Here is a 57036-nt window from a genome sequence, read left to right on the forward strand (position 1 = left end):
AAAATGTCATCCGGCAGTCGCCGGGGCTCCTGTCGGGGATGAACCCCGACAGGGTATACGCCGATATAGCGAGGGTCTATCGAAACATCATCATGGTGTATTAATGATGTTTCTGGGGATCCCTCAGGGCTAAGGCCCCTTTTTTTACATCAGCATCTTTTGTAGGTGAATCAGTAATCTGTCGATTGCTCGATAACCTAATGCTTCCTGCAGGTGCGCGCGCTGGATCGCGGGCTCTTCTTCGAGATCGGCTATCGTTCGTGCAACTCTCAGCAGGCGTTGCCAGGCACGTACCGACAATCCCAGACGTGTTAACGTCTCTTCCAGCCAGGCCCCATCTTCTCTGGTCAGTATACAAAGCTGTTTCGTTTCGCTGCTGTCCAGACGCGCGTTAAGTTTATTCTGCCGCTGATATTGTCGTGCCTGGGCCTGAATAACCCGTAAGCGTACTGTTCCACTGCTTTCACTTTTATGCTGTGGCTGACTCATCGACCCCGGTGCAAGCAGGGGGATCTCGAGCGACAGATCGAAGCGATCGAGAAAAGGGCCTGATAACTTTCCCAAATAGCGCAGCGTTTGCTCCGGTGTCGAGCGGTTATGATTTCCCTGGTAATGCCCTGTCGGACTCGGGTTCATGGCGGCGATTAACTGGAAACGTGCGGGATAAGTAACTTTCGCCCTTGCCCGCGAGAGATGGATTTGTCCTGATTCGATAGGTTCGCGGAGTGCATCCAGCACGCGGCGTTCAAATTCCGGTAATTCATCCAGAAACAGAACGCCATTATGCGCCAGCGAAATCTCGCCCGGGGCTGGTATGGAGCCGCCGCCAACCAGCGCCGCTAGTGAAGCACTGTGATGCGGCGCTCTGAATGGGCGTCTGCGCCAGTGGCGAGAGAGTACCGCTGAATTTACCACGCTCATAATGGCCGCGCTCTCCAGCGCTTCCTGGTTGTTCAATGGTGGCAGCAATCCCCCCAGCCGACTGGCCAGCATGGTCTTGCCCGTGCCCGGTGGTCCGATTAACAACAGGTTATGTCCACCTGCCGCTGTGATTTCCAGTGCGCGCTTCCCTTGTTCCTGTCCAATAACATCGCTTAAATCCTCGCTGTAGGCTTCCTGGTTGCTGCAAAAGGGGGCAGGCGAAGGTAGTGCCTGTTTTCCTTCCAGAAACGCGCACACTTCCTGTAAATGGTCGGCGACCAGACACTCCTGCGTTTCCGTAAGGCTCGCTTCAGCTTCGTTTTCTCTGGCAATAACGATGCGTCTGTTGGCTTTGACCGCTTCAATGACAGAAGAGATGGCACCGGGGACCCCACGTAAAGCGCCTGTAAGGGCAAGTTCGCCGACAAACTCATAACGACTCAGTTCTGATGCTGTTAGCTGCTCAGAAGCGGACAGAAGCGCGATAGCGATGGGTAAATCGTATCGTCCACCTTCTTTGGGCAGATCCGCGGGTGCCAGGTTGATCGTGATCCTTTTTGCCGGGAATTCATACCCGCTATTGATAATGGCGCTACGAACACGATCGCGTGCTTCTTTAACGGTGGTTTCCGGTAGCCCAACAATAGTCAGCCCCGGTAGCCCATTACTGATATGCACTTCAACGGTGACCAGGGGGGCTGTCACGCCTAACGCCGCTCGCGTAAAAATTACAGACAATGCCATAGGCTCTCCTTTTCGCAGACATTATCTGTTTTGGTTATTGCTTTTCATTATCGAAACATTGTTTTTGCGCGCACATTTCCTGAATTTCACTGCAATTAGTCGCTTTTTTCATTGGGTTGGAATGGTGATCGCAGCGTTGTATTACGCCTCCAAAACGTGAGAAATTTTCACCAAGACTTTTCTCTATAAAAAACAAACATTTTTTGTCATTTTGTCGGGGCAACCGCAAATTGCGTCATAAATTTTTCTTGTTTCTTGTCTTAAATCTGTGTTACCTCTTTAGGCATTCCTTCGAACATGAAGCAAGAACGAACACAAATGAAAGCCCTTCTACGAGTGATTAGCCTGGTCGTGATTAGCGTGGTGGTGATTATTATCCCACCGTGCGGGGCTGCACTTGGACGAGGAAAGGCTTAAAAAACAAGCCTTAACGAACTAAGACCCCCGCACCGAAAGGTCCGGGGGTTTTTTTATGACCTAAAAACATAAACGAGGAGCAGAGAATGAGTAGTAGCACAAAATTCTGTTTCTCCCGATATCCGGCGGGGAACTGACTATGAATGGGGCACAGTGGGTAGTACATGCGTTGCGAGCGCAGAAAGTCGATATCGTCTTCGGCTATCCGGGCGGCGCAATTATGCCGGTTTACGATGCATTGTATGACGGCGGCGTGGAACACCTACTTTGCCGGCACGAGCAGGGCGCGGCGATGGCCGCTATTGGCTATGCTCGCGCTACCGGTAAAACCGGCGTTTGCATCGCCACTTCCGGCCCGGGCGCGACGAACCTGATCACCGGTCTTGCTGATGCGTTATTAGATTCCGTCCCGGTTGTTGCCATCACCGGCCAGGTTGCTGCCCCGCTTATCGGTACCGACGCGTTTCAGGAAGTAGACGTACTCGGTTTATCCCTGGCCTGCACCAAGCACAGCTTCCTGGTTGAATCGCTGGAAGAGTTACCGCGAGTCATGGCTGAGGCGTTCTACGTGGCGAATTCCGGTCGCCCAGGTCCGGTTCTGGTGGATATTCCGAAAGACATCCAGCTGGCTGAAGGCGAACTGGAACCCTGGTTAGCGACCGTCGACGATGAGCACTCTTTCCCGCAGGCTGAAGTTAAACAGGCCGTGCAGATGCTTTCGCAGGCAACAAAACCGATGCTGTACGTTGGCGGCGGTGTGGGCATGGCGCAGGCGGTTCCGGCGCTGCGTGCGTTTCTGAGCGTGACGCAAATGCCGATCACTTGCACGCTGAAAGGGCTGGGCGCGGTGGAAACTGATTATGCTTACTATCTCGGCATGCTGGGGATGCACGGTACGAAAGCCGCGAATTTCGCCGTGCAGGAGTGTGACTTGCTGATTGCCGTTGGTGCCCGCTTTGACGATCGCGTGACCGGTAAGCTGAATACCTTCGCCCCGAACGCCAAAGTGATCCATATGGATATCGATCCGGCGGAAATGAGCAAACTGCGCCAGGCGAACGTTGCGTTGCAGGGCGATTTAAATGCTCTGCTGCCTGCGCTACAACAGCCGCTGGCAATTGATGCGTGGCGTCAATACAGCGCGGACCTGCGTCGTGAACATGCCTGGCGTTATGATCATCCGGGTGAGGCTATTTATGCGCCGTTGTTATTAAAACAGCTCTCCGATCGCAAGCCGGAAAACAGCGTGGTCACTACCGACGTGGGTCAACATCAAATGTGGGCGGCGCAACATTTGTGTTTCAGCCGCCCGGAAAATTTCATCACGTCCAGTGGATTAGGTACGATGGGCTTCGGTCTGCCCGCCGCCGTTGGCGCGCAGGTTGCCCGCCCGGACGATACGGTAATTTGTATCTCCGGTGACGGCTCCTTCATGATGAATGTTCAGGAGCTCGGCACCGTTAAACGTAAGCAATTACCGCTGAAGATTGTCTTACTGGACAACCAGCGTTTAGGGATGGTTCGCCAGTGGCAGCAGTTATTCTTCAACGAGCGTTATAGCGAAACCACCCTGACTGATAACCCCGATTTCCTCACGCTGGCCAGCGCTTTCGGCATCCCCGGCCAGCACATCACCCGAAAAGACCAGGTTGAAGCGGCACTCGACACGATGCTCACGAGCCCAGGGCCATACCTGCTTCATGTCTCAATTGATGAACTTGAGAATGTCTGGCCACTGGTGCCGCCCGGCGCCAGTAACTCACAAATGCTGGAGAAATTATCATGATGCAACATCAGGTCGCCGTTGAGGCCCGCTTCAATCCTGAAACGTTAGAACGCGTGCTGCGCGTGGTGCGTCACCGTGGCTTTCAGGTATGTGCGATGAATATGGAAACCGCCAGTGATGCGCGGAATATAAATATCGAATTGACCGTTGCCAGCCCGCGGCCTGTCGAATTACTGTTTAGCCAGTTAAGCAAACTTGTTGACGTTGCCCGGGTTGATATCCGCCAGCGTGCCACATCATCACAATCACAACAAATCCGCGCGTAAGCGCAAAAGGAAGAATAATGACGACGAAAAAAGCAGACTACATTTGGTCTAATGGCGAGATGGTTCGTTGGGAAGATGCAAAAGTCCATGTAATGTCCCACGCGCTGCATTACGGTACTTCCGTGTTTGAAGGTATCCGTTGCTATGACTCGCATAAAGGTCCGGTAGTCTTCCGCCATCGTGAACATATGCAGCGTCTGCGCGATTCCGCCAAAATCTATCGTTTCCCGGTATCTCAGAGCGTGGATGAGCTGATGGAAGCCTGCCGCGCAGTGATCCGCAAAAACAATCTGACCAGCGCCTATATTCGTCCGCTGGTGTTTGTGGGCGATGTTGGCATGGGCGTTAACCCTCCTGCGGGCTACACCACTGATGTGATCATCGCCGCGTTCCCGTGGGGCGCTTACCTCGGTGCGGAAGCGCTGGATCAGGGGATCGACGCGATGGTTTCTTCCTGGAATCGTGTTGCGCCGAACACCATCCCGACAGCCGCAAAAGCGGGCGGTAACTACCTCTCTTCCCTGCTTGTGGGCAGCGAAGCCCGCCGCCATGGCTACCAGGAAGGGATCGCGCTGGACGTGAACGGCTACATCTCTGAAGGTGCGGGCGAAAACCTGTTTGAAGTAAAAGATGGCATCCTGTTCACGCCGCCGTTTACCTCCTCTGCCCTGCCGGGTATCACCCGCGATGCGATCATCAAGCTGGCGAAAGAGCTGAACATCGAAGTTCGTGAGCAGGTGCTGTCCCGTGAATCGCTGTATCTGGCGGATGAAGTATTTATGTCCGGTACCGCAGCGGAAATCACGCCGGTGCGCAGTGTCGACGGCATTCAGGTGGGCGAAGGTCGTTGCGGCCCGGTCACCAAACGTATTCAGCAAGCATTCTTTGGCCTCTTTACCGGTGAAACGGAAGATAAGTGGGGCTGGTTGGATCAAGTTAATCCATAAATACCCGTCATACTTCAGGTTGTAGGTGTGTTGGCCGCAATCGTTCATCCCCGTCACTTACTTCGGTAAGCTCCCGGGGATTCGCTCGCTTGCCGCCTCCCTACAACCCGAATTTTTAGGGTATCGCAAATAAATATGGGATGGCACGCACCACCCCATCGACAAGATAGACGGGAGTAAAAGAGCATGCCTAAGTACCGTTCCGCCACCACCACCCACGGGCGCAATATGGCGGGTGCCCGCGCGCTGTGGCGCGCAACCGGGATGACCGACGCCGATTTCGGCAAGCCGATTATCGCTGTCGTGAACTCGTTTACCCAGTTCGTGCCGGGCCACGTTCACCTGCGCGATCTCGGTAAGCTGGTTGCGGAGCAAATCGAAGCCGCAGGCGGCGTGGCGAAAGAGTTCAACACCATCGCCGTTGATGATGGCATCGCCATGGGCCACGGCGGCATGCTTTACTCACTGCCTTCCCGCGAGCTGATTGCCGATTCCGTTGAATACATGGTCAATGCCCACTGCGCTGATGCGATGGTGTGTATTTCCAACTGCGACAAAATTACCCCGGGGATGCTGATGGCTTCTCTGCGGTTGAATATTCCGGTGATTTTCGTCTCCGGCGGCCCGATGGAAGCCGGGAAAACCAAACTTTCCAACCAGATAATCAAACTCGATCTGGTGGATGCCATGATTCAGGGCGCAGACCCGAAAGTCTCTGACGATCAGAGCGAACAGGTAGAGCGCTCCGCCTGCCCAACTTGCGGCTCCTGCTCCGGCATGTTCACCGCCAACTCGATGAACTGTCTGACCGAAGCGCTGGGGCTGTCGCAGCCGGGTAACGGCTCGCTGCTGGCGACCCACGCTGACCGTAAAGAGCTGTTTATCAACGCGGGCAAACGTATTGTTGAGCTGACCAAACGCTATTACGAGCAGGATGATACCAGCGCACTGCCGCGTTCCATCGCCAGTAAAGCGGCGTTTGAGAACGCCATGACGCTGGATATCGCCATGGGTGGCTCTACTAACACCGTTCTGCACTTGCTGGCTGCCGCGCAGGAAGCGGAGATTGATTTCACCATGAGTGACATCGATAAACTGTCCCGCAAAGTTCCGCAGCTGTGTAAAGTCGCGCCGAGTACGCAGAAATACCATATGGAGGATGTACACCGCGCCGGTGGCGTGCTGGGCATTCTGGGTGAGCTGGATCGCGCTAATTTGTTGAACCGGGATGTGAAAAACGTACTCGGTCTGACGCTGCCGCAAACCCTTGAGCAGTACGACGTGATGCTGACCAAAGACGACGCGGTGAAAACCATGTTCCGCGCAGGCCCGGCAGGCATCCGCACCACGCAAGCGTTCTCACAAAACTGCCGCTGGGACACGCTGGATGACGATCGCGCTGAAGGCTGCATCCGTTCGCTGGAGCACGCCTACAGCCAGGACGGCGGTCTGGCCGTGCTGTACGGCAACTTTGCGGAAAACGGCTGTATCGTCAAAACCGCAGGCGTTGATGACAGCAACCTGACATTCACCGGTCCGGCGAAAGTGTACGAAAGCCAGGACGCAGCGGTGGACGCCATTCTCGGCGGCAAAGTTGTCGCAGGGGACGTGGTGGTGATTCGTTACGAAGGGCCGAAAGGCGGGCCGGGGATGCAGGAAATGCTCTACCCAACCAGCTTCCTGAAATCAATGGGGCTCGGCAAAGCGTGTGCGCTGATCACCGACGGGCGTTTCTCCGGCGGCACATCGGGTTTATCTATCGGTCACGTTTCCCCGGAAGCGGCAAGCGGCGGCAATATTGGCCTGATTGAAGATGGCGATATCATCGCTATCGATATCCCGAGCCGTAGCATTCAACTGCAACTGAGCGATCGCGAACTGGCGGCACGTCGTGAAGCGCAGGAAGCCCGCGGCGATAAAGCCTGGACGCCGGTTGACCGTGAACGTCAGGTCTCCTTCGCGCTGCGCGCTTATGCCAGTCTCGCGACCAGTGCGGATAAAGGCGCGGTTCGCGATAAATCCAAACTTGGGGGTTAATGATGGCCGAATCCCAACCCCTCTCAGCCGCTCCCGAAGGAGCGGAATATCTGAGAGCGGTGCTGCGTGCGCCGGTTTACGAAGCGGCGCAGGTAACGCCGCTGCAAAAAATGGAGAAGCTCTCTTCGCGTCTCGACAATGTGATCCTGGTGAAGCGCGAAGATCGCCAGCCGGTGCACAGCTTTAAGCTGCGTGGCGCGTACGCGATGATTGCCGGGCTGACGCCTGAGCAAAAAGCGCATGGTGTGATTACGGCTTCTGCGGGCAATCATGCGCAGGGCGTGGCAATGTCATCGACGCGTCTGGGTATCAAATCGCTGATTGTAATGCCTGTCGCCACGGCGGATATCAAAGTGGATGCGGTGCGCGGCTTTGGTGGCGAAGTGCTGTTGCATGGCGCCAACTTTGACGAAGCGAAAGCGAAAGCCATTGAACTGGCCGAACAACAAGGTTTCACCTTTGTGCCGCCGTTTGATCACCCGATGGTAATCGCCGGGCAGGGTACGCTGGCGCTGGAATTGCTGCAACAGGACGCACACATTGATCGCGTTTTTGTGCCGGTCGGCGGCGGCGGTTTAGCGGCGGGCGTGGCGGTGTTGATTAAACAACTGATGCCGCAAATCAAAGTGATTGCCGTGGAAGCGGAAGACTCCGCGTGCCTGAAAGCGGCACTGGATGCAGGTCATCCGGTCGAGTTACCGCGCGTGGGCTTGTTTGCCGAAGGCGTGGCGGTAAAACGTATCGGTAACGAAACCTTCCGTCTGTGCAAAGAGTATCTCGACGATATCATCACCGTGGATAGCGATGCGATTTGCGCGGCGATGAAAGATTTGTTCGAAGATGTTCGCGCCGTCGCGGAACCGTCTGGCGCGCTGGCGCTGGCAGGAATGAAAAAATATATCGCCAAACACAACATTCGCGGCGAGCGGCTGGCGCATGTGCTTTCTGGCGCAAACGTCAATTTCCACGGCTTGCGTTATGTTTCTGAGCGTTGCGAGTTGGGCGAGCAGCGTGAAGCGCTGCTGGCGGTGACCATTCCGGAAGAGAAAGGTAGCTTCCTGAAGTTTTGTCAGTTGTTGGGCGGGCGCTCTGTGACCGAGTTTAACTATCGCTTTGCCGATGCCAAAGATGCCTGCATTTTTGTCGGCGTGCGGTTAAGCCGGGGGCTGGAGGAGCGTAAAGAGATCCTCGATCTGCTGCACGAAGGCGGTTACAGCGTGGTGGATCTTTCCGATGACGAGATGGCGAAACTGCATGTGCGTTACATGGTGGGGGGACGACCGTCGAAACCGCTGCGTGAACGTCTGTACAGTTTTGAGTTCCCGGAATCGCCGGGTGCGCTGCTGAAGTTCCTGCATACGCTCGGTACGCACTGGAATATTTCATTGTTCCATTACCGCAGCCACGGCACTGATTATGGGCGCGTTCTGGCGGCGTTCGAACTGGGCGAGCATGAACCGGATTTCGAAACCCGGCTCAACGAGCTGGGTTACGAATGCCACGACGAAACGCATAACCCGGCGTTCCGCTTTTTCCTTGCCGGTTAGTTGTTTGGCAGGATTTTCCAGAACGCATCAATAAGCGGCTCATAGAGCCGCTTTTTTTGTACACAGACGCCAAGCTCAAATGGCGTTTTCTCATCACTGCGTTCAAGGATCATCACGCGGTTGCGCACTGGCTCCGGGCTGTTTTCCAGCACCACTTCCGGGATGAGCGCCACGCCGCAACCGAGCGCGACCATCGACACCATTGCTTCGTGGCCGCCGACGGTGGCGTAAATTGACGGGTTGCTGATTTTATGACGGCGGAACCATAGCTCGATACGGCGGCGCACCGGGCCCTGATCGGCCATGATAAACGGCACGGTGGACCAGTCTGGTTCGGGCTGCGAAACCTGGTTACGCACCGGGCAGGGAAGCGCAGGTGCTATCAGCACCACGGCCAGGTTTTCCAGCATTGAAAACGCTACCGCGCCGGGCAGCGTTTCCGGTTTCCCGGCAATGGCCAGATCCGCTTCGCCGGTGACCACTTTTTCCATCGCATCGGCGGCATCGCCGGTGGTGAGTTTGATCTCTACCGACGGATGTTCCGCGCGAAAACGATCGAGAATCGGCGGCAAGTGGCTATAAGCCGCAGTAACGGAACAGAAAAGATGCAGCTCGCCGGAGAGCGACGGGCCTTGCTGGTCGATGGTGTGGCGCAATTGCTGATACTGCAATAACGTTTGTTGCGCGAAAACACGCAGCTCTTCACCCGCTTCTGTCAGCGTGACGGTACGGTTATCGCGCACAAACAGCGGCTGTCCGAGATCTTCTTCCAGCCGTTGGATTTGCCGTGAAAGCGTGGAAGGGCTGACATGCATGGCGCGCGCGCTGCGGCCAAAATGGCGGCTTTCGGCCAGATGCAGGAACGTTTTCAGATCGCGTAAATCCATGAGACAGACTCCACAAATTTACATTGCAAAAATTGCAATGTGACATTGTTAATATATCAATTTAAGCAACGCATTTCCTGTCATATAGTGGGTTCAATCTCGCTTATCAGCGAACTGAACAATAAATATTGCCCTGAATAATTTGCGCAACAGAAAACCTAAAGCGTTAGCGCAAAAAAGAACGGCACAACACAACATCACACGACGAGGTCTCAAATGGCTAACTACTTTAATACACTGAACCTGCGCCAGCAGCTGGCGCAGCTGGGCAAATGCCGCTTCATGGCGCGTGACGAATTTGCCGATGGCGCAAGCTACCTTCAGGGTAAAAAAGTGGTCATCGTCGGCTGCGGCGCCCAAGGGCTGAACCAGGGCCTGAACATGCGCGACTCCGGTCTGGATATCGCTTACGCGCTGCGTAAAGAAGCGATTGCGGAGAAACGCGCGTCCTGGCGCAAAGCGACCGAAAACGGTTTTAAAGTTGGCACTTATGAAGAGCTGATCCCGCAGGCGGACCTGGTCGTGAACCTGACGCCGGACAAACAGCACTCTGACGTCGTGCGTGCCGTGCAGCCGCTGATGAAAGACGGCGCGGCGCTGGGCTACTCTCACGGTTTCAACATCGTGGAAGTGGGTGAGCAGATCCGTAAAGACATCACTGTCGTGATGGTGGCACCGAAGTGTCCTGGCACGGAAGTTCGTGAAGAGTACAAACGTGGTTTCGGTGTTCCGACCCTGATCGCTGTCCACCCGGAAAACGACCCGAAAGGCGAAGGGATGGCGATTGCTAAAGCCTGGGCTGCGGCAACCGGTGGTCACCGTGCGGGCGTTCTGGAGTCCTCTTTTGTTGCGGAAGTGAAATCTGACCTGATGGGCGAGCAGACCATCCTCTGCGGCATGCTGCAGGCGGGTTCCCTGCTGTGTTTCGACAAGCTGGTGGCGGAAGGTACTGACCCGGCTTACGCAGAAAAACTGATTCAGTTCGGCTGGGAAACCATCACCGAAGCGCTGAAACAGGGTGGTATTACGCTGATGATGGATCGCTTGTCCAATCCGGCGAAACTGCGTGCTTACGCGCTGTCAGAACAGCTGAAAGGCATTATGGCGCCGCTGTTCCAGAAACATATGGACGATATCATCTCCGGCGAGTTCTCTTCCGGCATGATGGCTGACTGGGCCAATGACGATAAGAAACTGCTGACCTGGCGTGAAGAAACCGGTAAATCCGCGTTCGAAACCGCACCGCAGTATGAAGGCAAAATCAGCGAGCAGGAGTACTTTGATAAAGGCGTGCTGATGATTGCGATGGTGAAAGCGGGTGTTGAACTGGCGTTCGAAACCATGGTGGCGTCCGGCATTATCGAAGAGTCCGCTTACTATGAATCGCTGCACGAACTGCCGCTGATTGCCAACACCATCGCGCGAAAGCGTCTGTATGAGATGAACGTGGTCATTTCCGATACCGCAGAGTACGGCAACTATCTGTTCTCTTATGCTTGCGTACCGCTGCTGAAAGAGTTCATGACCACGCTGCAAACGGGCGACCTGGGTAAAGCGATTGCCGAAGGTGCGGTAGATAATGCGCAACTGCGCGATGTGAATGAGGCAATTCGCAGCCACGCCATTGAGAAAGTGGGTCAGAAATTGCGCGGTTATATGACGGATATGAAACGTATCGCCGTCGCGAGCTAATTCCTATCGTCTTTCGGTAGCGATAAGCCGAATTTCATTGAAAAGTTTAAGCCCGGAGGCGTTAGCGCTTCCGGGCTTTTTTATGAGCGGCAATGGACGCGATCTTTTTTTGCCGTCTGTCTTGTTGAATTTGTTTTTATGTAATATCGTAAGTTACATGAAAATAAATAACTCCTTCTCCGCGACGTTGCACATCCTGCTCCACATGGAACAGGCCGATAAACCGATGACTTCGGAACAGATGGCTGAATACATCGACGGTAACCCGGCGTTTATTCGCAAACTGCTCGCCGGATTACGGGAACAGCAGATTGTCTGCGCGACCAAAGGGCACCACGGCGGCTGGCGACTTTGCCGCTCCGCCGGCCTGGTCACACTCTACGACATCTACATCGCACTGGGATCGCCTGCGTTGTTCGCGTTGGGCAATCGTAATGAAAACCCTGAGTGTCTGGTTGAACAAGGGGTGAACCGGGTGATGTCATCAACGCTTGCCGACGCACAATCGCTGATCCTCGAACGTTTTAAAAACCTGACACTACACGATGTCGGCGCGGAATTTATTAATTACTTCAACGAGAAGGGGCACCACCGATGATTGCCGATTTAACCACCTGCCTGATGATTGCGCTGGCTGCCAGTAGCATTTCAATAACGTTGACACAAACGGAGCTATTTGCGGCTTTTCGTGAATGGACGGTGAAAAAGAACGCGATGATAGGGCACTTGTTTCAGTGTTTCTATTGTCTGAGTCACTGGGCGGTGTTTGGCGGCATGCTGGTGTACCGTCCTGCGCTGTTGCATAGCGGTATCGCAGTGATTGACTGGGTAATGACGGCGTTCATTACCATTACCCTGGCGACATTGATTAATGGCCTGATGTTCAAAGTATTCCAGGCGGCGATCAATATGCATGTGATGAAGCATGACGCGCAGCAGAAGCTGCAATCGCACAAATAAAAAAGCCTCTCTGTGATGAGAGGCTCAACCTTTAGTTGCGGTACAGCACTTTGATGATGTGGTAACCGAACTGGGTGTGCAGCGGGCCGGTTGGCTCCAGCACCGGGCAGGAAAACACCACTTTATCGAACGCGGGAACCATCTGGCCCTGACGGAATTCGCCCAAATGTCCGCCTTTTTTGCCTGACGGGCAGATAGAGTGTTTCTTCGCCAGCTTTTCGAAATCGCCGCCGTTTTTGATCTGTTCCAGAAGATCCAGCGCCAGTTTCTCTTCTTTAACAAGGATATGCAGTGCTGCTGCGGTTTTTGCCATGATCGTGCCTTGAGTGAGGTTGTTGAGGCTGGCTATACTACCACGCGTTTTCTTCCCTCCAGACTTTTCATTGAGTGATCTTTTATGCGTTTAAATCCCGGACAACAACAAGCCGTTGAATTCGTCACCGGACCATGCCTGGTGCTGGCGGGAGCGGGATCCGGTAAAACACGCGTGATCACCAATAAAATCGCCCATTTGATCCGTGGCTGCGGCTACCAGGCGAAACATATCGCGGCGGTAACCTTTACCAACAAAGCGGCGCGCGAGATGAAAGAACGCGTTGCGCAGACGCTGGGGCGCAAAGAGGCGCGCGGGTTGATGATCTCTACGTTCCACACGCTGGGGCTGAATATCATCAAACGTGAGTTCGCCGCGTTGGGGATGAAATCTAACTTTTCCCTGTTTGACGACACCGATCAGCTCGCACTGTTAAAAGATCTGACCGAAGGGCTGATCGACGATGACAAAGTGGTGCTGCAACAGCTGATCTCTGCGATCTCAAACTGGAAAAACGATCTGCTGACCCCGCCGCAAGCTGCGGCGCGCGCAAACGGTGAACGCGATCGTATTTTTGCCCACTGCTATGGTCTGTACGACGCCCATATGAAGGCGTGTAACGTACTCGATTTCGACGACCTGATCCTGCTGCCAACGCTGTTATTACAGCGAAACGAAGAGGTGCGCGAACGCTGGCAGAACAAGATCCGTTATCTGCTGGTGGATGAATATCAGGACACCAACACCAGCCAGTATGAACTGGTAAAGCTGTTAGTGGGCCAGCGCGCGCGCTTTACTGTCGTGGGTGACGATGACCAGTCGATTTACTCCTGGCGCGGGGCGCGGCCGCAAAACCTGGTGCTGCTGAGCCAGGATTTTCCGGCATTGCAGGTGATTAAGCTGGAGCAAAACTATCGCTCTTCCGGGCGCATCCTGAAAGCGGCGAATATCCTCATCGCCAACAACCCACACGTTTTTGAAAAACGCCTCTTCTCCGAGCTGGGTTATGGTGCGGAGCTGAAAGTGCTCAGCGCCAACCATGAAGAACATGAAGCCGAGCGCGTGACCGGCGAGCTGATTGCTCACCACTTCGTGAATAAGACCGAATACAAGGATTATGCGATCCTCTATCGCGGTAACCACCAGTCGCGCGTATTCGAAAAATTCCTGATGCAAAACCGCATCCCGTACAAGATTTCCGGCGGTACCTCGTTCTTTTCGCGCCCGGAAATCAAAGATCTGCTGGCCTATTTGCGGGTGCTGACCAATACGGATGATGACAGTGCGTTTTTGCGGATTGTGAATACGCCAAAGCGTGAAATTGGTTCGGCAACGCTACAAAAGCTGGGTGAATGGGCGATGTTGCGTAATAAGAGCCTGTTTGCCGCCAGCTTCGACGTTGGCCTGAACCAGACGCTGACCGGACGCGGTTATGACGCGCTGACGCGTTTTACTCACTGGCTCGGTGAGGTACAACGTTTGTCGGAGCGCGAGCCTATCGCAGCGGTGCGCGATTTAATTCACGGCATCGATTATGAATCGTGGTTGTTCGAAACCTCCGCCAGCCCGAAAGCGGCGGAGATGCGTATGAAAAACGTTAACACGCTGTTCGGCTGGATGACGGAGATGCTGGAAGGCAGCGAACTGGATGAACCGATGACGCTGGCGGAAGTGGTGACACGCTTTACCCTGCGCGACATGATGGAGCGTGGCGAGAGCGACGACGAATCCGATCAGGTGCAGTTGATGACGCTGCACGCTTCTAAGGGTCTTGAATTTCCCTATGTTTTCCTGGTGGGTATGGAAGAGGGGTTATTGCCGCACCAGAGCAGTATCGATGAAGACAACGTCGATGAAGAGCGGCGTCTGGCCTATGTGGGCATCACCCGCGCGCAGAAAGAGCTGATTTTCACCCTCTGCAAAGAGCGCCGTCAGTATGGCGAGTTAGTTCGCCCGGAACCGAGCCGCTTTCTGCTGGAATTACCGCAAGACGATCTGATTTGGGAGCAGGAACGCAAAGTGGTCAGCGCCGAAGAGCGCATGCACAAAGGTCAGGCTAACGTGGCGAACATACGCGCGATGCTGGCGAAAGCGAAGGACAAATAAAAATTCACCTTTATCGAGAGCCGCGAAGATTACGGCTCTTAAAGAGCGGGCTGAAATCTTAAAAATAAGCGCCCGCCCGCTCGGTAAGGTTGCAACCCGGCAGAGCTGCTGGACTGTGTTTTTCAGCAAGCAATAAAAAAGCCCGCAGCGAGCGGGCAATATTCCGAATGGGGATTACTGGATTTCCAGTGACCAGTGCACGTAACTTTGCCACTGGCTTTCCTGATCAATCAGTTCTGCGCCAAGCGGGTGACTTGCCAGCCACCCTTGCGGCAGCGTCAGCACCAGCTTCTCGCCCTGCGCGGTGACCGCTATTTCCGGCAGCAGATCATCGCGACGACGGCTGGCGAAAATAATGGCAAGACGAAGCAGACGACAAAGATGCTCGGCGACGCGCGGCGGTACGGCGTTTTGCTGATGCAAGGATGAGAGATCGACCGCGTTCGTCTGATTAAGCAGCAGTGTCGCGAGCAGTTTCTTTTGTGCGGGGGTAAAGCCGGGTAGATCGAGATTACGTACCAGCCATGCCGCATGTAACGGCGCTTGCTTAAACTCAATACTCAAACCAATTTCATGCAGTTCGCAGGCAACTTTCAGAATTTCGATGCTATAGGCATCTAATTCCCACTCTTTAGCGACGCTTTGCGCAAAACGCCTGGCCAGCGTTGTCACGCGCCGGGATTGATCGGTATCGATAATAAAACGGCGTTGAATATTGCGCAGGGTGCGGCTACGAATGTCTTCATCTACCGCCAGGTGCAACATGCCGTAGACCAGACCTTCGCGTAATGCGCCACCGGCCAGCGTCATGCTTTCAATATTCATTTCGGTGAAGATAGCGATAAGGATTGCCAGACCGCTCGGAAACACCAAAGCGCGTTCCAGCGTCAGGCCTTCTATTTCCAGCTCTTCGAGTCGCCCGCACTGTATGGCGCGCTGTTTTAGCTGCTGCAATTTAGCGAGGGTAATGCGCTCATCCATGCCCTGCGCCATCATGATTTCTTGCAACGCCTGAACCGTACCCGATGCCCCGACACACACTTTCCAGCCATGGCGGCGAAGCTCATCGGCAACCGGGCGCAGCACCTCACGCGCGGCCTGTTCGGCGGCGGCGAAGTTTTCCTGCCCGAGATTTCGATCGGTAAAAAAACGCTCAAGCCAGGTGACGCAGCCCATCGACAGGCTGAAAAGGGACGTCGTTTGTGCCCCGGTGCCGGTAACCAGCTCCGTGCTGGCGCCGCCAATATCAACCACCAGACGCTGATCCGCGCCCCCCGTCGTGTGCGCAACGCCCTGATAAATCAGCCGCGCTTCTTCCTCGCCGCTAATGACTTGCACCGGGCAGCCGAGGATTTCTTGCGCTTTGTCGATAAATTCCTGCGCGTTAACCGCCAGGCGCAACGTGGCCGTTGCTACGACGCGGATTTGCTCCTGGGGAATATCCTGCAGACGTTCGGAAAATAGCCGCAGGCACTGCCACCCTCGCTCCATCGCTTCCTGAGAAAGACGATTGTCGGGGCTTAACCCTGCAGCCAGGCGAACTTTGCGTTTGATGCGAGAAAGCGTCTGAATGCTTCCCGCCACCTCGCGCACAACCAGCATATGAAAACTGTTGGATCCAAGATCAATAGCGGCATAGAGCGAGGCGGAACCGAGCATATTTTTAACCTGAACGACGACGATTACGTGGGGTGCCACCGCTGCGGCGCGGGCCGTTGCCAGAGCGTGAACGCGTCAGGCGTTTTGGCGGCGGCAGCTCGGTGAGCAGGGCATCCGGATCGTATTTGCTGACCGGGATAGAATGCCCGATATAGGTCTCAATCGCCGGCAGGTTCAGGGCATATTCTTCACAAGCGAGGCTGATTGAGTGACCGCTGGCGCCAGCGCGACCGGTACGACCGATACGGTGAACGTAATCTTCACAATCGTCCGGCAGATCGTAGTTAAAAACGTGCGTGACCGCAGGAATATGCAGACCACGTGCGGCAACGTCAGTCGCCACCAGAATGTCGAGATCGCCACGCGTGAACTCATCAAGAATACGCAGGCGTTTTTTCTGCGCGACATCACCGGTCAGCAAACCAACACGATGACCATCTGCGGCCAGGCTGCCCCAGATATCTTCACAGCGGTGTTTGGTATTGGCGAAGATAATGGCGCGATCCGGCCACTCTTCTTCGATCAGTGTCTGCAGCAGGCGCATTTTCTCGTCGTTGGACGGGTAGAAAAGCTCTTCTTTAATACGGTGGCCCGTTTTTTGTTCCGGCTCCACTTCCACGTACTCAGCGTTATTCATCTGCTCAAACGCCAGCTCACGCACCCGGTAAGACAATGTGGCGGAGAAGAGCATGTTCAAACGTGACGTCACGGGTGGCATACGGCGGAACAGCCAGCGGATATCTTTGATAAAGCCCAGATCGTACATACGATCTGCTTCGTCCAGCACCACGACCTGGATCGCGCCCAGGTTAATATGGTTCTGCTTGGTATAATCAATTAATCGACCCGTGGTGCCGATTAAAATATCGACGCCGCTTTCCAGCACTTTCAGCTGTTTGTCATAGCCATCACCGCCGTAAGCCAGACCCAGTTTCAGGCCAGTCGCTTGCGCCAGCGGTTCTGCATCGGCGTGAATTTGTACCGCGAGTTCACGTGTCGGCGCCATAATAATCGCGCGCGGTTGGTTCACTTTACGGTCTTCGATTGCCGGGTGAGAGAGAAGGTAATGAAACGTTGACGTTAAAAACGCCATCGTTTTGCCGGTACCGGTTTGCGCCTGACCTGCAACATCACGGCCCGCCAGCGTCAGCGGAAGAGCCAGAGCCTGAATGGGCGTGCAATTATGAAACCCTTTTTTTTCAAGGGCTTCGATCACTTTTGGGTGCAGGGCGAAGTCGGAAAACTTCTGTTCTGTTAAATGTGTTTTGCTCATAGTGTGGTAGAATATCAGCTTACTATTGCTTTACGAAAGCGTATCCGGTGAAATAAAGTCAACCTTTAGTTGGTTATTGTGGCATCAATACGTTGCTGTTTTATGCTACACCAACATGCCAGGCTTATTCCTGTGGAGTTATATATGAGCGATAAAATTATTCACCTGACTGACGATAGTTTTGACACGGATGTACTCAAAGCGGACGGGCTTGTGCTCGTTGATTTCTGGGCAGAGTGGTGTGGACCGTGTAAAATGATCGCCCCGATTCTGGATGAGGTCGCTGATGAGTACGAAGGCAAGCTAACCATTGCGAAACTGAACATCGACAACAATCCAGGTACCGCGCCGAAATACGGCATCCGTGGTATCCCGACCCTGCTGCTGTTTAAAGACGGTGAAGTTGCAGCAACCAAAGTTGGTGCCTTGTCTAAAGGCCAACTGAAAGAGTTCCTGGACGCCAACCTGGCGTAACCCAGACTCCGCCGGCGTGCCAGCAGTCCTAATTTTTTTGGAGCGCTGGACGCCCGGCTTCAGCCGTGCTAATTTAGTTTTGACTTCGTTTTGAACATACCTTTAGTTGTTTGAATCTTGCATTACCCCGATACTTCCCGCAGAGCAACACCATCGCGAGAGAAGTCGACAGATTCCGGGCTTATCACTTATTCCGTCTTATCGTTTCAGTTCTGCGTACTTTCCTGTGACCAGGCACCGATCAGACATAAGTTGATGGCCGTTAACAGGCATGGATGACCCTGCCATACCATTCACAACATTAAGTTCGAGATCTACCCCGAGTTTAAGAACCCACACCATTATGAATCTTACCGAATTAAAGAATACGCCGGTTTCTGAGCTGATCACTCTCGGCGAAAATATGGGGCTGGAAAACCTGGCCCGTATGCGCAAACAGGACATCATTTTCGCCATCCTGAAGCAGCACGCGAAGAGTGGCGAAGATATCTTTGGCGATGGCGTGCTGGAGATTCTGCAGGATGGATTTGGTTTCCTCCGCTCCGCAGACAGCTCCTACCTCGCCGGCCCTGACGACATCTACGTATCCCCCAGCCAAATTCGCCGTTTCAACCTCCGCACTGGTGACACCATTTCAGGTAAGATTCGCCCGCCTAAAGAAGGTGAACGTTACTTTGCATTGCTCAAAGTTAACGAGGTGAACTTCGATAAGCCGGAAAACGCGCGTAATAAGATTCTGTTTGAAAACTTAACGCCGCTGCACGCGAACTCTCGCCTGCGTATGGAACGTGGTAATGGCTCGACGGAAGACTTAACCGCACGCGTACTGGATCTGGCGTCGCCGATCGGTCGTGGTCAGCGTGGTCTGATTGTTGCACCGCCAAAAGCCGGTAAAACTATGCTGCTGCAGAACATCGCGCAGAGCATTGCTTACAACCATCCAGATTGTGTACTGATGGTGCTGTTGATTGACGAACGTCCGGAAGAAGTGACCGAGATGCAACGTCTGGTTAAAGGCGAAGTGGTTGCTTCCACCTTTGACGAACCGGCTTCCCGCCACGTGCAGGTTGCAGAAATGGTTATCGAGAAGGCCAAGCGCCTGGTCGAGCACAAGAAAGACGTTATCATTCTGCTGGACTCCATCACCCGTCTGGCTCGCGCTTACAACACCGTTGTTCCGGCGTCCGGCAAAGTGCTGACCGGTGGTGTCGACGCGAACGCCCTGCATCGCCCGAAACGCTTCTTCGGTGCCGCGCGTAACGTGGAAGAGGGCGGTAGCCTGACCATTATCGCGACCGCGCTGATTGATACCGGTTCGAAAATGGACGAAGTGATTTACGAAGAGTTTAAAGGCACCGGTAACATGGAACTGCACCTCTCGCGTAAAATCGCTGAAAAACGTGTCTTCCCGGCGATTGATTACAACCGTTCCGGTACGCGTAAAGAAGAGTTGCTCACCACTCAGGAAGAGCTGCAGAAAATGTGGATCCTGCGCAAAATCATTCACCCAATGGGTGAGATTGACGCCATGGAGTTCCTCATTAACAAGCTGGCAATGACGAAGACGAATGATGAGTTCTTCGACATGATGAAGCGCTCCTAATATAAATAAACCTCGGAAGCGCCACGTTTTTACGTGGCGTTTTTTATTTGCGGGCTATACGCTATATGCACTGGGACAGGCATTGTCCAACGCTGGCGACAACAAATAGACTATTCATCTTTTGAACGATTTATTTGTTTGAAAAGTAAACAATAACGCCTGCGAATGACCTGCATTCTCCTTTTATGGGGTGTGACAACGTCGTTATACTGTCGGGATAAACATTAGCTGAGAGCATGCATTGTGAATTTACTCACTGCTTTTACTGAATTATTCAGTATTTTTTTGTTCACCACCGTTTTCTTGTTTTTTGCGCGAAAAGCAGCAAAACGAATCGGCTTGGTGGACAAACCCAACTTTCGCAAACGGCATCAGGGCTTGATTCCTCTGGTTGGTGGCATTTCAGTTTATGCGGGCATCTGTTTCAGTTTTGGTATCACCGACAATTATATTCCGCATGCCTTACTCTATCTTTTCTGCGCGGGGATATTAGTGCTGATCGGTGCGTTGGACGATCGTTTCGATATCAGCGTGAAATTTCGCGCCGTAATTCAGGCGCTGGTCGCCGTGATTATGATGGTTGTCGGTAAGCTCTACCTTAGCAGCCTCGGTTATATCTTTGGTTCATGGGAGATGGTGCTCGGTCCGTTTGGCTATCTGCTGACGCTGTTTGCCGTATGGGCGGCAATTAATGCGTTCAATATGGTTGATGGCATTGATGGTCTGCTGGGAGGTCTTTCATGCGTCTCTTTTGCTGCCATGGGCTTTATCTTGTGGTTTGATGGGCAATTCAGCCTTGCAATCTGGTGCTTTGCGATGATTGCGGCCATCCTCCCTTATATCTTGCTTAATCTCGGTGTTCTGGGACGTCGCTATAAAGTCTTTATGGGTGATGCGGGTAGTACCCTCATTGGTTTTACCGTTATTTGGATCCTGCTGGAGACCACGCAGGGTAAGACGCATCCGATTAGCCCGGTAACAGCATTGTGGATTATTGCCATTCCTCTGATGGATATGGTGGCAATCATGTATCGTCGTCTACGTAAGGGGATGAGCCCTTTTTCGCCAGATCGTCAGCATATTCATCATTTGATCATGCGCGCAGGTTTTACTTCCCGTCAGGCTTTTGTACTGATTACGCTTGCCGCAGCCTTGCTCGCCAGCATTGGTGTTACTGCAGAATTCCTTCGTTTTCCACCTGAGTGGACAATGTTGGCATTATTCTTGCTATCTTTCTTTTTGTATGGCTACTGTATCAAACGAGCATGGAAAGTGGCGCGTTTTATCAAACGTGTGAAACGCAGAATGCGCCGTAACAAAGGTCAAAAATCAACACTCACCAAGTGAAATCGGGAAAGCGATGATTCAACCAGCGTCAGGAGCACCTTCGATGGGGACGGAAAATGAACTGGATATCCGGGGCTTATTCCGTACTTTATGGGTAGGAAAATTATGGATCGCGGGAATAGCATTGTTGTTTGCTTTGCTCGCCTTAGTCTGGACCTTCTTTGCTACCCAGGAGTGGAGTGCGACCGCCGTTACCGACCGCCCCACGGTTAATATGCTGGGAGGTTATTATTCCCAGCAGCAGTTCCTGCGTAACCTGGACGACAAAGCTAACCAGACGCCAACCGATCAGGTATCGGTCATGGATGAGGCATATAAAGAGTTCATTATGCAACTCGCCTCCTGGGATACGCGCCGCGATTTCTGGTCGCAAACGGATTACTACAAACAGCGCCTGGTCGGTAACAGCAAAGCGGATGCGGCGATGCTTGATGAGCTCATCAATAACATCCAGTACACACCTGGAGATGTTGTCCGCAACCTTAATGATAACGTTAAGTTGATTGCTGAAACCGCGCCAGATGCTAACAACCTGCTGCGTCAGTATGTCGCCTTTGCCAGCCAGCGTGCCGCCAGTCATCTTAACGATGAACTGAAAGGCGCCTGGGCCGCACGTACCATCCAGATGAAAGCACAGGTTAAACGCCAGGAAGAAGTCGCTAAGGCGATTTTTAACCGTCGTCAACACAGTGTTGAGCAAGCGCTCAAAGTCGCTGAGCAGCACAATATCTCTCATAACGAAACCGAGGTTCCACCGGACGAGCTGCCGGATTCAGAACTGTTTATGCTGGGCCGCCCTATGCTGCAAGCGCGGCTGGAAAACCTGCAGGCAGTGGGGCCACAATTTGATCTGGACTATGATCAAAATCGGGCCATGCTGAATACGCTTAACGTCGGTCCGACACTTGATCCCCGTTTTCAGACATATCGTTATTTGCGTACGCCGGAAGAACCGGTAAAACGCGACAGCCCGCGTCGTGCTTTCCTGATGATTATGTGGGGAATTGTTGGCGCGTTACTCGGCTCCGGAATTGCATTAACACGCCGCCGTTCGAATTAAACGCCGTCTGAGATGAAGGCTCCGTGCCTTCATCTTCTAATCGAAGAGAATCGTTGTGAAAGTACTTACCGTATTTGGCACGAGGCCAGAAGCTATCAAAATGGCTCCGCTGGTACATGCGCTGGCAAAGGATCCAGACTTTGAAGCAAGAGTTTGCGTCACTGCGCAGCATCGGGAGATGCTTGATCAGGTGTTAACGCTCTTCTCTATTGTTCCGGATTACGATTTAAACATTATGAAGCCAGGACAAGGGCTTACGGAGATAACCTGCGGCATCCTTGAAGGGTTAAAACCCATCCTGGAATCCTTCCGCCCGGATGTGGTGCTGGTGCATGGCGACACGACAACGACGATTGCGGCGAGCCTTGCCGCATTTTATCAGCGTATTCCTGTCGGGCATGTTGAAGCGGGTCTGCGTACTGGCGATCTCTCTTCGCCATGGCCTGAAGAGGCAAACCGCACGTTGACCGGCCACCTGGCGATGTATCACTTTGCGCCGACGGAAAACTCCCGCCTCAATTTACGCCGTGAGAATGTTGCGGATAACCGCATTTTTGTCACTGGCAATACCGTCATTGATGCGCTTTTCTGGGTTCGCGACAGCGTGATGAATAACCCTTCGCGTTACGAGGAACTGGCGGCGCGTTATCCGTTCCTCAGCAGAGATAAAAAACTGATCCTTGTTACCGGCCATCGCCGCGAGAGTTTTGGTCGTGGTTTTGAACAGATTTGCCATGCGTTAGCGGATATCGCCGCGCAACATGATGATGTGCAAATTGTCTATCCGGTCCATCTGAACCCCAATGTCAGCGAGCCCGTAAACCGAATTCTTGGTCACGTTGAGAACATTACCCTGATAGAACCTCAGGATTACCTGCCGTTTTTGTGGTTGATGAATCATGCCTGGCTGATCCTGACGGATTCGGGCGGCATACAGGAAGAAGCCCCTTCGCTCGGCAAGCCGGTGCTGGTAATGCGTGATACCACCGAACGCCCGGAAGCCGTTGATGCGGGCACGGTTAAACTGGTTGGCACGGATCGCCAGCGCATCGTGGAAGAGGTCTCGCACCTGCTTCATGACAACGATGCCTGGCAGGCGATGAGCCGCGCGCACAACCCTTATGGTGACGGGCTGGCCTGCGGCCGCATTTTGCACGCACTTAAAAATAATCGGGTAACACTATGAGCTTTAAAACCATTTCCGTTATTGGCCTGGGCTATATTGGTCTGCCTACCGCAGCGGCGTTTGCGTCACGGCAGAAGCAGGTTGTTGGCGTTGATATCAACGCCCATGCGGTGGAAACCATTAACCGTGGCGAAATCCATATTGTCGAGCCGGAACTGGGAAGTGTAGTGAAAGCGGCGGTAAACGGCGGCTATCTTCGCGCGAGCACCACGCCTGTCGTCGCAGATGCTTACTTGATCGCCGTGCCAACGCCATTTAAAGGCGAGCACGAGCCGGATATGGCCTATGTTGAGGCGGCAGCGAAATCCATCGCGCCAGTGCTTGGCAAAGGCGCGTTAGTGATCCTTGAGTCGACCTCGCCGGTAGGGGCAACAGAACAGATGGCGCAGTGGCTTGCCGACGCGCGCCCGGATCTCACTTTCCCGCAGCAGGCGGGTGAAAACGCCGATATCAATATCGCCTACTGTCCGGAGCGCGTGCTGCCGGGGCAAGTCATGGTTGAGCTGATTAAAAATGACCGCGTGATTGGCGGGATGACGCCGGTTTGTTCGGCGCGGGCCAGTGAGCTGTACAAAATTTTCCTCGAAGGCGAATGCGTGGTTACCAACTCGCGTACCGCTGAAATGTGCAAACTTACCGAAAACAGTTTCCGCGATGTGAACATTGCATTTGCCAACGAATTGTCGCTGATTTGCGCCGATCAGGGGATCAACGTTTGGGAGTTGATTCGTCTGGCGAACCGCCATCCGCGCGTCAATATTCTGCAGCCTGGTCCTGGCGTTGGCGGGCACTGTATCGCCGTTGATCCATGGTTTATTGTCGCGCAGAACCCGCAGCAGTCGCGGCTTATCCGCACCGCGCGTGAAGTTAACGACTTTAAGCCGCACTGGGTGTTGAATCAGGTCAAAGCGATGGTTGCCGATTGTCTGACGGCCAGCGGCAAACGTGCCAGTGAAATCAAAATCGCCTGTTTCGGGCTGGCCTTTAAACCCAATATTGATGATTTACGTGAAAGCCCGGCAATGGAAATTGCTCTCGACATCGCCCAGTGGCACAGCGGTGAAACACTGGTAGTGGAACCAAATATTCATCAACTGCCGGCTAAATTCGCCGGACACGCCACGCTGGTAAATACCCATGATGCGCTGGCGCAGGCCGATGTGCTGGTAATGCTGGTTGATCACAACGAGTTTAAAGCGGTGGAGAGCGCCAGCATTGACCAGCAATTCGTTGTCGATACCAAAGGTGTCTGGCGCTAAGCGAGCGAGCATAAAGGGAACAGCATGACCATTCACGGCACGGTAGAAGAACTGGCATGGGAAAGCCGCTTTTTTAGCTTGCGTAGCGCGATTGTTCGCCTGCAACCCTCGGCGCCTGCGTTGACCAGCGCAGATTTTGCTAATTGGGCGCGTGTGCAGGTGAAACTACCGGCATCGCAGCCCCACCAGTTAGATGCATTGCAGCAGCTCGGTTTTCAACTGGTTGAAGGCGAGATCGACCTTTCGCTGGCGGTAGAGGAACAGGGTGTCGATCCGTCGGCTGATGTGGCGACGCTTGCGGATATCCCTGTGCTACGCCAGCTGGCAGCTGAAATTTTTGTGCAGAGCCGATTCCGCGCCCCCTGGTATCCAGCAGAGGCGAGCGGGCGTTTTTATGCGCAATGGATCGAAAACGCCGTAAAAGGTGAATTTGACCATCAATGCCTGGTCTTTCGTAACGCAGATGGCGCTATCGCTGGCTTTGTTTCGCTGCGCCAGCTCAACGAACAGGAAGCGCGCATTGGCCTGTTGGCCGGGCGCGGTATGGGCGAAAAATTAATGCAGGCGGCGTGCCACTGGGCGCGTCAGCGCGGGCTAAAACGTGTGCGGGTAGCGACTCAGCTAGGGAACACTGCCGCACTTAAACGCTATATTCAAAGCGGGGCGAATATTGAAAGCACCGCTTTGTGGCTATACAGGTGACTCTATGATCCCCTTTAACGCCCCACCGGTGGTGGGAACGGAACTCGACTACATGCAGTCGGCGATGGGCAGCGGTAAGTTATGCGGCGATGGCGGTTTTACCCGCCGCTGTCAGCAGTGGATGGAGCAACGTTTTCGCAGCGCGAAAGTCTTACTGACACCCTCCTGCACGGCGTCGCTGGAGATGGCTGCACTGTTACTGGATATCCAGCCTGGCGATGAAGTGATCATGCCGAGCTACACCTTCGTGTCGACCGCCAACGCGTTTGTACTGCGCGGTGCGAAAATCGTCTTTGTCGATATCCGCCCGGATACTATGAACATTGATGAAACGCTGATCGAAGCCGCCATCACCGAAAATACCCGCGCCATTGTGCCGGTGCATTACGCGGGAGTCGCCTGCGAAATGGACACCATTATGGCGATTGCCAAACACCATAATTTGTATGTGGTGGAAGATGCGGCACAGGGCGTGATGTCTACCTATAAAGGGCGGGCGCTGGGCACGATCGGCCATATTGGTTGCTTTAGTTTCCATGAAACCAAAAACTACACCGCGGGCGGCGAAGGCGGTGCGACGCTGATTAACGATCGCGCGCTGGTGGAACGGGCAGAGATCATTCGTGAGAAAGGCACCAACCGCAGCCAGTTTTTCCGTGGGCAGGTGGATAAATACACCTGGCGGGATATCGGTTCCAGCTATCTGATGGCAGATCTCCAGGCGGCCTATTTATGGGCGCAACTGGAAGCGGCAGAACGTATTAACCAGCAGCGCCTGGCGCTGTGGCAAACCTATTACGACGCTTTAAAGCCGCTGGCGCGCGCGGGTCGCATTGAGCTGCCCTCGATCCCTGCGGAATGTAGCCACAATGCGCATATGTTTTATATCAAGCTGCGTGATGAAGCCGACCGTAGTGCGTTGATTGCCTTCCTGAAAGAAGCGGAAATCCTCGCGGTGTTCCATTATATCCCGCTGCATGCCTCACCAGCTGGTGAAAAATTCGGCGAATTTCACGGCGAAGATCGTTACACCACACAAGAAAGTGAGCGTTTGCTTCGTCTGCCGCTGTTCTATAACCTGGCACCGGTTAATCAGCGCACCGTTATCAGTACGCTTCTGAGCTACTTCAACTGACATGTCGCTGGCAAAAGCATCGATATGGACGGCCGCCAGCACGCTGGTCAAGATTGGCGCGGGCTTGCTGGTGGTCAAATTGCTTGCGGTGGCGTTTGGGCCGTCAGGTGTCGGGCAGGCGGGGAATTTCCGCCAGCTTATCACTGTGTTGGGTGTGCTGGCAGGTGCCGGGATTTTTAATGGCGTAACGAAATTTGTCGCGCAATATCATGATGATCCTGCTCACTTGCGTATTGCTGTCGGCACGTCGTCTGCTATGGTGCTGGGCTTTTCGACGCTGCTGGCGCTGATTTTCCTGCTGGCGGCGGCACCGATTAGCCATGGGTTATTTGGCCACACCCATTATCAGGGGCTGGTGCGCTTAGTGGCGCTGGTACAGATGGGCATTGCATGGGCCAACCTGCTGCTGGCGGTGATGAAAGGTTTTCGCGATGCTGCGAGTAACGCACTGTCGTTGATTATCGGTAGCGTGATTGGCGTGCTGGCCTGGTTTCTCTGTTTCAAATTGGGTGGCTATCAGGGGGCGTTGCTGGGGATGGCGCTGGTGCCCGCGCTGGTGGTGGTTCCGGCAATGTTCATGCTGATGCGACGTGGCAGTGTTCCGCTGGCGTACTTTGCGCCGAGATGGGACAACGGATTAGCGGGGCAGTTAAGCAAATTTACGTTAATGGCGCTGATCACCTCGGCAACCCTGCCGCTGGCCTATGTGATGATGCGAAATCAGCTGGCGGCGCACTACAGCTGGGATGACGTGGGGATCTGGCAAGGGGTCAGCAGTATCTCCGATGCTTATCTGCAATTTATTACCGCCTCGTTCAGCGTTTATCTGTTACCGACATTGTCCAGATTGGCGTCAAAAGCAGAGATTTCGCGCGAAATCGTTAAATCGCTGCGTTTTGTGTTACCGGCGGTAGCGGCAGTGAGCCTTTGCGTCTGGCTGCTGCGCGATGTGGCAATTTGGCTGCTGTTTTCCGACAAGTTCACTGCGATGCGCGATCTGTTCGCCTGGCAACTGGTCGGGGATGTATTGAAAGTGGGTGCTTACGTATTTGGCTATTTGGTTATCGCCAAAGCGTCGCTGCGCTTTTATATACTGGCGGAAGTGAGCCAGTTCGCGCTGTTAACCCTGTTTTCGCGCGTGCTTATCCCGGCGCATGGCGCTATCGGCGCGGCGCAGGCCTATATGGCGACCTACATTGTTTATTTTGCCGCGTGCTGCGGCGCTTTTTTGATTTGGCGTAAGAAGGCATGACTGCACTGATTCACGTATTGGGATCGGATATCCCACACCATAACCAGACTGTTCTGCGGTTTTTTAATGAAAACCTTGCGGCCTCGGGCGCGTATGCCCGTGAATTTATGGTAGTTGGCTGCGACGAAGGGCAAAGCGCGGCGTATCCGGAATTAACGCTGCACTTCTATGCCGATAAAAAAGCGCTGGCAAAAGCCGTTGTCGCGCGCGCAAAAGCCGATCGTCAGCAACGCTTCTTCTTTCACGGTCAGTTCAACTCCGGCCTGTGGCTGGCGTTATTGCGCGGCGCTATCAAGCGCGAACAGTTCTACTGGCATGCCTGGGGCGCCGATCTGTATGAAGTGTCACGTAGCCTCAAATTCCGTCTTTTTTATCCGCTGCGTCGGTTAGCGCAACGCCGGGTAGGCTGCGTTTTTGCTACCCGTGGCGATCTGGCCTGGTTTGGGCAACGTAACCCGGCCGTGCGCGGCGAGCTGCTCTATTTCCCTACACGGATGGATCCGGCGCTGAATACCATGGCGCACGAGTTGCAACGGGAAGGCAAACTGACGATTCTGGTGGGTAACTCCGGCGACCCGAGCAACGAGCATATTGCTGCATTGCGAGCGATTCACCGCCAGTTTGGCGACACGGTTAATATCATTGTACCGATGGGTTACCCGGCGAATAACGACAGCTATATCACCGCGGTACGCAACGCCGGTCTGGCGCTATTTAGCGCAGATAACGTGCGTATTCTGAGCGAAAAAATGGACTTTGACGCTTATCTGGCACTGCTGGCGCAATGCGATTTAGGCTACTTTATTTTCGCTCGTCAGCAGGGGATTGGCACGCTTTGCTTACTGATTCAGGCCGGCGTTCCCTGCGTACTGAACCGGGAGAATCCTTTCTGGCGCGATATGGTGGCAGAAGATATTCCGGTGTTGTTTACCAGCGACGCGCTAAATGAGGCGGTGATCCGCGAAGCACGGCGGCAACTGGTGGCAGTGGATAAGAATGCCATTACGTTCTTTAGCCCGAATTACATTACGCTTTGGCATAAAACGCTGCGTATGGCTGCGGGGATCGTCGGATGAGCCCACTGGAATTTTGCGGACTGTTTATCATCTGGCTGCTGGCGGCGCTGTTTATCGCCACGCTGACCTGGTTTGAATTCCGCCGTGTGCGTTTTAACTTTAACGTTTTCTTTTCGCTGCTGTTTCTGCTGACTTTTTTCTTCGGTTTTCCGCTGACCTGCGTGCTGGTGTTCCGTTTTAACGTCGCCGTGGCACCGCCGGGAATTATGATGCAGTCATTGCTGGCAGCGGCGTGTTTCTATGGCATCTATTACGTCACGTACAAAACGCGGCTGCGGGCGAAAGCTGAACAGGCGACACGTCGCCCTCTGTTCACCATTAACCGGGTGGAAGCGCATCTGACATGGGTGATGCTGATGATCATCGCGCTGGTGAGCGTGGGGATCTTCTTCATGCACAACGGCTTTTTGCTATTCCGCTTGCACTCTTATAGCCAGATCTTCTCCAGCGAAGTGTCCGGCGTCGCGTTAAAGCGTTTCTTCTACTTCTTTATTCCGGCGATGCTGGTGGTCTACTTCCTGCGTCAGAGTGCGCAGGCGTGGCTGTTCTTTCTGGTCAGCACCGTAGCATTTGGCCTGCTGACCTATATGATTGTTGGCGGTACGCGCGCCAATATCATCATTGCGTTCGCGATTTTCCTGTTTATCGGTATTATTCGCGGCTGGATTTCGCTCTGGATGCTGGCCGCTGCGGGTGTGCTGGGGATTGTCGGTATGTTCTGGCTGGCGCTGAAACGCTATGGCTTAAATGTCAGCGGTGACGAGGCGTTTTATACCTTTTTATACCTGACGCGCGATACCTTCTCGCCGTGGGAAAACTTGTCGCTGCTGTTGCAAAACTACGACAAGATTGATTTTCAGGGGCTGGCGCCGATTGTGCGCGACTTCTACGTGTTTATCCCTTCCTGGTTATGGCCTTCGCGGCCTGGCATTGTGCTCAACACGGCGAACTACTTCACCTGGGAAGTGCTCAACAATCACTCCGGGCTGGCAATTTCGCCCACGCTGATTGGTTCGTTAGTGGTGATGGGCGGCGCGTGGTTCATCCCGCTGGGTGCGGTGGTCGTGGGCCTGATCATTAAATGGTTCGACTGGTTATATACTTTAGGAAACCGGGAAACCAACCGCTATAAAGCCGCGATCCTTCATAGCTTCTGCTTTGGTGCGATTTTCAACATGATTGTGCTGGCGCGTGAAGGGCTGGATGCGTTTGCCTCGCGTGTCGTGTTCTTCCTTGCCATTTTCGGCTTCTGCTTGCTGATGGCGAAACTACTGTACTGGCTGTTTGACAGTGCAGGGCTTATACATAATCGCGATACGCGCGTAGTGAAACCCCTCTCCCAGGTGTGAAAAGGATTTAACATGACGGAAAAGACGGCAGCGCCGCTGTATGACCTGCGCGGTCTGAAACTGGTTGGCTGGCGCGATATGCAACACGCGCTGGATTTTCTCTGTGCGGACGGGCAAATCAAGCAGGGTACGCTGGTGGCGATCAATGCCGAGAAAATGCTGACGCTGGAAGATGACGCGCACGTTCGGGCGTTGATTGAGGCGGCGGAATATAAGTACGCCGATGGCATCAGTGTCGTTCGATCGTTGCGCAAGAAATTCCCGCAGGCGCAGGTTTCTCGCGTGGCGGGGGCCGATCTCTGGGAACAACTGATGGCGCGGGCAGGAAAAACGGGCACGCCGGTGTTTCTGGTCGGTGGAAAGCCTGATGTGTTGACGCAAACAGAGCAGAAACTGCGTGCGCAGTGGCAGGTTAATGTCGTCGGGAGCCAGGATGGTTATTTCAGCCCGGAACAGCGACAGGCACTGTTTGAGCGGATCCGCGATAGCGGGGCGAAAATCGTCACCGTGGCAATGGGCTCGCCGAAGCAAGAAATTTTCATGCGCGACTGCCGTGCTGTCTGGCCGGATGCGCTGTATATGGGCGTGGGCGGCACTTACGATGTCTTTACCGGGCATGTGAAGCGCGCGCCGAAATTCTGGCAAAAATTAGGGCTGGAGTGGCTGTATCGCTTATTGTCACAGCCGACGCGGCTGAAACGCCAGTTACGCTTGCTGCGCTACCTTCGCTGGCACTACAGCGGAAAACTCTGATGCTCTACCGGCGGCGTAATGCGCTGCCTTTTTCCTTTCGGTTGTTGTTTTATTGTGCATTACGCCTGTTTTTTTTATACATCGTTTGCCATTTCCCTCATTTTAAGAAACCATTCGCTCACTCATTGCAGTGCCGTGGTGTTTTTTGCGCCAACCATTTCCGGGTCGGTGCAGCATGGCCTGTTATGAGCTGAGGAAAAACTCATAACAATAACCCGCAGAGCGGGCAAAGAAAGAAGCAAACACAACAGAGGATTTATGGCCGAAAACAAACCAGAGCTTCAGCGTGGTCTGGAGTCTCGTCACATTGAATTAATTGCCCTCGGGGGCACCATAGGTGTAGGCCTGTTTATGGGCGCTGCCAGTACGCTGAAATGGGCAGGCCCGTCGGTATTGCTGGCGTATATTATCGCCGGGATTTTCGTCTTCTTTATTATGCGCTCAATGGGCGAGATGCTGTTTCTGGAGCCGGTCGCCGGTTCCTTCGCGGTTTATGCGCATCGTTATATGAGCCCGTTCTTTGGCTATCTCACCGCCTGGTCCTACTGGTTTATGTGGATGGCGGTTGGCATCTCGGAAATCACCGCGATTGGCGTGTATGTCCAGTTCTGGTTCCCGGATCTTGCGCAGTGGATACCCGCGCTGATTGCGGTGGGGCTGGTCGCCCTGGCCAACCTGGCAGCGGTGCGTTTGTATGGTGAAATTGAATTCTGGTTTGCGATGATCAAAGTCACCACCATTATCGTGATGATTGTCGTGGGCCTGGGCGTGATTTTCTTCGGCTTTGGTAACGGCGGTCACTCTATCGGTTTTGGCAACCTGACCGAACATGGCGGTTTCTTTGCCGGCGGCTGGAAAGGCTTTTTAACCGCGCTCTGTATCGTTGTGGCCTCTTACCAGGGCGTCGAGTTGATTGGTATCACCGCAGGTGAAGCGAAAAACCCGCAAGTGACGCTGCGTAGCGCGGTAAGTAAAGTGCTGTGGCGCATTCTGATTTTCTATGTGGGCGCCATCTTTGTTATCGTCACCATCTTCCCCTGGAACGAAATTGGCACCAATGGCAGCCCGTTTGTGCTGACTTTCGCCAAAATCGGTATCACGGCGGCGGCAGGCATCATTAACTTTGTGGTGCTGACAGCGGCGCTGTCCGGTTGCAACAGCGGCATGTATAGCTGTGGTCGTATGCTTTACGCATTGGCGAAGAACCGCCAGCTGCCGGCGGTGGTGGCAAAAGTGTCCAAAAGCGGCGTTCCGGCGATGGGCGTGACCATTTCCATCATTATTCTGCTGGTCGGCTCTTGCCTGAACTACATCATTCCCAACCCACAGCGCGTATTTGTTTACGTATATAGCGCCAGCGTATTGCCCGGCATGGTGCCGTGGTTCGTGATTTTGATAAGCCAACTGCGTTTTCGTAAGGCACATAAAAAAGCGATTGCCAGCCATCCGTTCCGCTCGATGCTGTTCCCGTGGGCAAACTGGTTAACCATGGCATTTCTGATTTGCGTGCTGGTAGGGATGGGCTTCAACGACGATACGCGTATGTCGCTGTTTGTCGGCATTATCTTCCTCGCTGCGGTAACGGTGGCGTATAAGGTATTTGGCTTCCATCGGCATGCTGTTACGCAACGGGTGGGTGAATAAGAGGCAAAATGCGCAAAGCATAACCAAACGCGCATTTTCTTCAAAAAAGCACTAGACAGCCGCGCCCGAAGTCCGTACTATCCACCCCCGCAACGGCGCTACGCGCCCGTAGCTCAGCTGGATAGAGCGCTGCCCTCCGGAGGCAGAGGTCTCAGGTTCGAATCCTGTCGGGCGCGCCATTTAAACCCGGCGCTTGAGCTGCGGTGGTTCGTGAAATATCACGATACCGCGTGAACAGATTTACAGTGGTGGCTATAGCTCAGTTGGTAGAGCCCTGGATTGTGATTCCAGTTGTCGTGGGTTCGAGTCCCATTAGCCACCCCATTATTTTGCAGTACAAGTTTCGTGGAATGCGAAGGTGGCGGAATTGGTAGACGCGCTAGCTTCAGGTGTTAGTGTCCTTAGGATGTGGGGGTTCGAGTCCCCCCCCTCGCACCACAACTTAGATTGAACAAAAAATTCAAAAAGCAGTAAAACGGCGAGTAGCGCAGCTTGGTAGCGCAACTGGTTTGGGACCAGTGGGTCGGAGGTTCGAATCCTCTCTCGCCGACCAATTTTGAACCCCGCGTAAGCGGGGTTTTTTGTTTTTGTCTTTCCTGTCCCTTCTTCTCTTCTTTTGCACGTTTCCATCATCCTTTTTGCCTGTGTTGCTCGTGGACGACAATCTGCCCTTACGGTGTCGCTCTGTGGCGACATTTAACTCACTGATTTTAAATGGCCTTGATGATTAGCCTGCTATTTGTCGTTCCGGAGCGACACATTGGCATTTGGCAAAGGCGGTGAAGGCGTGGTCGATGGGCAAGAAACGCTGAATTTGCTGATATTTTAAAAGTTTGCGCGGTGTAACATTTGTTAATGCAGTTATGGCACGGTATGTGCAATAATATACGCGTAGATGCTCATTCCATCTCTTATGTTCGCCTTCAGGCCTCATAAACTCAGGAATGATGCAGAGCCGTTTACGGTGCTTATCGTCCACAGACAGATGTCGCTTCGGCCTCATCAAACACCATGGACATAACGTTGAGTGAAGCACCCATTTAGTTGTCAAAGACCTGTTTTAACGCCTGCCTGAGTATTCCGGCAGGCGTTTTTTTATGTCGTAACACTCCATGCTTCGGATTGCAGGCGCTTTGGCTTTCCTGCAACCCGTATCAATGGGTGTTAGTGAGGCGGGTTGTTTTGCAGTGTCAGTAACAAACCGTCACGGCGCATGGTGGCGGCTTCTTCCGGTTGATGCAGGCGATCGAGACAGTCTGCGAGCCAGGCATAATCAAACGCGTCAGCACGCTGTTTCAGCGCGGCGCGAAACGCAAGGCAGGCTTCCTGCCATTCACCGTGCTTCATCAACGATTGCCCCAGCGTACTCCACAGCAGTGGGCGATCTCCCTGCGTTTTGATTTGCTGGCGCAGGACTTTTTCGATCTGCTCCGGGTTGTTGGTTTTCAGGCGAGGGATGACCAGTACCAGGCGATCGTCGTACTGGCGCTTCAGGCCATCAAGCACGATCTCCTGTGCGGTATCGTGATCGTCGCACTCAATTAAGTGCTCGGCCATGGCCACCTGCAACACCACCTGCTGACGGGTTTTGCGGCTCTGGTTTTTCCACCAGGTTTTCAGCCCCTCGCTGCCTTGATCGGCACGTGCTTGATCCATCATGCCGATCCACGCCTGCTGCTGCAGAAGATCGCGGTGTTCATCGTCGCCAACGTTGGCTTTTGCCATCGACGGGATGATATCTACCAGCGACGTCCACGCACCGGTGCGAATATAAGCCTGCTCTGCCAGACGCAGCACTTCGGGGTGGCGAGGTGTGATTTCCAGTAACTTATCCACACCATGACGCGCAGCATGGTTTTCGTTGCGCGCCAGTTGCAGACGCACACGCGTGATTTCTACCGGAATCGGATCGTTCTCTGCCAGCTCTGCGGCGCGTTCCAGATGCTGATTCGCGCGGACTTCATCGCCGCGCTGCTGCGCCGCTTCTGCCGCCAGCAGGTAGTTAACCACCGGTTGCTCAGCGTGATCGGCATTCTTCGACATCAGCTTTTCAACCTGCTGATAATCGCCTTCCGCCAGTTTCAGCAGCGCCTGCTCAGTCTGTTTACGGGCGCGACGGCGTTTGCGGCCGACAAACCAGCCACGCGTATGCGAGCCAGTACGGAAAATGCGGCGCAGCACCCACTCGAGAGCAAAGATAACCACTAATGCCAGCACCAGAATAATGACCAACCCGGTGACGCTGGTTTCGATGTTGTAGTTATCGGTCTGGATCAGCACATAGCCTTGATGTCCGGCGAGCATTGGTCCGAGAACGATCCCGGCGATCAGCAGTGCAAAGAGTAATAACACTTTCAACATAGTTACTCTCCCTGGGCTGCGTCGGGTGCTGCGGCTGCGGGTGCCTGTTCAGCGGCTACGGCTGGCTGGGCCATCAGATTGCGTACGCGTGTCTGCATGAGTTTTTCCAGAATCGGCTGGCTTTGCAGTGATTCCGGCAAATCCATGGCAATGGTTTGTTGACTCAGCTTGTCCACTTCTTCGAGAAACGCTTTAGTCGCAGCGTCATCGGTATCGTAGTAGGCCCGTACCCAGGTGGAGACATTATCCAGCGCTTGCTTATAGGTCTCTTCCTGGTGGCGCGGAACGGCTTGCGCGGCAACCAGCAGGCGCGAGCGGATATTTTCGCGCAGGTAAACATCCTGGTTCGGCGCGAGCAGCGGTACGGCTGTCTCATCACGGCGACGAATGGTAATAAAACTGTCCATAAAGTTCTGCCAGCTTTTTTGCAGATTAACTCGCCATTCGCTCAGGGAACTGGAAAGCTCGCCGTTATCAGCGTCCATCGGGGAGTCATCATCGTTATTGTCCGCCAGACGCAGGTTATCAATCTGGTTGGAAAGCTGATTTAACTTCAGAATGGCACCGTCGTAATCCACCTGAGTGATAGCGGAAAGAGTGGCGATATCGTCTGTAATTGCGCGGCGGGCGGTGATAAGGCTCGGATCGTTCATATCCGCGAGGCTGGCATCGGCGCTTTTCAGCAGTGCCGCCGCGGTGGTGACATCCTGATCGCTCCACAGTTTGCGACCGGCCAGTTTCACCAGGAAATCAGCCTGGGCCAGCTGCCAGGTTTTGGCGTCGGAGCCGGAAATGGTCGCCACTTTCTGCTGTACGTCATTTAGCTCTTTTGCCAGCACGTCGTTCTGGTGTTTGGCCGCGGCAAGCTCGCTGGATTGCTGCTTGATTACGCCTTCCAGCTCCGCACGCTGCTTATCCTGCGATTGTTGTAGGGCAATAACCTGATCGGCGAGTTCGCCATTGTTGTTGTTCAGGGTTGCCGTCTGCTGTTTCACCCAGCCATAAAGCCCTGCGCCAGATGCCAGTGCAATCGCGATGGCGATCGCGCTGAGTGCAAGGCTGGTCCTGTTAGCGCGTGCATTTTTCTCTGCTTTCTCCGGCGGCGGCGTTGCGCCGTCAGCCGCTTTGGTCTCTTCAACCTCAGCGGAGGAGTGTTGTTGTTCCGTCATTATGGCTTCCCATTATGAGAGTTATTGTAATGCGCGAAGCAGCGCATCGTTGTCGGCATTGTCAGCGACCTGAATATCCTGCCAGCCCAGATCCCGGGCGAGGTGCGCCAGACGTTCGCTTACCACCACCAGGCGGCAGCGAAGTAACCAGTTCTCCCGATACCAGGGAGGAATAAGTGAATACAGTTGTTGCATCATTTCGCCGCTGGTGACCACAAGCGTGGTCACACCGCGTGTGTGCCAGCGCATCGCTTCTTCCGCGCCGTCATAGCATTTCGCGCTGCGTTGATAGCACTCGCAAAACTCAACTTCAGCGCCGCGCGCCGCCAGCGTTTCTGCCAGCACTTCGCGCCCGCCATTGCCTCGTAAGATTAGCGCATGCTTGCCCTGAACACTTTGCAATTCAGGTAATTGTAGCAACACTTCGCTGATTTCCCGATCGAGGGGATAGCGCACGTAAATTCCGCTAACGGTGTGTAACGCCAGCGCGGTGGTGCGACCTATTGCGAAATAGTGCGGTTCGTTGGGAAAACGTAGCCCTTTTTGTTGCAGGAGTGCATGGGCGAATGAAACGGCATGTTGCGATAGCGCAAACACCATGTCATCAGCGGTTAACGCGGCAAGCCGGGTGGGGAGCGAACCCAACTCGCGGCCCGGCGTAAATTCGATCAGCGGAAAGCTCCAGGCCACCAGCCCCAGTGTGCGCAGTCGGCTCACTAATTCTTCCCCTGCGGGGGACGGGCGGGTGACCAGAATGCTCATGCGGGGGCGTCTCCGTTGTAAATTTCGGCCAGAATGGCGCGTGCGCCATTATCGAGTAACTCTTCCGCCAGCGAGATACCAAGCTGCTCGGCATCTTCCAGGCGGCCGCGACGTTCGCCGCGTACCATAATGGAACCATCTGGCGCGCCAACCAGCCCGCGCAGCCAGATCCCGCCATCAATCAGTTCAGCATAGCTGCCAATTGGCACCTGGCAGCCGCCTTCAAGACGCGTATTCATAGCGCGTTCGGCTTTCACGCGCACGGCGGTGTCGTCATGATTCAGCGGCGCGAGCAGGGCACGCGTGCGCGTATCGTCCAGGCGGCACTCGACACCTACCGCACCCTGGCCGACAGCTGGCAGCGAGGTTTCCGGCGACAGCGCGGTGCGTACGCGGGAACCCAGTCCAAGGCGATTAAGACCGGCAACGGCGAGAATAATCGCGTCATATTCACCGTTATCCAGCTTGCTCAGGCGCGTACCGACATTCCCGCGCAGCGAGCGGATCACCAGGTCCGGGCGATGCTCCGCCAGTTGACACTGGCGACGCAGGCTGGAGGTGCCGACAATGCTGCCAGCGGGCAATTCATCCAGCGAGTTATAGCGATTTGATACAAAAGCGTCGCGGGGATCGTCGCGCTCACAGATGGTCACCAGGCCAAGCCCTTGCGGGAAATCGACCGGTACATCCTTCATGGAATGCACGGCGATATCGGCACGGTTTTCAAGCAGCGCCAGTTCGAGTTCTTTGACAAACAGGCCCTTGCCGCCCACTTTTGCCAGCGGTGTATCGAGGATCACATCTCCGCGAGTGACCATCGGCACCAGTTCAACTGTTAATCCTGGGTGGCTCGCCTCAAGGCGTTCCTTAACGTATTGTGCCTGCCAGAGCGCAAGAGGGCTTTGCCGTGTGGCAATTCTTAAAACATTGTCTAACATGCTTGTTACCGTCCTTATCGTCCGTTGACCATCCTAACATTGTTGCATTAGGGTGTCAGTGCTCGCGGTAGATTGCATGGCTGCGAGAAGGCGACAGCGCTGCAATGCAGGCGCAACCGGGCTGTAATTCGGACTTTACAGAGAGCGTTTGCTGCTACACTGGTTTGTAGCGCATCTTTCTTTACGGTCAATGAGCAAGGTGTTAAATTGATCACGTTTTAGACCATTTTTTCGTCGCTCCCCCTATAAAGATAAGGGCGAAAAAAGGTGACGGCTATTTTGGATTTTCTGTAAACATCAGGCGATATGTCTTGTACCTCTATATTGAGACTCTGAAACAGAGACTGGATGCCATCAATCAATTGCGTGTGGATCGCGCGCTTGCTGCCATGGGACCTGCTTTCCAGCAGGTTTACAGTCTGCTGCCAACATTGTTGCATTACCACCATCCGCTGATGCCGGGCTACCTTGAAGGTAACGTTCCCCAGGGCATTTGCTTTTACACGCCTGATGAAAACCAACTTCACTACCTGAACGAACTTGAACTGCACCGTGGCATGCCGCCGCAGGCTTCGCCGAAGGGCGAACTGCCGATTACCGGCGTCTATTCTATGGGCAGTACCTCATCGGTTGGGCAAAGCTGTTCCTCGGATCTGGACATCTGGGTCTGCCATCAATCCTGGCTCGATAATGAAGAGCGCCAGTTGTTGCAGCGTAAATGCAGCCTGCTGGAAAGCTGGGCGGCCTCGCTCGGCGTTGAAGTAAGCTTCTTCCTGATTGATGAAAACCGTTTCCGCCACAATGAAAGCGGCAGCCTCGGTGGCGAAGACTGCGGTTCCACGCAGCATATTTTGTTGCTTGACGAATTTTACCGCACCGCCGTGAGGCTGGCCGGTAAACGTATCCTGTGGAATATGGTGCCGGGAGACGAAGAAGAGCATTACGACGATTACGTCATGACGCTCTATGCGCAGGGCGTGTTAACGCCGAACGAATGGCTCGATCTGGGTGGCCTGAGCTCGCTTTCGGCGGAAGAGTACTTCGGTGCCAGCCTGTGGCAGCTCTATAAAAGTATTGATTCGCCGTACAAAGCGGTGTTGAAAACGCTGCTGCTGGAAGCTTATTCCTGGGAATACCCCAACACGCGCTTGTTGGCGAAAGATATCAAACAGCGTTTGCATGATGGCGAGATAGTCTCGTTTGGTCTCGATCACTACTGCATGATGCTGGAGCGCGTGACGGCATACCTGATCGCCATTGAAGACACCGCGCGTCTCGATCTTGCTCGTCGATGTTTCTATTTAAAAGTGTGCGAGAAACTGAGCCGCGAGCGCGCCTGCGTTGGCTGGCGCCGTGAAGTGATTTCGCAACTGGTGAAAGAGTGGGGCTGGGATGACACGCGTGTAGCGATGCTGGATAACCGCGCAAACTGGAAAATTGATCAGGTTCGCGAAGCGCACAACGAACTGCTCGACGCGATGATGCAGAGCTACCGCAACCTGATTCGCTTTGCCCGCCGCAACAATCTGAGCGTTTCCGCCAGCCCGCAGGATATCGGCGTATTAACCCGTAAGCTGTACGCGGCGTTTGAAGCGCTACCGGGTAAAGTGACGCTGGTGAACCCGCAGATTTCCCCGGATCTCTCCGAACCGAATTTAACCTTCATCCATGTGCCGCCGGGCCGTGCCAACCGTACGGGTTGGTATCTTTACAACCGCGCGCCAAATATGGATTCGATCGTTAGCCATCAGCCGCTGGAATATAACCGCTACCTTAATAAGCTGGTCGCCTGGGCGTGGTTTAACGGTCTGCTGACTTCACGTACGCACCTGTTTATTAAAGGCAACGGCATTGTTGATTTGCCGAAGTTGCAGGAGATGGTAGCGGATGTTTCACATCACTTCCCGCTGCGGCTGCCTGCGCCGACGCCAAAAGCGCTCTACAGCCCTTGCGAAATCCGTCACCTGGCGATCATCGTTAACCTGGAGTACGACCCAACCGCGGCGTTCCGTAACCAGGTGGTGCATTTTGATTTCCGTAAACTTGATGTGTTCAGCTTCGGCGAGCAGCAAAATTGCCTCGTTGGTAGCGTAGATTTGCTCTATCGCAACTCGTGGAATGAAGTGCGAACCCTGCATTTCAACGGCGAGCAGGCGATGATCGAAGCGCTGAAAACCATTCTGGGTAAAATGCATCAGGATGCCGCGCCGCCGGATAGCGTAGAAGTGTTCTGCTACAGCCAGCATTTACGTGGCCTTATTCGCACACGTGTACAGCAACTGGTTTCAGAATGTATTGAGCTGCGTCTCTCCAGCACGCGCCAGGAAACCGGACGTTTCAAAGCGTTGCGTGTTGCCGGGCAAACCTGGGGGCTGTTCTTTGAACGTCTCAATGTCTCGGTGCAGAAACTGGAAAACGCGATTGAGTTTTACGGCGCGATTTCTCATAACAAGCTGCATGGCCTTTCGGTGCAGGTGGAAACCAATCACGTGGAATTACCTGCGGTGGTGGATGGTTTTGCCAGCGAAGGGATTATTCAGTTCTTCTTTGAGGAGACCGGCGAAGAGGGCTTTAACATCTATATCCTGGATGAGAGCAACCGCGCGGAAGTTTATCACCACTGCGAAGGCAGCAAAGAAGAGCTGGTGCGCGATGTCAGCCGTTTCTATTCTTCATCTCATGATCGCTTTACGTACGGTTCGAGCTTTATCAACTTTAACTTGCCGCAGTTCTACCAGATTGTGAACGTTGAAGGGCGCGCGCAGGTGATTCCGTTCCGTAATCAGGCAATTAGCACCGCGACGCCGGCAAATCAGGATAACGACGCGCCGTTGCTTCAGCAGTACTTCTCTTAATCGATTTGCCCGGCGTTCCACCGGGCAATGAAAGTCAGCGGAAGCTGACCGTTTCTCCTGCTTGTTGGCTCGCCGCCTGTTCCAGCAGATCCCAGAATTTCTCACCGCTGCGATCGCACACCCATTCGTCACCTTTCAGGTCAAAATGGTAGCCGCCTTGTTTGGTCGCCAGCCAGACCTGGTGTAGCGGTTCCTGGCGGTTAATAATGATTTTGCTGCCGTTTTCAAAGCTGATAGTCAGCACGCCGCCGTTGATCTCGCAGTCGATATCACTGTCGCCGTCCCAGTCATCCAGGCGTTCTTCAATGGTCAGCCACAGGCCGTCTGCGAGGCGATGAAATTCACTGTCGTTCATTCTCTTATCCCGTTTTTTATGATGGCAGCAGTATAACGCGAAACATTTCCCGATGCCCTAAACGCGCAAACTCTTGCTTTTGTGTCTTCTCCTGCGATGATAGAAAGCAGAAAGAACGAACTTACAGGCAACTTATAATGAAAGATGTGTTTCGCACGCTGGCCGTACTGCTGACTCTGTTTAGCCTGACGGGCTGTGGTCTGAAAGGCCCACTCTACTTCCCGCCCGCCGATAAAAACGCGCCGCCGCCAACCAAAACGCAAACCAGCACGATTCAGCCAGCCGCGCCGGATACAAACGATCGTGGTGATGACGGCTCACCGACGCAGGTGAATTACTGACGTTACCGTTCTGTATCCGCGCAAATGGAGTAGATGATGCAGTTCTCAAAAATGCATGGCCTTGGCAACGATTTTATGGTCGTCGACGCGGTAACGCAGAATGTCTTTTTTTCCCCGGAGCTGATCCGTCGTCTGGCGGATCGCCATCTTGGCGTAGGGTTCGACCAGTTGCTGGTGGTTGAGCCTCCTTACGATCCTGAACTTGATTTTCACTATCGAATTTTTAATGCCGATGGCAGCGAAGTGTCGCAGTGCGGCAATGGCGCGCGCTGCTTCGCTCGTTTTGTTCGCCTGAAAGGATTGACCAATAAACGTGATATCCGCGTCAGTACGGCGAACGGTCGTATGGTATTGAGCGTAACGGAAGATGAGTTAGTGCGCGTGAATATGGGCGAGCCGAACTTCGAACCGTCGCAGGTGCCGTTTCGCGCGAACAAAGCGGAAAAGACCTATATTATGCGCGCGGCAGAGCACACAGTATTGTGCGGCGTTGTCTCGATGGGCAACCCGCACTGCGTGATTCAGGTGGACGACGTCAACACCGCCCCCGTCGAAACGCTGGGGCCGGTTCTGGAAAGCCACGAACGTTTTCCTGAGCGTGCGAACATCGGCTTTATGCAAGTCGTTAAACCGGACAACATTCGCCTGCGCGTTTATGAGCGCGGCGCCGGGGAAACCCAGGCCTGCGGCAGCGGTGCTTGCGCGGCTGTCGCTGTCGGCATCTCGCAGGGTTTGCTGGCGGAAAATGTTCGCGTGGAGTTACCAGGCGGTCGACTTGATATCGCATGGAAAGGCCCGGGCCAACCACTGTATATGACTGGCCCGGCGGCACATGTCTACGACGGGTTTATTCAGTTATGAAGCAGCCAGGGGAAGAACTACAGGATACCTTTACACAGCTGGATGACCGTGAGGTCATCGATTATCTGCTGCGTAACCCTGATTTCTTTATCCGCAATGCACGGCTGGTGGAACAGATGCGTGTACCACATGCGGTGCGCGACACCGTTTCGCTGGTGGAATGGCACATGGCGCGCTCGCGCAATCACATCAATGTGCTGGAAGAGAACATGACGCTGTTGATGGAGCAGGCCAGCGCGAATGAAGGTTTGTTCTACCGTTTGTTGCGCCTGCAAGGGCGGCTGGCGTCCGCGCCGAGCCTCGACGAGTTGCTCAACCGTTTCCATCGCTGGGCACGCGATTTAGGGCTGGCGGGCGCCACTATCCGCCTGTTTCCCGATCGCTGGCGTCTTGGTGCGCCGTCGAAGTTTACCCATCTTGCGCTCTCAAGACAGGCATTTGAACCGCTGCGCATTCAGCGTCTTGGCCAGCAGCATCACTATCTTGGGCCGTTAAACGGGCCGGAGTTACTGCTGCTGTTGCCGGACGCGAAAGCGATTGGTTCCGTCGCGATGTCGCTGATGGGGCCGGATGGCGCGCTGGGCGTTGTGTTGTTCAGCAGTCGCGACGTTCACCATTATCAACAGGGACAAGGCACTCAGTTGCTGGACGAGATCGCGCAGATGCTGCCGGATCTGCTGGAGCGCTGGATTGAGCGCGTATGACCGATTCTCCGCTGTTTTCGTTCGTCACCCGTTTTCTGCGCTACCTTAGCGTTGAACGCCAGCTCAGCCCTATCACGCTTTTAAATTATCAGCGTCAGCTTGATGCCATTATTGCTTTGACCGAAGAAACGGGTCTGAAAAGCTGGCAACAATGTGATGCTGCGATGGTGCGTACCATTGCCGTGCGCAGCCGGCGCAAAGGGCTGGGCGCGGCGAGCCTGGCGCTGCGGCTCTCGGCGCTGCGCAGTTTCTTTGACTGGATGGTCAGCCAGGGCGAGTTGCCCGCCAATCCGGCAAAAGGCATTTCCGCGCCAAAAGCGCCGCGCCATCTGCCGAAAAACATTGACGTTGATGATATTAACCGGCTGCTGGATATTGATCTTAACGATCCGTTAGCCGTACGCGATCGCGCGATGCTTGAAGTAATGTATGGCGCGGGTCTGCGTTTGTCTGAACTGGTGAATCTGGATATTAAGCATCTGGATCTGGAAAGCGGTGAAGTGTGGGTGCTTGGTAAGGGCAGCAAAGAGCGCCGCTTGCCGATTGGCCGCAACGCGGTCGCCTGGATTGAACACTGGCTTGATCTGCGTGGCCTGTTCGGTGCCGAGGACGATGCGCTGTTTTTGTCGAAGCTCGGCAAACGCATCTCCGCGCGCAATGTACAAAAGCGCTTCGCTGAATGGGGCATTAAGCAAGGATTGAACAGCCACGTGCATCCACATAAGCTGCGCCACTCTTTCGCCACCCATATGCTCGAATCAAGCGGCGATCTGCGCGGTGTGCAGGAACTGCTTGGTCACGCCAATCTGTCCACCACTCAGATATATACTCATCTTGATTTTCAACATCTTGCTTCGGTATACGATGCGGCGCACCCGCGCGCCAAACGGGGGAAATAATGCGTTTTTACCGCCCATTAGGTCAGATCTCCGCGATCACCTTCGACCTGGACGACACCCTTTACGACAACCGGTTGGTTATCCAGCGCACAGAACAGGAAGCGCTGGCGTTTGTGCAGCGTTATCACCCGGCGTTAAGCAACCTGGAAAACACAGAATTCCACCGCTTGCGCCAGTCGCTGCGGGAAACCGAACCGGATATTTATCACGATGTCACCGAGTGGCGTCGGCGTGCCGTTGAACGCGCGATGCTGGACGCTGGTCTGACAGCGGAAGAAGCCGCTGCCGGTGCAAATGCCGCGATGGTCAATTTTGCCAAATGGCGCAGCCGTATTGATGTGCCAGAGGAAACGCACGACACGCTGAGGAAGCTCGGCAAAAAGTGGCCGCTGGTGGCGATCACCAACGGTAACGCGCAGCCGGAGTTGTTCGGCCTGGGCGACTACTTTGAATTCGTGCTGCGTGCCGGGCCGGATGGTCGCTCAAAACCGTTTAGCGATATGTACCACCTGGCGGCTGAGCGTCTCGGCGTGGCGATTGGTGATATCCTGCATGTTGGCGATGATTTGACCACCGACGTTGCCGGGGCGGTGCGCTGCGGCATGCAGGCTTGTTGGATCAAGCCGGAAGGCGCAGATCTGCTGCAAGCCAGCGACAGCCGGTTACTACCGCATGTGGAAATTTCGCGGTTGGCATCCCTCACTACGCTGATATAATCACCAGCTGTTCTGTATAAATTTCCAGTAATATTTCGCGGCGGTGCCAATGGACGTTTCTTATCTGCTCGACAGCCTCAATGACAAACAGCGCGACGCCGTAGCCGCCGAGCGCAGCAATATGCTGGTGCTGGCAGGGGCGGGGAGCGGTAAGACGCGCGTGCTGGTACACCGTATTGCCTGGCTGATGACCGTGGAAAACTGCTCGCCATACTCCATTATGGCGGTGACTTTCACCAACAAAGCGGCGGCGGAGATGCGTCACCGTATCGGTCAGTTGATGGGTACGTCGCAGGGCGGGATGTGGGTTGGCACGTTCCACGGCCTCGCGCACCGTTTGCTGCGCGCGCACCATATGGACGCCAACCTGCCGCAGGATTTCCAGATTCTCGACAGCGAAGATCAGCTGCGTTTACTCAAACGTTTGATCAAAGCGATGAACCTCGACGAGAAACAGTGGCCACCGCGTCAGGCGATGTGGTACATCAACGGCCAGAAAGACGAAGGTATTCGTCCGCACCATATTCAAAGTTTCGGTAACCCGGTGGAACAAACCTGGCAGAAAGTTTACCAGGCCTATCAGGAAGCCTGCGATCGCGCCGGGCTGGTGGATTTCGCCGAACTGCTGCTGCGCGCCCATGAGTTGTGGCTCAATAAGCCGCATATTTTGCAGCACTACCGCGAACGCTTTACCAATATCCTGGTGGACGAATTCCAGGATACCAACAACATTCAATACGCGTGGATCCGCCTGCTGGCGGGCGATACCGGCAAAGTGATGATCGTCGGTGACGATGATCAGTCCATTTACGGCTGGCGCGGTGCGCAGGTGGAAAACATCCAGCGCTTCCTGAAAGACTTCCCCGGCGCGCAGACGATCCGCCTGGAGCAGAACTACCGTTCGACCAGCAATATCCTGAGCGCGGCGAACGCCCTGATTGAGAATAATAACGGGCGTTTGGGTAAAAAACTGTGGACCGATGGCGTCGACGGCGAGCTGATTTCACTCTACTGCGCCTTTAACGAGCTGGATGAAGCGCGTTATGTCGTGAATCGCATTAAAGCCTGGCAGGATAACGGCGGCCAGCTTTCGCAGTGCGCCATTCTCTATCGTAGCAACGCCCAGTCGCGCGTGCTGGAAGAGGCGCTGCTGCAAGCCAGTATGCCGTACCGGATTTATGGCGGTATGCGATTCTTCGAACGTCAGGAAATTAAAGATGCGCTCTCCTACCTGCGCCTGATCGCCAATCGCAATGATGACGCCGCCTTTGAGCGCGTGGTGAATACGCCAACGCGCGGCATCGGCGATCGCACGCTGGACGTGGTGCGCCAAACCTCGCGCGATCGCCAGTTGACGTTATGGCAGGCAACGCGTGAGTTGTTACAGGAGAAAGCGCTGGCGGGCCGTGCGGCGAGCGCGCTGCAACGTTTCCTTGAACTGATTGACGCGCTGGCACAGGAAACGGCGGATATGCCGCTGCATGTGCAAACCGACCGGGTGATCAGCGATTCCGGCCTGCGCATGATGTACGAGCAGGAAAAAGGCGAAAAGGGCCAGACGCGTATCGAGAACTTAGAGGAACTGGTTACCGCGACGCGCCAGTTCAGCTACAACGAAGAAGACGAAGATTTAATGCCGCTGCAGGCATTTCTCTCCCACGCCGCACTGGAAGCGGGCGAAGGGCAGGCGGATACCTGGCAGGATGCGGTGCAGTTGATGACGCTGCACTCGGCGAAAGGCCTGGAGTTCCCGCAGGTGTTTATTGTCGGCATGGAAGAGGGCATGTTCCCCAGCCAGATGTCGCTGGATGAAGGCGGGCGGCTGGAAGAGGAACGTCGCCTGGCGTATGTCGGTGTGACGCGCGCCATGCAAAAACTGACCTTAACCTATGCGGAAACGCGCCGCCTTTACGGCAAAGAGGTGTATCACCGCCCGTCGCGCTTTATTGGCGAGTTGCCGGAAGCGTGTGTGGAAGAGGTGCGTTTGCGCGCCAGCATCAGCCGCCCGGTTAGCCATCAGCGCATGGGTACGCCGGTTGCGCAAAGCGATACCGGCTATAAACTTGGCCAGCGCGTACGCCATGCCAAGTTTGGCGAAGGCACGGTGGTGAACATGGAAGGCAGCGGTGAGCACAGTCGTTTACAGGTGGCTTTCCAGGGGCAAGGTATCAAATGGCTGGTGGCGGCTTACGCCAAGCTCGAAACCGTGTAACTTTCAGAAAAATATCATTATTTTGTAATATTCTGCTAGCCTTATACGCTGAAGGGCAAATATTGCTCTTTAGCGTTTCGTTGCGTGTTGACGCCTTCTGAGTGCTGGCGTAACATGCGCGCACGATCACGCTAAGAGGACATTCGCCTTGGACACACCCAGTAGATACTGGCTCAATTTCCTGGTTTTCAGGAACAACTCCTAAGGCTATCTCCTCATGCTGATGGCCTTAGAGGTTGTCAGCGACCCGCTGTATTCCCGTCGCGCTGAGTCAGGCTGTTTAATGGTCTGAAACCCAATTTGTTTCTCTGTGTGCCCACCGAACTGTCCGATATTTTTTGCATTGGGAGTCCCGGCTATGCTGAGCGCATTTCAACTGGAAAACAATCGTTTAACCCGCCTTGAGGCTGACGAAATCAAGCACCTCGCCAGCTCTGTTTGGGTTGATTTGGTCGAGCCGGACGATGAAGAACGTACCCGCGTGCAAACGGAATTGGGCCAGAACCTGGCCACCCGACCTGAACTGGAAGACATCGAGGCGTCGGCGCGTTTTTTTGAAGACGAAGACGGCCTGCACATCCACTCCTTCTTCTTTTTTGAAGATGCTGAAGATCACGCAGGAAACTCAACCGTCGCATTTACCATCCGCGAAGGTCGCCTGTTCACTCTACGTGAGCGCGAGCTGCCCGCGTTTCGCCTGTATCGTATGCGCGCCCGCAGCCAGGAGATGGTCGACGGTAACGCTTATGAATTGCTGCTGGATCTGTTCGAAACCAAAATTGAGCAACTGGCGGATGAAATCGAAAACATTTACAGCGATCTGGAAAAGCTGAGCCGCGTCATTATGGAAGGCCAGCAGGGCGACGAGTATGACGACGCGCTTTCGACGCTGGCGGAACAGGAAGATATCGGCTGGAAAGTTCGCCTGTGTCTGATGGATACCCAGCGCGCGTTGAACTTCCTGGTGCGTAAGGCGCGTTTACCGGCCGGTCAGCTTGAGCAGGCGCGCGAGATCCTGCGCGATATCGAATCCCTGCTGCCGCACAACGAATCATTGTTCCAGAAAGTGAACTTCCTGATGCAGGCGGCGATGGGTTTTATCAATATCGAGCAGAACCGCATCATCAAGATCTTCTCGGTGGTATCGGTCGTGTTCCTGCCGCCGACGCTGGTGGCTTCCAGCTACGGCATGAACTTTGAATTTATGCCCGAACTGCACTGGAGCTTTGGTTACCCTGGCGCAATTATCTTTATGATCCTCGCGGGGCTCGCGCCTTATCTCTACTTCAAGCGCCGTAACTGGCTATAAAAACAAAAAGGTTCAGCATTACGCTGAACCTTTTTTATTACAGGCTCCAGTCCTGTTTGCCCTTCACTTTTAGATCGTAATACCAAATGTTGGCCCGACAGGCGATGATGGCGTTGACCATATAACCCAGGAAGCCAATGTTAAAAATAACCGCAACCACGATCACAACAACGTTGATAACTAAAACTAACAGGGCTTTCTTCCATAAACCAAGGATCAGCAAATAGATAATAGAAAAAAACCAGGCGAAGAAATTGAAAGAGACTTTTATCTTCTGCCCGAAGGTCATTTCTTTATAGGCGTTTTTCCATGCCGGGCTCATCCCCCAAAAAGAGGGGTAGCCATTCTTCTCATAGAATGCGAAACGATACTTCCATTTGTCGCTTAATGAATGGTCGCTTTTATAATCATAAGTGTTGATGTTACTCATTTTCCCCTCCTGAAATAGACACGTGGTCCGTCGAATTAATTTGTTGCTTTAACTGCGTCGGTGCGAGCATAAAGACGAAAAATACCAGCACGTCGTAACCGAAATAGATTCTGATACCTAAGCTCACGCACTCTACATCGCTGACAACACCGGTAGCGGCAACCGCCAGCGAGGCCAGGTAGACCAGCAATGAAAAAATGACCACATAGCGGCCTTTTGCACCGCTATCTCTGCAGCGTTGCGCATTAATATTTAGCTTTAAATAGGTGTAAAGCAGAAAGCACACCAGCGGCAGAACAGGCAGTTCGGCCACATTAAAGGCGACAACTAAAAAGAGAATATGCAGAAGTAAAAAAATAAGGATATACGGCCCACGCGCGAGGCACGTTTTGCCCGACGGCAAAAAAATCCTGCGGATCATCGCTGATTCATCCTGAATAACGTAATGACGAAGGGGCAAACATAGCATTCCATTGCGCATTACGCGATTGAGTAAATCCTTACCTCTAAATTTTTGTAGGTATTGGGCGGCTATTCCGCCCACGGGTTTAATCAGGTTTTTTGCGTAAACCACGCTGCGTATACACCGCGTCGAGCACAAAAATAGCCAGCGCAACCCAGATAAAGCCGAAGGTCACCATTTTATCCGCGCCGGGATGTTCCCCGTAAAAAAGCACCGCCAGCACGAACATTAACGTGGGGCCAATGTACTGGAAAAAGCCGAGCGTCGACAGGCGCAGACGCGTTGCCGCACCGGTAAAACAGAGCAGCGGCACGGTGGTTACGACACCTGCGGCCATTAACAGCAGATTAAGCGACAGGCTGTTTTGCCCCATATGGCTGGTCGGGCTATCGGTAATGCCGAACAACCACACTGCGGCAACCGGCAGCAGCCACAGCGTTTCTATCAACATCCCGGTTTGCGCTTCGACGGCAATCTTTTTGCGTAGCAGGCCGTAAAACGCAAAGCTGAAGGCCAGACCCAGCGCGATTATCGGCAGCGAGCCGAATGTCCACAATTGTACCAGCACCCCGATCGCTGCCAGCAGCACCGCCAGCCACTGCATGCGGCGAAAGCGTTCGCCCAAAAACAGCATCCCCAACAGAATATTCACCAGCGGGTTAATAAAGTAGCCGAGACTCGCTTCCAGCATATGGTTATGGTTTACCGCCCAGATAAACAGTAACCAGTTGCCCCCCACCAGCACGGCAGAGAGCGCCAGCAGCAGGATCTTTTTCGGCGTTTGCAGCAGGGCTTTCACGCTGCTCCACTGGCGGCTCACGCTAATCAGCGCCAGCATAAAGAAGAAGGACCAGATCACGCGATGCGTCAGAATTTCGTCGGCCGGAACGAACCAGATCGTTTTGAAGTAAGCCGGGGCAATGCCCCAAATAAAATAAGCGGCCAGGGCGAGAAGCACGCCCAGCCGCGTCTGTTTTGCATCCATCGGGAAAGCTCTTAGCTGAAAGGAATCCTCATGGTACCCGATTTTTATGCCCGGCTCACCCCACCATATAGGTGGCGGTCGCGCTGGCAATATAGAGCTGTTCTTCGTTGTGCAGCTCTACGCGCGCGACGGCAACTTTATTACCCGCGCGCAGCAAGCTGCTACTGGCGGTAAAGCGCGTGCCGCGACCCGGTCGCAGGTAATCGACGCGTAAATCGATCGTGCCCATGCGTGCTAAACGCTGGCGCAGCTCCTCTTCGCTAATCGTTTCATGGCGGGTTAATGTGCTGCCCACACAAACCAGACCCGCGGCGACATCCAGCGCGGAGGCAATCACACCGCCGTGTAAAATGCTTTGCGCCCAGTTGCCGACCATCATAGGTTGGTTATTGAAACTCAGCTGCGCGTACTCTTTTTCATAGCGCTCCAGCTCCAGCCCTAACGCACGATTAAACGGCATGTGGTAAACGAATATCTCGCCGACCGTTTTCAGGACTTCTTCCGCTGTGAGAACAACTGACATGGCTATCTGATCCGATGAGTTAATGAAATGTTGATTTTATGCTTATCGATTGTTGATTTCCACTTTCGGAACCGATACATGAGCAGTGACTCAATAAATATGTAGAATACCTGCGGGGAAATTCGTCAATTCAACAATATGATTTGGAGCAGCAAACCGATGCGGACCTCTCTGGGTTGGTTTTTCGCAGTGCTTGCACTGCCGTTTATGGCTTACGCACAAGAAGCGACGGTAAAAGAAGTTCATGATGCGCCAGCCGTGCGCGGCAGCGTCATCGCCAACTTATTACAGGAGCACGACAATCCGTTCACGCTCTATCCTTATGAATCCAACTACGTTATCTACACCGATACCAGCGATCTGAATAAAGAAGCGATTCGCTCCTATAACTGGGCGGACAATGCGCGTAAAGACGAAGTGAAGTTCCAGCTCAGTCTGGCGTTTCCGTTCTGGCGCGGGATTTTGGGGCCAAACTCGGTGTTCGGTGGTTCCTACACACAAAAATCCTGGTGGCAGCTGTCAAACAGCGGCGAGTCTTCTCCGTTCCGTGAAACCAACTACGAACCGCAACTGTTCCTCGGTTTTGCCACCGATTACGAGTTTGCCGGCTGGACGTTGCGCGACGTGGAGTTTGGTTTTAACCACGATTCGAACGGGCGTTCCGATCCGACTTCGCGCAGCTGGAACCGCGCGTATACGCGCTTAATGGCGCAAAGCGGTAACTGGCTGGTGGAGGTGAAACCGTGGTATGTGGTGGGATCGGTTGATGACAACCCGGATATCACCAAATATATGGGTTATTACCAGTTGAAAATCGGCTACCAGATTGGCGATGCGATCCTCAGCGCAAAAGGACAATATAACTGGAATACCGGCTACGGCGGCGCGGAACTCGGGCTAAGCTACCCAGTGACTAAACACGTACGTCTTTATACGCAGGTCTACAGCGGGTACGGCGAATCGTTGATTGACTACAATTTCAATCAGACACGTGTCGGCGTGGGTGTGATGCTTAACGATCTGTTTTAAGCATTGCAGTTTCTCTCTCAGGCGCTGAAAATAGCGCCTGTTTTTATTTCAGGCAAATGGGGTCAGAGTGGCACAGGCGGAAGTATTGAATCAGGAATCGCTGGCGAAACAGGTTCTGCAAGAGACCTTCGGCTACCAGCAATTCCGCCCGGGCCAGCAGGACATTATCGACACCGTGCTCAGTGGCCGCGACTGTCTGGTGGTGATGCCAACCGGCGGCGGGAAATCCCTGTGCTACCAAATTCCGGCGCTGGTATTAGATGGCCTGACGGTGGTGGTTTCACCGCTCATTTCGCTGATGAAAGATCAGGTCGACCAACTGCTGGCAAACGGTGTCGCAGCGGCGTGCCTGAACTCTACCCAGAGCCGCGAACAGCAGTTTGAGGTGATCAACGGCTGTCGCAACGGCCAGATTCGGTTGCTCTATATCGCCCCCGAGCGCCTGATGCTCGACAACTTCCTCGATCAACTGCGCCTGTGGAATCCGGTGTTGTTAGCCGTGGACGAAGCGCACTGTATTTCTCAGTGGGGTCATGATTTCCGTCCGGAATACGCCGCGCTGGGCCAGTTGCGCCAGATGCTGCCTTCCGTGCCGTTTATGGCGCTGACCGCCACCGCTGATGACACCACCCGCCGCGACATCGAACGTTTGCTGGGGCTTAACGATCCGCTGATTCAGGTCAGCAGCTTCGACCGCCCGAACATCCGCTACATGCTGATGGAAAAATTTAAGCCGCTCGATCAGCTCCTGCGTTATGTGCAGGAGCAGCGCGGCAAGTGCGGCATCGTCTATTGCAACAGTCGGGCGAAAGTGGAAGACACCGCCGCCCGTTTGCAAAGCCGCGGTTTTAGCGCGGCGGCCTACCATGCCGGGCTGGAAAATGAGGTGCGGGCGCGGGTGCAGGAACAGTTCCAGCGCGACGATCTCCAAATTGTCGTGGCGACGGTGGCGTTTGGTATGGGCATCAACAAGCCTAACGTGCGTTTCGTGGTGCATTTCGACATTCCGCGCAATATCGAATCGTATTATCAGGAGACTGGTCGCGCCGGGCGTGACGGCCTGCCTGCGGAAGCGATGCTGTTTTACGATCCGGCGGATATGGCGTGGCTGCGCCGCTGCCTGGAAGAGAAGCCCGCCGGGCCGCTGCAGGATATCGAGCGGCACAAGCTCAATGCGATGGGCGCGTTTGCCGAAGCGCAAACCTGCCGCCGTCTGGTGCTGCTGAACTACTTTGGCGAAGGTCGCCAGGAGCCCTGCGGTAACTGCGATATTTGCCTCGATCCGCCGCGCCAGTACGATGGTTTGCAGGACGCGCAAAAAGCGTTGTCGGCTATCTACCGCGTCAATCAGCGTTTCGGTATGGGCTATGTGGTGGAAGTGCTGCGCGGGGCGAACAACCAGCGTATCCGCGAGTTTGGCCACGACAAATTACCGGTATATGGCATTGGTCGCGAGCAAAGCCACGAACATTGGGTAAGCGTGATCCGCCAGTTGATTCACTTAGGTTTCGCCACGCAAAACATTGCTCAGCACTCGGCGTTGCAGCTCACCGAAGCGGCGCGCCCGCTACTGCGCGGTGAAGTCCCGCTGATGCTGGCGGTGCCGCGTATGGTGGCGCTGAAACCGAAAGTGATGCAGAAAGCGGCGGTCGGCAATTACGACCGCAAGCTGTTCGCCAAGCTGCGCAAGTTGCGTAAAGCGATTGCCGATGAAGAGAATATTCCGCCTTACGTGGTGTTTAACGATGCGACGCTGATTGAAATGGCCGAACAGATGCCGCTCTCTCCCGGCGAAATGCTCAGCGTCAACGGTGTGGGGACGCGCAAACTTGAGCGCTTCGGCCAGGAGTTTATGGCGCTGATCCGCGCGCATGTCGACGGCGAAGAAGAGTAGTCAGCCTGCGAAAAAAATGGGAGGATGGTTTCCCCCTGAACTATTTTCCCGCGAGTTATCTATGTTGATGTTATTTCTCACCGTGGCGCTGGTGCATATCGTCGCACTGATGAGCCCCGGCCCCGATTTCTTCTTCGTTTCACAAACCGCTGTCAGCCGCTCGCGCAAAGAAGCGATGATGGGCGTGCTCGGTATCACCACGGGTGTCATGATTTGGGCAGGCGTGGCGCTGCTCGGCCTGAACCTGATCCTCGCGAAAATGGCGTGGCTGCATAACATCATTATGGTCGGCGGTGGTCTCTATTTATGCTGGATGGGTTACCAGATGCTGCGCGGTGCGCTGAAAAAAGATCCGCAAAACGGCGACGCGCCGCAGGTTGAGCTGGCCGCCAGCGGGCGCAGCTTTATCAAAGGGTTACTGACTAATCTCGCCAACCCGAAAGCGATTATCTACTTCGGTTCTGTTTTCTCGCTGTTTGTTGGCGATAGCGTGAGCGCTGGCGCGCGCTGGGGAATTTTTATGCTGATTGCGGTGGAAACGTTCGCCTGGTTTACCGTGGTCGCGAGCCTGTTTGCCTTACCGCAAATCCGCCGGGGTTATCAGCGTCTGGCGAAGTGGATTGATGGTTTTGCTGGCGCGCTGTTCGCCGGTTTTGGTATTCACCTGATTATTTCTCGCTAAGCGATAAAAGCCGGATGCCGCTATCCGGCTCTCTTCTCAGGCGTGTCTTGCCGATGCCAGCAGCGCGCCAACCAGCATAAACAACGAACCAAACACTTTGTTCAGCGCTTTCATCTGATGCGGGCCTTTAATCCATGTCGCAATGCGCTGCGCCAGCGTGGCGTAGCCAATCATCACAATGATATCCACCACAATAGTGGTTACGCCGAGCACCACGTACTGCATCACTTGCGGTTGATGCGGCACGATAAACTGCGGGAAGAGGGCGGCGAGAAACACAATGCTCTTCGGGTTGGTCAGGTTGACGAAGACGGCGCGTTTAAACAAACGCCCGCGCGATTGGGTTTTTGCCAGCGTATTGAGATCGATAGCGCCTGCGGCCCGCCACTGCTGGATGCCAAGCCAAATCAGGTAAGCCGCGCCTGCCCATTTCAGCACTTCAAAGGCCAGTACCGAACGCGAAAATAACGTGCCCAAACCGACACCAACCAGCACGATGTGAATGCCTAAGCCGGTTTGTAGCCCGGCAATGGACGCTGCCGCGCCGCGATAACCGTGGCTGATGGAGGTGGACATGGTGTTAATCGCGCCGGAGCCGGGGGAAAGGCTCAGAATTAAGGATGTCAGCAGGTAAGCGAACCACCATTCGAAGGTCATGAGAATCTCCCTGGATGTCTGTTTTTATGCCACAATACGCTATTGTCAGTGGAATTTGCTATTGGTCACAAAAAAACGATTTTACATGGCTAAAAGGGGCGAAATCCCAATGTTTCGGCAAAAAATGGCATGGGAAACCAGAGAAAAAGCGTTCGCGGCTTTTACCATGGGACCGCTGATGGATTTCTGGCGTTCACGGGAAGAAGCGGTCTTTACCGGCGTGGACAATGTGCCGGTCAGTTTTGTCCGTTTTCGCGCGCAAAGTAACGATCGCGTGATTGTGATTTGCCCCGGCCGCATTGAAAGCTACGTAAAATACGCAGAGCTGGCGTATGACCTGTTCCACCTCGGTTATGACGTGCTCATTATCGATCATCGCGGCCAGGGGCGTTCCGGGCGCATGTTGCCGGACACGCATCGTGGTCATGTGGTCAATTTCAGTGATTATGTTGACGATCTGGCGGCATTCTGGGATCAGGAAGTGGCCAGCGGGCCGTGGCGCAAACGCTATATTCTTGCTCATTCGATGGGCGGCGCGATTTCCACTTTGTTCTTGCAGCGCTATCCGCAGGCCTGCGACGCGATTGCCCTGTGTGCGCCCATGTTTGGCATTATCATTCGCCTGCCGGAATGGATGGTGCGTCCGTTGCTGGACTGGGCCGAAAGCTACCCGAGTCTTCGTGACGGTTATGCCATTGGCACCGGGAGCTGGCGCCCGTTGCCGTTCGCGATAAACGTGTTAACCCACAGCCGCGAGCGCTATCGCCGTAATTTGCGTTTTTATGCCGATGAACCGCAGCTTCGCGTTGGCGGACCCACCTGGCACTGGGTCCGTGAAGGGATCCTTGCTGGCGAACACGCGCTGGCGGGGGCGGAAAAAGACGCCACGCCGACATTGATTATTCAGGCAGAAGAGGAGCACGTGGTCGATAACCGCATGCATCAACGCTTCTGTGAACGACGCGCCGCAGCGGGCCACCCTTGTGAAGGGGGGAAACCGCTGGTCATACAAGGCGCGTACCATGAGATCCTTTTTGAAAAGGACGCTATGCGCTCGGTCGCGCTCAACGCCATTGTCGAATTCTTCGATCGGCATAACTGATGAATTATTGAGGTTAAATTTTCTTATGTACCAGGTTGTTGCATCTGATTTAGATGGCACATTGCTCTCCCCCGACCACACACTGTCGTCCTTTGCCAAAGAAACGTTAAAACTGCTTACCGCGCGCGGCGTCAACTTCGTCTTCGCCACCGGCCGCCACCATGTGGATGTCGGGCAAATCCGTGACAATCTGGGCATTAAAGCCTACATGATCACCTCCAACGGTGCGCGGGTACACGACACCGATGGCAATCTGGTGTTCACCCATAACCTGGATCGCGATATCGCCACCGATCTTTTCGGCGTGGTGCATAACGAGCCGGATATCATTACCAACGTCTACCGCAACGATGAGTGGTTCATGAACCGCCACCGCCCGGATGAGATGCGTTTTTTTAAAGAAGCGGTGTTCCAGTATTCGCTGTATGAACCGGGTTTGCTTGAGCCGGAAGGGATCAGCAAAGTCTTCTTCAGCTGCGAAAGCCATGAAAAACTGCTGCCGCTGGAGCAGGCCATCAACGCTCGCTGGGGCGATCGCGTGAACGTCAGTTTCTCGACTTTAACCTGCCTGGAAGTGATGGCGGGCGGCGTGTCGAAAGGGCATGCGCTGGAAGCGGTCGCGGGCGCGCTGGGTTATAGCCTGAAAGAGTGCATCGCCTTTGGTGACGGCATGAACGACGCGGAGATGCTGTCGATGGCGGGTAAAGGTTGCATTATGGGCAACGCTCACCAGCGTCTGAAAGAACTGCACCCGGAGCTGGAAGTGATTGGCACCAACGCCGATAACGCCGTACCGCATTACCTGCGTAAGCTGTTTCTCGAATAAGATTGACGAGTGATTTTAAATTAACCACTCGTCAACTAAATACTCAAACCTTGCGCAACTGAGTTCGCTACAATGCCTGTCCACTCATCGGAGAGACATTCATTGTGGCGTTACTTATCATCACCACTATTTTGTGGGCTTTCTCTTTTAGCCTGATTGGCGAATACCTTGCGGGCCATGTCGACAGCTACTTCTCCGTGCTGATGCGCGTTGGGCTGGCGGCGCTGGTCTTTTTACCTTTTCTGCGCACGCGTGGGCATAACCTCAAGACCATTGGCCTGTACATGCTGGTGGGCGCGCTGCAACTGGGCATTATGTATCTGTTCAGCTTCCAGGCGTATCTCTACCTGACGGTGTCGGAATTCCTGCTGTTTACCGTTTTCACACCGCTGTATGTCACCCTGATTTACGATCTGCTCAGCAAGCGCGGGCTGCGCTGGAGCTACGCGCTGAGCGCCGGGCTGGCGGTGATTGGCGCGGCGATTATTCGCTACGACAAAGTGAGCGATCACTTCTGGATTGGCCTGATTCTGGTGCAACTGGCGAATATCAGCTTTGCTATCGGTAT

Annotated in this window: 54 protein-coding genes and 4 tRNA genes (1 of these 58 only partly in view); 43 read left to right on the top strand and 15 right to left on the bottom strand. The window is 54.3% G+C overall.

Features of this window, described 5'->3' with window-relative positions:
- Positions 1-144 precede the first annotated feature (144 nt).
- On the bottom strand, positions 145-1665 hold the full coding sequence (locus BN2591_RS01250) for a YifB family Mg chelatase-like AAA ATPase (RefSeq protein ID WP_086868417.1): 1521 nt from the start codon (positions 1663-1665) through the stop codon (positions 145-147).
- Between the two features lie 318 nt (positions 1666-1983).
- On the opposite strand from BN2591_RS01250, the gene ilvL reads away from it, so the two are divergent.
- The 7 genes from ilvL (at position 1984) to ilvA (ending at position 8665) form a co-directional block, all read left to right on the top strand.
- The gene (ilvL, locus tag BN2591_RS01255; protein WP_015966468.1) at positions 1984-2082 is read left to right on the top strand and encodes an ilv operon leader peptide; all 99 of its coding nucleotides are present in this window, start codon (positions 1984-1986) and stop codon (positions 2080-2082) included.
- A gap of 86 nt (positions 2083-2168) precedes the next feature.
- Positions 2169-2219 (top strand): peptide IlvX, encoded by a 51-nt coding sequence (ilvX, locus tag BN2591_RS24950; protein ID WP_202819293.1) that lies wholly within the window; start codon positions 2169-2171, stop codon positions 2217-2219.
- Positions 2220-2221: 2 nt separating this feature from the next.
- Positions 2222-3868, top strand: coding sequence for an acetolactate synthase 2 catalytic subunit (ilvG, locus tag BN2591_RS01260; protein ID WP_086868419.1), 1647 nt, complete (start codon positions 2222-2224; stop codon positions 3866-3868).
- The gene (gene ilvM / locus BN2591_RS01265; RefSeq protein ID WP_017459702.1) at positions 3865-4134 is read left to right on the top strand and encodes an acetolactate synthase 2 small subunit; all 270 of its coding nucleotides are present in this window, start codon (positions 3865-3867) and stop codon (positions 4132-4134) included. The genes ilvG and ilvM overlap by 4 nt, the downstream gene beginning before the upstream one ends.
- A 17-nt stretch (positions 4135-4151) precedes the next feature.
- Positions 4152-5081 carry a branched-chain amino acid transaminase gene (locus tag BN2591_RS01270; RefSeq protein ID WP_020455988.1) on the top strand — a complete coding sequence of 310 codons (930 nt, stop codon included), beginning with the start codon at positions 4152-4154 and terminating at the stop codon, positions 5079-5081.
- A gap of 186 nt (positions 5082-5267) precedes the next feature.
- The gene (gene ilvD / locus BN2591_RS01275; protein ID WP_086868421.1) at positions 5268-7118 is read left to right on the top strand and encodes a dihydroxy-acid dehydratase; all 1851 of its coding nucleotides are present in this window, start codon (positions 5268-5270) and stop codon (positions 7116-7118) included.
- A gap of 2 nt (positions 7119-7120) precedes the next feature.
- Positions 7121-8665 (top strand): threonine ammonia-lyase, biosynthetic, encoded by a 1545-nt coding sequence (gene ilvA, locus BN2591_RS01280; protein ID WP_086868527.1) that lies wholly within the window; start codon positions 7121-7123, stop codon positions 8663-8665.
- On the opposite strand, the gene ilvY is transcribed toward ilvA, so the two are convergent.
- Positions 8662-9552 (bottom strand): HTH-type transcriptional activator IlvY, encoded by an 891-nt coding sequence (gene ilvY / locus BN2591_RS01285; protein ID WP_020455991.1) that lies wholly within the window; start codon positions 9550-9552, stop codon positions 8662-8664. The two genes, ilvA and ilvY, sit on opposite strands and share 4 nt — an antisense overlap.
- 216 nt (positions 9553-9768) lie before the next feature.
- Between ilvY and ilvC the strand changes: the two genes are divergently transcribed.
- The 3 genes from ilvC (at position 9769) to BN2591_RS01300 (ending at position 12204) form a co-directional block, all read left to right on the top strand.
- On the top strand, positions 9769-11244 hold the full coding sequence (gene ilvC / locus BN2591_RS01290) for a ketol-acid reductoisomerase (RefSeq protein ID WP_086868422.1): 1476 nt from the start codon (positions 9769-9771) through the stop codon (positions 11242-11244).
- Positions 11245-11401: 157 nt separating this feature from the next.
- Entirely contained in the window at positions 11402-11842 is a 441-nt protein-coding gene (locus BN2591_RS01295; protein WP_086868529.1) for an RrF2 family transcriptional regulator, read from the top strand.
- On the top strand, positions 11839-12204 hold the full coding sequence (locus BN2591_RS01300) for a DUF1360 domain-containing protein (RefSeq protein ID WP_086868424.1): 366 nt from the start codon (positions 11839-11841) through the stop codon (positions 12202-12204). Before BN2591_RS01295 ends, BN2591_RS01300 begins: the two co-directional genes overlap by 4 nt.
- A gap of 31 nt (positions 12205-12235) precedes the next feature.
- Here the strand turns inward: BN2591_RS01300 and ppiC are convergent, their stop codons facing one another.
- Entirely contained in the window at positions 12236-12517 is a 282-nt protein-coding gene (gene ppiC, locus BN2591_RS01305; RefSeq protein WP_001140255.1) for a peptidylprolyl isomerase PpiC, read from the bottom strand.
- An 84-nt stretch (positions 12518-12601) separates the two neighbouring features.
- On the opposite strand from ppiC, the gene rep reads away from it, so the two are divergent.
- The gene (gene rep / locus BN2591_RS01310; RefSeq protein ID WP_086868426.1) at positions 12602-14623 is read left to right on the top strand and encodes a DNA helicase Rep; all 2022 of its coding nucleotides are present in this window, start codon (positions 12602-12604) and stop codon (positions 14621-14623) included.
- A gap of 174 nt (positions 14624-14797) precedes the next feature.
- On the opposite strand, the gene gppA is transcribed toward rep, so the two are convergent.
- A complete protein-coding gene (gene gppA / locus BN2591_RS01315; RefSeq protein ID WP_086868428.1) occupies positions 14798-16282 on the bottom strand; it encodes a guanosine-5'-triphosphate,3'-diphosphate diphosphatase in 1485 nt (494 codons plus the stop codon).
- Positions 16283-16286: 4 nt separating this feature from the next.
- Positions 16287-17555 (bottom strand): ATP-dependent RNA helicase RhlB, encoded by a 1269-nt coding sequence (rhlB, locus tag BN2591_RS01320; RefSeq protein WP_086868429.1) that lies wholly within the window; start codon positions 17553-17555, stop codon positions 16287-16289.
- A gap of 144 nt (positions 17556-17699) precedes the next feature.
- Between rhlB and trxA the strand changes: the two genes are divergently transcribed.
- From trxA to BN2591_RS01405, 17 genes are all read left to right on the top strand, one after another.
- The gene (gene trxA / locus BN2591_RS01325) at positions 17700-18029 is read left to right on the top strand and encodes a thioredoxin TrxA (protein WP_086868431.1); all 330 of its coding nucleotides are present in this window, start codon (positions 17700-17702) and stop codon (positions 18027-18029) included.
- A gap of 343 nt (positions 18030-18372) precedes the next feature.
- The gene (gene rho, locus BN2591_RS01330) at positions 18373-19632 is read left to right on the top strand and encodes a transcription termination factor Rho (RefSeq protein WP_004386383.1); all 1260 of its coding nucleotides are present in this window, start codon (positions 18373-18375) and stop codon (positions 19630-19632) included.
- Between the two features lie 243 nt (positions 19633-19875).
- Positions 19876-20979 (top strand): UDP-N-acetylglucosamine--undecaprenyl-phosphate N-acetylglucosaminephosphotransferase, encoded by a 1104-nt coding sequence (gene wecA / locus BN2591_RS01335; protein WP_086868433.1) that lies wholly within the window; start codon positions 19876-19878, stop codon positions 20977-20979.
- A 13-nt stretch (positions 20980-20992) separates the two neighbouring features.
- On the top strand, positions 20993-22039 hold the full coding sequence (gene wzzE / locus BN2591_RS01340) for an ECA polysaccharide chain length modulation protein (protein WP_086868435.1): 1047 nt from the start codon (positions 20993-20995) through the stop codon (positions 22037-22039).
- Between the two features lie 55 nt (positions 22040-22094).
- On the top strand, positions 22095-23225 hold the full coding sequence (wecB, locus tag BN2591_RS01345; protein ID WP_086868437.1) for a non-hydrolyzing UDP-N-acetylglucosamine 2-epimerase: 1131 nt from the start codon (positions 22095-22097) through the stop codon (positions 23223-23225).
- Positions 23222-24484 (top strand): UDP-N-acetyl-D-mannosamine dehydrogenase, encoded by a 1263-nt coding sequence (gene wecC / locus BN2591_RS01350; RefSeq protein WP_086868439.1) that lies wholly within the window; start codon positions 23222-23224, stop codon positions 24482-24484. The genes wecB and wecC overlap by 4 nt, the downstream gene beginning before the upstream one ends.
- Before the next feature lie 24 nt (positions 24485-24508).
- Positions 24509-25186 carry a dTDP-4-amino-4,6-dideoxy-D-galactose acyltransferase gene (gene rffC, locus BN2591_RS01355; protein ID WP_086868441.1) on the top strand — a complete coding sequence of 226 codons (678 nt, stop codon included), beginning with the start codon at positions 24509-24511 and terminating at the stop codon, positions 25184-25186.
- Positions 25187-25190: 4 nt separating this feature from the next.
- Positions 25191-26321, top strand: a complete 1131-nt coding sequence (rffA, locus tag BN2591_RS01360; protein ID WP_086868443.1) for a dTDP-4-amino-4,6-dideoxygalactose transaminase — start codon at positions 25191-25193, stop codon at positions 26319-26321.
- Position 26322: 1 nt separating this feature from the next.
- Entirely contained in the window at positions 26323-27573 is a 1251-nt protein-coding gene (gene wzxE, locus BN2591_RS01365; RefSeq protein WP_086868445.1) for a lipid III flippase WzxE, read from the top strand.
- Complete coding sequence (locus tag BN2591_RS01370) at positions 27570-28649, top strand: TDP-N-acetylfucosamine:lipid II N-acetylfucosaminyltransferase (RefSeq protein ID WP_086868447.1); 1080 nt, start codon at positions 27570-27572, stop codon at positions 28647-28649. The genes wzxE and BN2591_RS01370 overlap by 4 nt, the downstream gene beginning before the upstream one ends.
- Positions 28646-29998, top strand: a complete 1353-nt coding sequence (gene wzyE, locus BN2591_RS01375) for an ECA oligosaccharide polymerase (protein WP_086868448.1) — start codon at positions 28646-28648, stop codon at positions 29996-29998. Before BN2591_RS01370 ends, wzyE begins: the two co-directional genes overlap by 4 nt.
- 12 nt (positions 29999-30010) lie before the next feature.
- A complete protein-coding gene (gene wecG / locus BN2591_RS01380) occupies positions 30011-30751 on the top strand; it encodes a lipopolysaccharide N-acetylmannosaminouronosyltransferase (RefSeq protein ID WP_086868450.1) in 741 nt (246 codons plus the stop codon).
- 258 nt (positions 30752-31009) lie between these two features.
- Positions 31010-32395 carry a bifunctional threonine/serine APC transporter ThrP gene (gene thrP / locus BN2591_RS01385; protein WP_086868452.1) on the top strand — a complete coding sequence of 462 codons (1386 nt, stop codon included), beginning with the start codon at positions 31010-31012 and terminating at the stop codon, positions 32393-32395.
- 102 nt (positions 32396-32497) lie between these two features.
- Positions 32498-32574: transfer RNA gene (locus BN2591_RS01390), tRNA-Arg, on the top strand.
- A 69-nt stretch (positions 32575-32643) separates the two neighbouring features.
- Positions 32644-32719: transfer RNA gene (locus BN2591_RS01395), tRNA-His, on the top strand.
- A 28-nt stretch (positions 32720-32747) separates the two neighbouring features.
- Positions 32748-32833 (top strand) — tRNA-Leu (locus tag BN2591_RS01400).
- Positions 32834-32871: 38 nt separating this feature from the next.
- Positions 32872-32948: transfer RNA gene (locus tag BN2591_RS01405), tRNA-Pro, on the top strand.
- A 611-nt stretch (positions 32949-33559) separates the two neighbouring features.
- On the opposite strand, the gene hemY is transcribed toward BN2591_RS01405, so the two are convergent.
- From hemY to hemC, 4 genes are read right to left on the bottom strand one after another with little or no spacing between them, the layout of a single operon-like run.
- Positions 33560-34756, bottom strand: coding sequence for a protoheme IX biogenesis protein HemY (gene hemY / locus BN2591_RS01410; protein WP_065369785.1), 1197 nt, complete (start codon positions 34754-34756; stop codon positions 33560-33562).
- 2 nt (positions 34757-34758) lie between these two features.
- Positions 34759-35925, bottom strand: coding sequence for a uroporphyrinogen-III C-methyltransferase (gene hemX / locus BN2591_RS01415; RefSeq protein ID WP_086868454.1), 1167 nt, complete (start codon positions 35923-35925; stop codon positions 34759-34761).
- A gap of 21 nt (positions 35926-35946) precedes the next feature.
- Positions 35947-36687, bottom strand: coding sequence for a uroporphyrinogen-III synthase (gene hemD, locus BN2591_RS01420; RefSeq protein ID WP_086868455.1), 741 nt, complete (start codon positions 36685-36687; stop codon positions 35947-35949).
- Positions 36684-37625: a hydroxymethylbilane synthase gene (gene hemC / locus BN2591_RS01425; RefSeq protein ID WP_086868457.1), complete on the bottom strand. Its 942-nt coding sequence runs from the start codon at positions 37623-37625 to the stop codon at positions 36684-36686. The genes hemD and hemC overlap by 4 nt, the downstream gene beginning before the upstream one ends.
- A gap of 311 nt (positions 37626-37936) precedes the next feature.
- On the opposite strand from hemC, the gene cyaA reads away from it, so the two are divergent.
- The gene (gene cyaA, locus BN2591_RS01430) at positions 37937-40480 is read left to right on the top strand and encodes a class I adenylate cyclase (protein WP_086868459.1); all 2544 of its coding nucleotides are present in this window, start codon (positions 37937-37939) and stop codon (positions 40478-40480) included.
- Between the two features lie 34 nt (positions 40481-40514).
- Here cyaA and cyaY read toward each other — a convergent pair whose 3' ends face one another.
- Entirely contained in the window at positions 40515-40835 is a 321-nt protein-coding gene (cyaY, locus tag BN2591_RS01435) for an iron donor protein CyaY (RefSeq protein ID WP_086868461.1), read from the bottom strand.
- Positions 40836-40972: 137 nt separating this feature from the next.
- Between cyaY and lptM the strand changes: the two genes are divergently transcribed.
- From lptM to corA, 8 genes are all read left to right on the top strand, one after another.
- Complete coding sequence (lptM, locus tag BN2591_RS01440) at positions 40973-41176, top strand: LPS translocon maturation chaperone LptM (RefSeq protein ID WP_086868463.1); 204 nt, start codon at positions 40973-40975, stop codon at positions 41174-41176.
- Between the two features lie 36 nt (positions 41177-41212).
- On the top strand, positions 41213-42037 hold the full coding sequence (gene dapF / locus BN2591_RS01445; RefSeq protein ID WP_086868465.1) for a diaminopimelate epimerase: 825 nt from the start codon (positions 41213-41215) through the stop codon (positions 42035-42037).
- Positions 42034-42741: a DUF484 domain-containing protein gene (locus BN2591_RS01450; RefSeq protein ID WP_086868467.1), complete on the top strand. Its 708-nt coding sequence runs from the start codon at positions 42034-42036 to the stop codon at positions 42739-42741. The genes dapF and BN2591_RS01450 overlap by 4 nt, the downstream gene beginning before the upstream one ends.
- Entirely contained in the window at positions 42738-43640 is a 903-nt protein-coding gene (xerC, locus tag BN2591_RS01455; protein ID WP_086868469.1) for a tyrosine recombinase XerC, read from the top strand. The genes BN2591_RS01450 and xerC overlap by 4 nt, the downstream gene beginning before the upstream one ends.
- A complete protein-coding gene (gene yigB, locus BN2591_RS01460) occupies positions 43640-44356 on the top strand; it encodes a 5-amino-6-(5-phospho-D-ribitylamino)uracil phosphatase YigB (RefSeq protein WP_086868471.1) in 717 nt (238 codons plus the stop codon). The genes xerC and yigB overlap by 1 nt, the downstream gene beginning before the upstream one ends.
- Before the next feature lie 49 nt (positions 44357-44405).
- The gene (gene uvrD / locus BN2591_RS01465; protein ID WP_065369794.1) at positions 44406-46568 is read left to right on the top strand and encodes a DNA helicase II; all 2163 of its coding nucleotides are present in this window, start codon (positions 44406-44408) and stop codon (positions 46566-46568) included.
- 148 nt (positions 46569-46716) lie between these two features.
- Positions 46717-46773, top strand: a complete 57-nt coding sequence (gene ysgD, locus BN2591_RS24955; protein ID WP_353609977.1) for a YsgD/CorL family protein — start codon at positions 46717-46719, stop codon at positions 46771-46773.
- A 153-nt stretch (positions 46774-46926) separates the two neighbouring features.
- Positions 46927-47877, top strand: a complete 951-nt coding sequence (gene corA, locus BN2591_RS01470) for a magnesium/cobalt transporter CorA (RefSeq protein WP_017459737.1) — start codon at positions 46927-46929, stop codon at positions 47875-47877.
- A 37-nt stretch (positions 47878-47914) separates the two neighbouring features.
- Here corA and BN2591_RS01475 read toward each other — a convergent pair whose 3' ends face one another.
- From BN2591_RS01475 to yigI, 4 genes are read right to left on the bottom strand one after another with little or no spacing between them, the layout of a single operon-like run.
- Positions 47915-48307, bottom strand: coding sequence for a DUF2628 domain-containing protein (locus BN2591_RS01475; protein ID WP_086868473.1), 393 nt, complete (start codon positions 48305-48307; stop codon positions 47915-47917).
- Positions 48300-48881, bottom strand: coding sequence for a hypothetical protein (locus BN2591_RS01480; RefSeq protein WP_244172968.1), 582 nt, complete (start codon positions 48879-48881; stop codon positions 48300-48302). The genes BN2591_RS01475 and BN2591_RS01480 overlap by 8 nt, the downstream gene beginning before the upstream one ends.
- Complete coding sequence (rarD, locus tag BN2591_RS01485) at positions 48856-49755, bottom strand: EamA family transporter RarD (protein ID WP_086868475.1); 900 nt, start codon at positions 49753-49755, stop codon at positions 48856-48858. The genes BN2591_RS01480 and rarD overlap by 26 nt, the downstream gene beginning before the upstream one ends.
- A 55-nt stretch (positions 49756-49810) precedes the next feature.
- On the bottom strand, positions 49811-50278 hold the full coding sequence (yigI, locus tag BN2591_RS01490) for an acyl-CoA thioesterase YigI (protein ID WP_017459741.1): 468 nt from the start codon (positions 50276-50278) through the stop codon (positions 49811-49813).
- 159 nt (positions 50279-50437) lie between these two features.
- On the opposite strand from yigI, the gene pldA reads away from it, so the two are divergent.
- From pldA to rhtC, 3 genes are all read left to right on the top strand, one after another.
- Complete coding sequence (pldA, locus tag BN2591_RS01495) at positions 50438-51307, top strand: phospholipase A (RefSeq protein ID WP_086868477.1); 870 nt, start codon at positions 50438-50440, stop codon at positions 51305-51307.
- Positions 51308-51374: 67 nt separating this feature from the next.
- Complete coding sequence (gene recQ, locus BN2591_RS01500) at positions 51375-53201, top strand: ATP-dependent DNA helicase RecQ (protein ID WP_086868479.1); 1827 nt, start codon at positions 51375-51377, stop codon at positions 53199-53201.
- A 61-nt stretch (positions 53202-53262) separates the two neighbouring features.
- Positions 53263-53883, top strand: a complete 621-nt coding sequence (gene rhtC, locus BN2591_RS01505) for a threonine export protein RhtC (RefSeq protein ID WP_086868481.1) — start codon at positions 53263-53265, stop codon at positions 53881-53883.
- A gap of 36 nt (positions 53884-53919) precedes the next feature.
- Here the strand turns inward: rhtC and rhtB are convergent, their stop codons facing one another.
- Positions 53920-54540 (bottom strand): homoserine/homoserine lactone efflux protein, encoded by a 621-nt coding sequence (gene rhtB, locus BN2591_RS01510; RefSeq protein WP_086868483.1) that lies wholly within the window; start codon positions 54538-54540, stop codon positions 53920-53922.
- Positions 54541-54649: 109 nt separating this feature from the next.
- Between rhtB and pldB the strand changes: the two genes are divergently transcribed.
- The 3 genes from pldB to BN2591_RS01525 all read left to right on the top strand — a co-directional run.
- A complete protein-coding gene (pldB, locus tag BN2591_RS01515) occupies positions 54650-55642 on the top strand; it encodes a lysophospholipase L2 (RefSeq protein ID WP_086868485.1) in 993 nt (330 codons plus the stop codon).
- A 25-nt stretch (positions 55643-55667) separates the two neighbouring features.
- On the top strand, positions 55668-56468 hold the full coding sequence (gene yigL, locus BN2591_RS01520; protein WP_086868487.1) for a sugar/pyridoxal phosphate phosphatase YigL: 801 nt from the start codon (positions 55668-55670) through the stop codon (positions 56466-56468).
- A gap of 104 nt (positions 56469-56572) precedes the next feature.
- A protein-coding gene (locus tag BN2591_RS01525; protein ID WP_086868489.1) for a carboxylate/amino acid/amine transporter crosses the window boundary here: on the top strand, positions 56573-57036 show its 5' portion. It continues 436 nt past the right edge of the window; only the first 464 of its 900 coding nucleotides appear in the window; its start codon is at positions 56573-56575; its stop codon lies off the right edge, out of view.

Source organism: Kosakonia pseudosacchari (assembly GCF_900184035.1).
GTDB lineage: Bacteria > Pseudomonadota > Gammaproteobacteria > Enterobacterales > Enterobacteriaceae > Kosakonia > Kosakonia pseudosacchari.

Bases quoted from the DNA above. Each gene is read 5' to 3' on its own strand.
- BN2591_RS01250 (WP_086868417.1), bottom strand. From the start codon at position 1,665: ATGGCATTGTCTGTAATTTTTACGCGAGCGGCGTTAGGCGTGACAGCC.
- ilvL (WP_015966468.1), top strand. From the start codon at position 1,984: ATGAAAGCCCTTCTACGAGTGATTAGCCTGGTCGTGATTAGCGTGGTG.
- ilvG (WP_086868419.1), top strand. From the start codon at position 2,222: ATGAATGGGGCACAGTGGGTAGTACATGCGTTGCGAGCGCAGAAAGTC.
- ilvM (WP_017459702.1), top strand. From the start codon at position 3,865: ATGATGCAACATCAGGTCGCCGTTGAGGCCCGCTTCAATCCTGAAACG.
- BN2591_RS01270 (WP_020455988.1), top strand. From the start codon at position 4,152: ATGACGACGAAAAAAGCAGACTACATTTGGTCTAATGGCGAGATGGTT.
- ilvD (WP_086868421.1), top strand. From the start codon at position 5,268: ATGCCTAAGTACCGTTCCGCCACCACCACCCACGGGCGCAATATGGCG.
- ilvA (WP_086868527.1), top strand. From the start codon at position 7,121: ATGGCCGAATCCCAACCCCTCTCAGCCGCTCCCGAAGGAGCGGAATAT.
- ilvY (WP_020455991.1), bottom strand. From the start codon at position 9,552: ATGGATTTACGCGATCTGAAAACGTTCCTGCATCTGGCCGAAAGCCGC.
- ilvC (WP_086868422.1), top strand. From the start codon at position 9,769: ATGGCTAACTACTTTAATACACTGAACCTGCGCCAGCAGCTGGCGCAG.
- BN2591_RS01295 (WP_086868529.1), top strand. From the start codon at position 11,402: ATGAAAATAAATAACTCCTTCTCCGCGACGTTGCACATCCTGCTCCAC.
- BN2591_RS01300 (WP_086868424.1), top strand. From the start codon at position 11,839: ATGATTGCCGATTTAACCACCTGCCTGATGATTGCGCTGGCTGCCAGT.
- ppiC (WP_001140255.1), bottom strand. From the start codon at position 12,517: ATGGCAAAAACCGCAGCAGCACTGCATATCCTTGTTAAAGAAGAGAAA.
- rep (WP_086868426.1), top strand. From the start codon at position 12,602: ATGCGTTTAAATCCCGGACAACAACAAGCCGTTGAATTCGTCACCGGA.
- gppA (WP_086868428.1), bottom strand. From the start codon at position 16,282: ATGCTCGGTTCCGCCTCGCTCTATGCCGCTATTGATCTTGGATCCAAC.
- rhlB (WP_086868429.1), bottom strand. From the start codon at position 17,555: ATGAGCAAAACACATTTAACAGAACAGAAGTTTTCCGACTTCGCCCTG.
- trxA (WP_086868431.1), top strand. From the start codon at position 17,700: ATGAGCGATAAAATTATTCACCTGACTGACGATAGTTTTGACACGGAT.
- rho (WP_004386383.1), top strand. From the start codon at position 18,373: ATGAATCTTACCGAATTAAAGAATACGCCGGTTTCTGAGCTGATCACT.
- wzzE (WP_086868435.1), top strand. From the start codon at position 20,993: ATGATTCAACCAGCGTCAGGAGCACCTTCGATGGGGACGGAAAATGAA.
- wecC (WP_086868439.1), top strand. From the start codon at position 23,222: ATGAGCTTTAAAACCATTTCCGTTATTGGCCTGGGCTATATTGGTCTG.
- rffC (WP_086868441.1), top strand. From the start codon at position 24,509: ATGACCATTCACGGCACGGTAGAAGAACTGGCATGGGAAAGCCGCTTT.
- rffA (WP_086868443.1), top strand. From the start codon at position 25,191: ATGATCCCCTTTAACGCCCCACCGGTGGTGGGAACGGAACTCGACTAC.
- wzxE (WP_086868445.1), top strand. From the start codon at position 26,323: ATGTCGCTGGCAAAAGCATCGATATGGACGGCCGCCAGCACGCTGGTC.
- BN2591_RS01370 (WP_086868447.1), top strand. From the start codon at position 27,570: ATGACTGCACTGATTCACGTATTGGGATCGGATATCCCACACCATAAC.
- wzyE (WP_086868448.1), top strand. From the start codon at position 28,646: ATGAGCCCACTGGAATTTTGCGGACTGTTTATCATCTGGCTGCTGGCG.
- wecG (WP_086868450.1), top strand. From the start codon at position 30,011: ATGACGGAAAAGACGGCAGCGCCGCTGTATGACCTGCGCGGTCTGAAA.
- thrP (WP_086868452.1), top strand. From the start codon at position 31,010: ATGGCCGAAAACAAACCAGAGCTTCAGCGTGGTCTGGAGTCTCGTCAC.
- hemY (WP_065369785.1), bottom strand. From the start codon at position 34,756: ATGTTGAAAGTGTTATTACTCTTTGCACTGCTGATCGCCGGGATCGTT.
- hemX (WP_086868454.1), bottom strand. From the start codon at position 35,925: ATGACGGAACAACAACACTCCTCCGCTGAGGTTGAAGAGACCAAAGCG.
- hemD (WP_086868455.1), bottom strand. From the start codon at position 36,687: ATGAGCATTCTGGTCACCCGCCCGTCCCCCGCAGGGGAAGAATTAGTG.
- hemC (WP_086868457.1), bottom strand. From the start codon at position 37,625: ATGTTAGACAATGTTTTAAGAATTGCCACACGGCAAAGCCCTCTTGCG.
- cyaY (WP_086868461.1), bottom strand. From the start codon at position 40,835: ATGAACGACAGTGAATTTCATCGCCTCGCAGACGGCCTGTGGCTGACC.
- lptM (WP_086868463.1), top strand. From the start codon at position 40,973: ATGAAAGATGTGTTTCGCACGCTGGCCGTACTGCTGACTCTGTTTAGC.
- dapF (WP_086868465.1), top strand. From the start codon at position 41,213: ATGCAGTTCTCAAAAATGCATGGCCTTGGCAACGATTTTATGGTCGTC.
- BN2591_RS01450 (WP_086868467.1), top strand. From the start codon at position 42,034: ATGAAGCAGCCAGGGGAAGAACTACAGGATACCTTTACACAGCTGGAT.
- xerC (WP_086868469.1), top strand. From the start codon at position 42,738: ATGACCGATTCTCCGCTGTTTTCGTTCGTCACCCGTTTTCTGCGCTAC.
- yigB (WP_086868471.1), top strand. From the start codon at position 43,640: ATGCGTTTTTACCGCCCATTAGGTCAGATCTCCGCGATCACCTTCGAC.
- uvrD (WP_065369794.1), top strand. From the start codon at position 44,406: ATGGACGTTTCTTATCTGCTCGACAGCCTCAATGACAAACAGCGCGAC.
- corA (WP_017459737.1), top strand. From the start codon at position 46,927: ATGCTGAGCGCATTTCAACTGGAAAACAATCGTTTAACCCGCCTTGAG.
- BN2591_RS01475 (WP_086868473.1), bottom strand. From the start codon at position 48,307: ATGAGTAACATCAACACTTATGATTATAAAAGCGACCATTCATTAAGC.
- rarD (WP_086868475.1), bottom strand. From the start codon at position 49,755: ATGGATGCAAAACAGACGCGGCTGGGCGTGCTTCTCGCCCTGGCCGCT.
- yigI (WP_017459741.1), bottom strand. From the start codon at position 50,278: ATGTCAGTTGTTCTCACAGCGGAAGAAGTCCTGAAAACGGTCGGCGAG.
- pldA (WP_086868477.1), top strand. From the start codon at position 50,438: ATGCGGACCTCTCTGGGTTGGTTTTTCGCAGTGCTTGCACTGCCGTTT.
- rhtC (WP_086868481.1), top strand. From the start codon at position 53,263: ATGTTGATGTTATTTCTCACCGTGGCGCTGGTGCATATCGTCGCACTG.
- rhtB (WP_086868483.1), bottom strand. From the start codon at position 54,540: ATGACCTTCGAATGGTGGTTCGCTTACCTGCTGACATCCTTAATTCTG.
- pldB (WP_086868485.1), top strand. From the start codon at position 54,650: ATGTTTCGGCAAAAAATGGCATGGGAAACCAGAGAAAAAGCGTTCGCG.
- yigL (WP_086868487.1), top strand. From the start codon at position 55,668: ATGTACCAGGTTGTTGCATCTGATTTAGATGGCACATTGCTCTCCCCC.